We start from the raw sequence: 54749 nt of genomic DNA, 5'->3' as shown, positions 1-54749 counted from the left end.
AAGTTCATTTGCGTGCTCCTGCGCCGTGGCGGCGCGCGTTGTCGTGATTCAGGCTTCGCCCGGCCATGGCTATCCAACCATCGCGGCCGGCGGCGAAAAACGCAAGCCAGTCTACGCAACGGCATGCAACATAAGCTTGCGAAAACGCCTCGGGGTAACCCTCGAAACGCACAGGAAGTTGCGCGACGACTTAGCGCCTGCGTCGCGCCCGCGCCTGTTCCTGTGCTGGCGACGGCGCGGCGCCAGCGGCCTCCTGCGCCGCGGCGTCCTCGAGGAACCGCACCAGCAACTGCGCCGCGGGCGACAGCAGCGAGAAGTCGCGGCAGCAGATCGCAAAGCGCCGCCGCGCCCAGTCGTCGCGCAGCGGGATCACGCGCAGGCCGAAGGCCGTGGCGACGAGCGTGGCGATCTCGGCCGGGATGATGACGATGCCGAGCTGCGCGCGCACGCAGCGCAGCGCGGCGTCGAAGGTCGACACCACGGCGCGATGCGCCATGCGACGGCCCAGGATCGCGGCATAGCGCGTCAGCATGATCTGCACCGCGGTCTGCGCCGGCATGGCGATCTGGTCGTGGTCCAGCGTGTCTTCGAAGCGGCAGCTGTCCGCGCGCGCCAGCGGATGCCCGGGATAGACCACGGCGGCGAGGTGGTCAGCGCGGTAGGGACGGGTCTGGAAGCCCTCCAGGTCCGCGGCGTCCCAGCACACGCCCAGCGGCGCGGTGCCATCGCGCAGCGCGCGCACCACTTCGCTGCTCAGGCTTTCCTCGATGGTCACGCGCACGTCGCGGTGCGCCGGCAACCGCATGAAGCTGGCAATGTCGTCGGGCAGCGATTCGGCCATGGTCGACACCGTGGCCAGCAGCCGCACCTGCCCGCGCACGCCCGAGCCGTAGTCGACCATGTCGCGCGCGACGCGATCGGCCGCGGCCAGCATGGCACGGGCATGCGCCAGCACGATTTCGCCGGCGGGCGTAGGGATGACGCCGCGGCGCCGGCGTTCCAGCAGCGTGGCGCCCACGGTTTGCTCCAGCTGCGCCAGGCGCTTGCTGATGGCGGAAGCGACGATGTGTTCCTGCTCGCCGGCGCGCGCCATGTTGCGGGTTTCGCAGACGGCGACGAACAGGCGCAGCGTGGTGAGGTCGAGGTCGCGCATGGGATCTTGGGGGGGGGCGGCGTTTCCAGATGGGAATGTTATACGCATGGGCGCGGTTCCGACATCGCAACCGGGAAACCCCGCAGGCAACCGGCCGCGTCTGCGTGACTTTCCATTTCGGCATGCCTGGCTGCGCAAATCACCGCTTCAGCTTGCCCGCAGGAACTCATAGAGTTCTTCCATCGCCCGCTGCCGCGGGACGCCAGACTCCCGGAGAACCATGATTTGCCCCTTTCCCAGCCACGCCGTGATCCGCGAAGTCGGTCTGCGCGACGGCCTGCAGAGCATCCGCACCATCCTGCCCACCGCCAGCAAGCTCGCATGGATCCGCGGCGCCCATGCCGCCGGCCTGCGCGAGCTCGAAGTCGGCTCGTTCGTCCCCGCGCGGCTGCTGCCGCAGCTGGCCGATACCGCCGAACTGGTCGCCTTCGCGCGCACGCTGCCGGGCTTGTTCACCTCGGTGCTGGTGCCCAACCTGCGCGGCGCGCACGCCGTGCTCGACAGCGGCGCCGACCTGATGATCGTGCCGCTGTCGGCCAGCCATGCGCACAGCCTGGCCAACCTGCGCAAGACGCCGGATGAAGTCGTTGCGGAAGTGGCGCGCATCCGCGCCGCGCGCGATGCCAGCGGCGCCGGCACGCTGATCGAAGGCGGCGTCGGCACCGCATTCGGCTGCACGCTGCAGGGCCATGTCGATGCCGACGAAGTGCTGCGGCTGATGCAGGCATTGCTCGATGCCGGCGCCGACCGCGTCAGCCTGGCCGATACCGTCGGCTATGCCGATCCGCGCATGGTGCGCGAGCTGTTCGCGCGCGCCGTCGATATCGCCGGCGAGCGCTTCTGGTGCGGCCATTTCCACGACACGCGCGGGCTCGGGCTGGCCAATGTCTGCGCCGCGCTCGACGCCGGCGTAACCCGCTTCGACGCCTGCCTGGCCGGCATCGGCGGCTGTCCGCATGCGCCCGGCGCCAGCGGCAACGTGGCGACCGAAGACCTGGCCTACCTGCTCGGCAGCATGGGCATCGAGACCGGTATCGATATCGGGCGCCTGCTGGCGCTGCGCGAAGACATGGCCGGCTGGCTGCGGGACGAGACCCTGCACGGCACGCTGTGGCGCGCCGGCCTGCCCAGGACCTACGCGGCCCGCCCCGCGGCCATCGCTGCCTGAGACAAGAGATGACCCAAGAGATGACCCAAGACAGCAGCAACTCCCTGCCGCTCGCCGGCGTGCGCGTGGTCGAATTCACGCACATGGTGATGGGCCCCACCTGCGGCATGATCCTGGCCGACCTCGGCGCCGAAGTGGTCAAGGTCGAACCGCCCGGCGGCGACAAGACCCGCAACCTGCCGGGGCTGGGCATCGGCTTTTTCCGCGCCTTCAACCGCAACAAGAAGAGCGTGGTGCTCGACATCACCACCGACGCAGGCCGCGCCGCCGCCGCCGAACTGGCGGGCCAGAGCGACATCCTGCTGGAGAACTTCCGCCCCGGCCTGATGCAGAAGCTGGGACTGGACTACGCCACGCTGTCGCGCGACTACCCGCACCTGATCTACGTCTCGCACAAGGGCTTCCTGCCCGGTCCGTACGAGCACCGGCTGGCCCTGGACGAAGTGGTGCAGATGATGGGTGGCCTGTCTTACATGACCGGCCCGAGCGGCCGGCCGCTGCGCGCCGGCACCTCGGTCAACGACATCATGGGCGGCATGTTCGGCGCCATCGGCGTGCTGGCGGCGCTGCGCGAGCGGGATCGCACCGGCAAGGGGCAGGAGATCCAGAGCGCGCTGTTCGAGAACTGCGTGTTCCTGGCCTCGCAGCACATGCAGCAGTACGCCATGACCGGCGAGCCGCCGCCGCCGATGCCGTCGCGGGTGTCGGCGTGGAGTGTGTACGACGTGTTCACGCTGGCGCAGGACGAGCAGCTCTTTATCGGCGCGGTCAGCGACAAGCAGTTTGTCACGCTGTGCCGCGTGCTGGAGCGTCCGGACCTGATCGACAAGCCAGAGTACGCCAGCAACGCCGCGCGCGTCGGGGTGCGCCCGCAACTGCTGCAGGAACTGGGCGCGATCCTGCGCCACCATCGTTCCGCGGAACTCGCGCCCAAGCTCGAAGCCGCCGGCATTCCGTATGCGCCGATCGTGCGCCCGGACCAGCTGCTCGACGATCCGCACCTGCTGGCCAGCGGCGGGCTGGTGCCGATGCAGGCCGACGACGGCTCGACCACGCCCACGGTGCTGCTGCCGTTGCTGATGGGCGGGCGCCGCCCCGGCGTGCGCGGCCCGCTGCCCCGCGCCGGCGAGCATAACGAAGAGATCCTGGCACGGCTCGGCAAGGACCGGCGCGCAAGCGCCTGAGAACGACCGGCGCGCAAGCGCCTGAGGGCCAGCCGCGCCATCGCGGCACCATCGGCGCCCTACGATAACGATACGGAGACAAAGCATGCAACGTCGCACCCTGCTCAAGTCCGCGCTGGCGATTTCCGCCACGCTCGCGGTCACCCTCGCCGTCCCCGGCCTCGACGCGCTGGCCCAGGGCGGAGCGGGCAAGCCCGTGCGCCTGATCCTGCCGATCAGCGCCGGCTCCGGCGTCGACAACATCGCGCGCGCGGCCGGCCCCGCGCTGGGCAGAGCCTTCGGCCAGCCAGTGGTGATCGAGAACCTGCCTGGCGCCGGGGGCATCACCGGCGCTGCCGCCGTGGTCAAGGCGCAGCCCGACGGCAGCACGCTCGGGCTGGTATCGAACAACCACGTGATCAACCCCAGCGTGTTCCGCGCGATGCCATTCGACGCGATCAAGGACATCACGCCGATCAGCGTGATCGGCACCACGCCGCTGGTGCTGGTGGTCAATCCCAAGGTGCCGGCGAAGAACGTGAAAGAGCTGGTGGCGCTGCTCAAGGCCAGGCCCGATGGCTACAACTACGCCTCGTCCGGCAATGGCACCATCATCCACCTGGCCGGCGAGATGTTCCTGGACGAGGCCGGCGTGACAGCACGCCATGTGCCGTACAAGGGCACCGGCCCGATGGTCAACGACCTGCTGGCCGGACAGGTGGAAATGGGCGTGGTCGCGCTCAACGCGGCAGCGCCGCACCTGAAGGCAGGCACGCTGCGCGCCATCGGCCTGTGCGGCGACAAGCGCAGCGCCGCCGCGCCGGAGCTCGCCACCATCGCCGAACAGGGTCTGCCGCGCTACAACGTGGCCGGCTGGTTCGCCGTCATCGGCCCGGCCGGCATGCCGGCGGCGGAAGTCCAGCGCACGCACGATGCCTTTGCCAAAGCCTTCACGTCGCCCGAAGTGCTGGAAGCGATGAAGAAGCAGGGCACCGTGATCGAGCCCGGCACGCCCGAGGCTGCGGCCGCCTTCTTCCGCAGCGAAGCCGCGCGCTATGCCGCGCTGGTGAAGAAGGCCAACGTCAAGGTCGAGTAAGCCGGGGGCGGCCAAGCCAACGCGGGCGACTACGTCCCGCGCGCCGGCAGGTTGCCCGGCGCGGGCCTAGAATGTTCTGCATCCCGCCATGCAGGAGCACGACGATGCCAGGCAAGCCAGTCAAGATTCCCGGTCCCGACCACCCCATCGCCATCACGCCCACACCGGGCCGCGTGGTGGTCAGGGTGGCGGGGCGCGTTGTGGCCGACAGTGCCGCCGCGCTGACCTTGCAGGAAGCCAGCTACGCGCCGGTGCAGTACCTCCCGCGCGCCGATGTCGACATGGCGCAGCTTGCGCGCAGCGAACACGCCACCTACTGCCCGTACAAGGGCGACTGCAGCTATTTCTCCGTTCCGGCCGGCGGCGAGCGCGGGCGCAATGCGGTCTGGAGCTATGAAGCGCCGTATGCCGCCGTTGCCGCGATCGGCTCGTACCTGGCCTTTTATCCGGACCGCGTCGACAGTATCGAGATCATCGGGCCGTAGCGGCTAGGGATCGAGCGCGGCATCGACCATCGCCGCGGCCAGGCCGATCACCAGCGCGATGGCCGATGCGATAAAGCAGCGCACCGTCTTGCGATATTCAGGCACGGCGTCGTCCTCGACCCGCAGCGCGCGGAACAGCGCGACGATCTGCAGCACCACCGCGGCCAGCAGCGAGACTGCCGCCAGCAGCGAGCGCCAGTCCCACTCGCCGGGGCTTTCGAAGCCCCAGAAGCGCCAGAACCCCAGCGAAAAGCCCAGCAGCACGGTGATGGCGGTGATGATGCCCTGGCGATAGCCGGTGGGCACCACTTGCGGGGCCGGCTTGGCGGATGTGGCTGGCTCGGGCGCGGTCATGGGTCTGAGCCCGGCGGCACCGGCATCTGCACCACCGCCAGCGTGGCGTCGGCGGCGCCGACCACCTTGCTGGCATGGCCCTTGCCGGTGGTGTCTTCGAGCAGCAGACCGCTGCCTGTCGGCAGCGCCCGGCGCTCGCCATCGCTTGCCTCGAATTCCATCGCGCCGCCCAGCACGAAGATCCACATGCGCAGCGGCGACGGGTGCGGTTCGCCGATCCAGCCGGCGGGCACGACCAGGAAGCCCTGCCGCGCGGCTTGCTCCAGTGGCGACACCCAGAACGCGCGCGCGGGCGGCGCGAACAGGCGCTCGGTGACGGCAACGGCAAGCGGCGCGAAGTGCGATTCGCCGGCCGCGTCCGCATACAGTCGCGCGAACGCCAGAGGCGCCCGGCCGGTGGCGCCGGGCGGCTCGATGGTGGCCATGATGGACCTCCCCTGCGGCGCGGGGCGCGCCGCCTGTCATGCAGCCAGTCTAGGCTGCCGCACGCGGAGTGCAATCCCCGGGCCGCAGGCTTGCTGGTTTCAGCCCTTGCTGAAGATGCTGTAGAAGTCCGGCGCGCCGCTGTCCGGCAGGCTCAGGTCGAGCGAGCCTTCGATGTGCTCGAGGTGCTCCGCCATCAGCGCGCTGGCGCGCGCGGCATCGCGCTGCTCGATGGCGTCGATCAATTGCCGGTGCTCGTGCTCGGCGCAGGCGGGAGCGCCGGGGCGGTCGTACAGCGTGATGATCAGGCAGGTCAGCGACACCATCTCGCGGATCAGCTTTTCCAGGATGGCGTTGCCGGCCATCTCGGCCAGCAGGATATGGAACTCGCCCGACAGGCGGATCATTGCCGCGCGGTCGCCGCGGGCGCGCGCGTTGTCTTCTTCCATGGCATGGCGGCGCAGGCTCCGCACCTTGGCGGGCGTGGCGCGTTGTGCCAGTTCGGCGGCCAGCGCGGGCTCGACCACGCGGCGCGCCTGGAACACCTCGCGCGCTTCGTCCACGGTCGGGCTGGAGACAAAGGCGCCGCGGTTGGGCACCAGCGTCACCAGCTTCTCGTGCGCCAGGCGCGCAAACACCTGGCGGATGCGCGCCCGGCTGGCGCCGGTGACTTCGCACAGCCGCTCCTCCACCAGCTTGGTGCCCGCCAGCAGGCGGTGCTCCATGATGGCGTAGAGCAGGCTCAGGTAGATCGCCTCGGTGGCCGACGCCTCGCCGGCGGCGCCTTCCGTGCCGGTCTCGTCGTCCGGGGCGGCATTGGCGGCGGCTTTGGTCGCGGCTTTCGGCGGGGCCTTCGGGGTAGCCTTGGCGGCGGCCCGGCGCGGGGCTTTGGCGGCGGCGCCGGGCGCCGCCTTTTTCGATGTGGTTGCCATATCAGGGTACGGACATTGAGCCTGTCGCCGGAACTGGCGACGAAACACGGCTCTATCGTACACAACTATGGCGACAGCGAAGCTGCAGGGTCAGGCCGGCGCGGTTTCCCTGCAGGCAGGGAGCGCTGCGGCGGCGGTGTCGCGCGCCTGGAACGGATGCACCTGCGCCCAGTGCCGGGCGATGTCGACACGGCGGCAGATCCACACCTTGTCGTGCCCCTGCACATAATCAAGAAAGCGCTGCAGCGCGCGGAAGCGGCCCGGGCGGCCGAGCAGGCGGCAGTGCATGCCGATCGACAGCAGCTTGGGGCTGTCCTGGCCGCTCGGGTCGCCTTCCTCGTACAGCACGTCGAACGCGTCCTTCAGGTACTGGAAGAAGTGCTCGCCGGTGTTGAAGCCCTGCGGCGTGGCGAAGCGCATGTCGTTCGAGTCGAGCGTGTACGGCACCACCAGGTGCGGCTTCTTCTCGCCGCCGGTGACTTCGACCTCGGTCCAGAACGGCAGGTCGTCGCCGTAGTAGTCGGAGTCATAGAGGAAGCCGCCGTGCTCGACCACCAGGCGGCGCGTGTTGGGGCTGTCGCGGCCGGTGTACCAGCCCAGCGGCAACTCGCCGGTCAGGTCCTTGATGATCTGCATGCCGATGCGCATGTGCTCGCGCTCGGTGGCTTCGTCGATGTTCTGGTAGTGGATCCAGCGCCAGCCGTGGCAGGCGATCTCGTGGCCCAGCTCGACGAAGGCGCGGGTCAGCTCCGGATGGCGCTGCAGCGCCATCGACACGCCGAAGATGGTCAGCGGCAGGCCGCGCTTTTCGAATTCGCGCAGGAGGCGCCAGACGCCGGCGCGCGAGCCGTATTCGTAGATGCCCTCCATGCTCATGTGGCGGTCGGGATAGGCCGCGGCGCCGACGATCTCGGACAGGAACTGCTCGGAGGCGGCGTCGCCGTGCAGCACGCAGTTCTCGCCGCCTTCTTCGTAGTTGAGCACGAACTGCAGCGCGACGCGCGCGCCGCCCGGCCAGCGGGCGTGCGGCGGACGGGCGCCGTAACCGATGAGATCGCGGGGATAGCGGGACTGGAGCATGGTGGTGGAAGCGGACAAGGTGCGGGAAGACATGGCGTTCAGTTCAGGGCATAGGGGGCCAGCATGCCGGCATAGGCCTTGGGCAGCGGCCGCGCCCAGTCGCCGCGCTTGCTGGTGCCCAGGCGCACCGAGACCAGCGCCTCGGCCAGCTTGACCGCGCACGACACACCGTCGATCACCGGTGCGCCGATGGCTTCGGCAATCTCGTCGCACAGGTCGGCCATGCCGGCGCAGCCGAGCACGATGCATTCGCTGCGGTCTTCGGCGAGCGCCACCCGGCAGGCCTCGGTGATGATGCGGCGCGCATCGGAGCCGGGGCGCTCCAGCTCCAGCACCGGCAGGTCGCAGGCGCGCACGTTGTTGCAGAAGCGCTTCATGCCGTAGCGCTCGGCCAGGTGCCAGGCGATATTGCAGGTGCGCGCCAGCGTGGTGACCACGCTGAAGCTGCTGCCGACCACGCTGGCCATGTGCATGGCGGCCTCGGCGATGCCGATCACCGGCCCGCGCGCCACTTCGCGCGCGGCGTACAGGCCGGGGTCGCCGAAGCAGGCGATGACGTAGCCATCCACGCCTTCCTGCTCGCCGGCCAGGATCTCGTCGAGGATGCCGGGCACCGACAGCGCCTCGTCATAGTGGCTTTCGATCGAAGCCGGGCCCATGCGCGGGCTGACCGCGCTGATGCGCGTGCCGGGCGCCGCCACGGCCGCTGCGCACTGCCCGATCTTGTCGGTCATGCTCTGGGTGGTATTGGGGTTGATGATCTTCAGCTTCATGGACGCGGCTCTGCCTGGTGCGGTCGAAATCATGCGGTGGAGATAGGGAGTGGGGTCAGGCCTGGCTGGCGGCGCGGCCGCCCTGGTGGCCGGGGATCATGCGCGGTGCCAGCTGCCGGTACAGCACCAGCGCAATGCCCATGCCGATAAACCAGCTGTAGTTGGCCGCCGCCTGCCAGGCTGGCACCACCACGCACAGGATCGGGATGATGGCCGCGGGAATCATGGTGGCCACCGCCGCCGGGTTGAAGCCGTTGCGGTACCAGTAGCGGCCGCGCGGGTTCAGCGTGTACAGGTCGTCGACTTCCACGTGCTGGCGCCGCACCAGGTAGTAGTCGGCGATCAGGATGCCGAACAGCGGGCCGATGAAGGCGCCCAGCACGTCCAGCGTGTAGTGGATCACCGCCGGATTGTTGTACAGGTTCCAGGGGGTGATGAAGATCGAGGCCACCGCGGCGATCATGCCGCCGGTGCGCCAGCTGATGTGCTTGGGCGACACGTTGGAGAAGTCGAACGCCGGCGAGACGAAATTGGCGACGATGTTGATGCCGATGGTCGCGGTCATGAAGGTGAACGCGCCCAGCAGCATGGCGAAGGTGCTGTCGATATGGCTGACGGTCTCCACCGGATCGGTGATCAGCTTGCCGAACACCGGCAGCGTGGCCGAGGTGGTGATCACGGTCAGCAGCGAGAAGCCCAGGAAGTTGACCGGCAGGCCCCAGAAGTTGCCGCGCCTGACCGACTTGAAATCCTTGGCATAGCGCGAGAAGTCACCGAAGTTCAGCATCGGGCCGGAGAAATACGACACCACCAGCGCGATCGCGCTCAGCATCACCGGCACCGCTTCCCAGCCGGTGTACTTGACGAAGCTCAGCGTGAAGTTGACGTTCTCCCAGCCGGCCTTGTTCACCAGCCAGATCGCCAGCGCGATCATCACCACGTACACCGCCGGGCCGGCCCAGTCGATGAACTTGCGGATGGTCTCCATGCCGGTCCAGAACACCAGCGCCTGCAGCACCCACAGCACCATGAACGCGGCCCAGCCCAGCGTCGACAGCCCGGCGAAGCCGTGCAGCTTTACGTCGGCATACGGCGCCAGCGCCGGGAAGAAGTGCAGCGCCAGCACCAGGAACGCGCTCGACGCCAGGTAGGTCTGGATGCCGTACCACGCCACCGCGATCAGTCCGCGGATGATGGCCGGGATATTGGCGCCGAGCACGCCGAACGAGGCGCGGCAGATCACCGGATAAGGCGTGCCGGTCACCTGGCTCGGCTTGGCCACCAGGTTGCAGAAATACTGCACGATCACGATCCCCACCAGCAGCGACACCAGCACCTGCCAGCTGGTCAGCCCCAGCGCGAACAGGCTGCCCGCGGTGATGTAGCCGCCCACGCTGTGCACATCGGACATCCAGAAGGCAAAGATGTTGTAGGTGCCCCAGGTCTGCTTGCGCAGCGGCGCCAGGTCCTCATTGGTCAGGCGTTCGTCATAGCTGGGCTTGATCAGGGCATTGCCGTGTGCGGCATGCCCGCCCTGCACGTGCGCTGCGTCGGCGGGTGTTGCGGTGCTTTGCATCATCTGAGTCTCCTGGCAGATGTGTGTCTTGACGATAGGCGACGCGCGGCCCTTCGGAGCTCTGTGCGGTGCGCCAGGGGCTGTTGTTTATGTGTCTACTAAATTGTCTACAAAATCGATTAAGTGTGTAGACGATGTTGTAGATCACGGATTTGTGATTGTCAACATTCGTTTTCCCTGAAGGGGGGCTTGGCCGGCGTGGCTGTTTCGCCCGCGCAGGCGAGCCCGGCAGCGTTTCGCTTCCCACCTGTTTCCTCCCCTCTCCCGCTTGCGGTGGAGGGGCGGGGGAAAGGGCCGGCGCATCCACGAAGTCAACGGCATCAACCACGCAACCTACGCCATTCCCCGGGGATTCGGCGACGACCAAAAAAAACCCGCTCCGAAGAGCGGGTGTCGGTGCGGGCGGGCGATGGCCTTCAATACGCGATCTTCGCCGTCAGGCTGATGCTGCGCGGGTCCGCCGGCTGGATGTAGTTCTCGTACTGGAAGCCCCAGTAGCGCTTGTTGGTCACGTTGTTCAGCGCGGCGCGCAGCGTAAGGTCCTTGCCGGCGACGCGGGTGCTGTAGCTGGCGCCGAGGTTGAACACCGTGTAGCCGCCGGCGTCGAGTGTATTGGCGGCATTGAGCTTGGTGCTGCCGGTGTATTTGCCATCGACGCCAAGGCGCAGGCCCGGCACGAACGGCACGCGGTAGCTGACGCGGCCGGCCATGATGAAGCCGGGCGCGCCGGCGACGCGGTTGCCGCTGTTGGCCACGCCCTTGTCGTAGTACGAATCGAGATACATCGCGCTGGCGCCGAATTCCCATTGCGAGCCCAGGCGGTACACGCCCGCCAGTTCCAGCCCCTGGTAGATCGAGGTGCCATCCTGCTGGCGCGTCGGCACGCCGCCGCTGATGCTGTCGTACTCGGCGCCGCGCTCGATGCGGAAGGCGGCCGCGGTCGCGCTCCACGCGGCCTGGTCGGCCTTGACGCCGATTTCATACTGCTTGCTGCGGATCGGGCTGAGCAGCTGGCGCGCGTTGGTGTAGCCGTCCGGCACGATCGAGCCCGGCTCCAGCGCCTCGACGTAGCTGGCATAGACCGTGGCCGTGGGCACCGGCTTGAACATCAGCGCCAGCGTCGGCGTGACCACGCCGGACTTGCTGTAGCTGGAGGTGACCGGCACATAGCCGTTCTGCTCGAAGTTGGTCACGCGCAGGCCGGCCAGCACCGACCAGCGCTCGCTCAGCTGCACGGTATCGCTGGCGAACACCGATTTCTGCGTGATGTCGCTGTTGCGCACCTTGTTGAAGGCGGTCGAGCTGTAATACGTGTTGGTGTTGGGCGCGAAGATATTGCCGGTGCCAATGACCGCGCCGAAGCCGTTGTTGTCATAGCGGTCGATCTGCTTCTGCCACGACAGGCCCGCCACCAGCTGGTGGCCGAATGGGCCGGTGCGGAACTTGCCTTCCAGCATCGCCTGCCATTGCCCCACCTGCTGGTTCTGCGCGGTGTCGTAGCGCTGGTCGATGTAATCGCCGGCCTGGTTCAGCAGGTTGTAGGTGCTCTCGTTGCGGCTGCGGTTGACCTTGGTGAAGCTGTAGCTGGTGCTGACCGTCCAGTCCGGATCGATGTGGTAGCGCAGGCCGGTGCTGTACAGCTGCAGGTTGGTGTTCAGGTGCTGGTCGGCGCCGGCGAAGTTGCGGATGCGCCCGGATACCGCGCCCGGCAGCGCCGTATCGCCATAGCTCCACAGGCTGAACGACGGCATCTGGCCGGTGGCGCGGCGGTCCTGGTAGATCGAATCGAAGGTCCAGGTCAGGTCCCGGGTGAGGCGCGCGTCCAGCCCCAGCGACACGCTGTCGCGCCGGATGTTGCGCGCGTTGTAGGGCGTGCCTTCCTCGTGCGTCGCGTTCAGGCGGTAGCCGAACATATTGTCCGGGCCGGCGCGGCCGCCCAGGTCAACGTGCTCGCTCCAGACATTGGCGGCACGGTAGCCCAGCTCGAACGACGCCGTGAAGGTGTCGGTCGGCTTCTTGGTGACGTAGTTGACGATGCCGCCCGGCGTGGCGAAGCCGTACATGAAGCCCGGCAGGCCCTTGAGCAGCTCCACCTGCTCCATGTGCTCGTACGGCAGCGTGATGCCGTAGGCCACGAACGGCAGGCCGTTGATCTTGAAGCCGTTCTGCCAGTCGATCTGCAGGCCGCGCACGCTCAGGTAGCTGGACCAGCTGTTGTAGCCGTTGCCGTTGTCGCTGACCGACGCATCCATGGCGAAGACATCGCCGAGCTTGGCCACCTGGCGCTCGGCCAGGTCTTCGCCGGTGACGATGGTGGTGGAGTAGGGCGTGTCCAGCTGCGTGCGCGAACCCAGCGCGCCGGTGCTGGCCTTTTTCTCAAGCTGCAGGCCGGAATCGTCCACCGCCGCGGCGCTCACGGTCACCGCCGGCAGCGACGCCGCGTCGGCCGGCGCCGCCGCTTGCTGCGCCAGCGCGGCCGTGGCCGGAAAGCCGGCGAGCACGGCAAGTTGCGCCAGCACGGCGAGATGGCGGGGTTGGGGTGCGCGCGCACGCGCGGCGCGAAGGACTTGGCGGCTCATGATGGAACAGCAGGAAGAGAGGCAGGCCTGTATGTAAATGTCAATACAAATGCGAATAATTCGCATTTAGGAAAGACCGAATGATGCCTATCCCATAGCGGCGGCGTCAAGGCGGCAGGTCGGGCTTCGTGGTGAAAGCAACGCGCGGATTGGTGCTGGCTACAGGCGCTCCACCGCCCGGTTGCTGCGCTCGTTTGGCACCCGGATCCTGGTCGGGCACACGCGTTTGCCGGCGCAAAACCCGATAGCGGCTGGTTATCGCGCCCGGCGAAAAATGACGGGGCACAAGGTGCTGCCCACGCAGATCTTCGATGCGCTCGATCCTTATGCCTTCAGCGACGCGGCGTTCGGCGCGGTCGGCTCGCTCCTGCGTGATTTCGAGCCCGACGGCAAGGGCGGCTTCCGCCTTGACGTGGAACTGAAACCGGAACCGGGCGAGACGCGCCTGCCCAAGCCGCCGTTGCCGTGAGGGCGCGGCGCACGTAGCGTGCGACAATGCCGCAGGCGCCCCGCCGCATCGGACCCGATAGCCCGGGCGGCGCGGACCCGCAAGCCCTCCGCGCCCTACACCATGAACCGACCACCCTCCCTCTCATGCTCCGACTGGGTGCGGCACGCCAGGCCGATGGAAGGCGTCGACCGTATCGAAGCGTGGTTTCACGGCAAGGCGTACGCCATGCACCGCCACGACACCTACGCGATCGGCCGCACGCTCGCTGGCGTGCAGCGGTTCAGCTACCGGCGCAGCCAGCGAGACAGCCTGCCTGGCAACACCATCGTGCTGCATCCCGACGAGCCTCACGATGGTCAGGCAGGCACCGATGAAGGCTTCCGCTACCGGATGATCTATGTCGAGCCGGTGCTGTTCCAGAACGTGCTGGGCGGGCGCGCGCTGCCGTTCCTCGAAGGCGGCGTCACGACCGACCCACGCCTTGCGGCGGCCACCGAGGCGCTGCTGCAGCATGTCGGCTGCGCGCTCGAGCCGCTCGAGCAGAGCGATGCACTGGCCGACCTGGCGCATGCGCTGGCCGCCGTCGCCGGCGCACCCGTGCGGCGTTCCTGGGGCGACTATCTGGCCGCGTGCCGTGCACGCGAGTATCTGCATGCCAACTGCACGCGCGTGGTCACGCTCGACGAGCTCGAGATGGCGACGGGGCGCGACCGCTGGAGCCTGTCGCACGACTTCCGCACGTTCTACGGCACCAGCCCGTATCGCTATCTGACCATGCGCCGCCTCGACGCGGTGCGCCACCTGCTGCTCGCAGGCAGGTCGCTGGCTGACGCGGCCGCCGCAGCGGGTTTCGCCGACCAGAGCCACATGACACGGCACTTCGCCAAGACCTTCGGGCTGACGCCGGGGCGCTGGCTGCAAGTGGCGGGAAACATCCGGGGCGGCTGAGAATCTCCCACGATCGTTCAATACGACCGCAAGGCGCATGCGTATCCTCATCCCGTCAACTTGTGAACGGAGAGAACGATGTCCCAATCCGCTAGCCATTCCCGTGCACCGGCCGGCCGCGGCCAGTGCCAGAGCATTGACCTGGTCGGCAAGATCGCGCAGATCGACGGACACTGGCAACCGCGCGTCGTGGCGGAAATGAACGACTACCAGTTCAAGGTGGTGAAGGTGGAAGGCGAGTTCGAGTGGCACCGGCATGCCGACACCGACGAAACCTTCATCGTCCTCGAAGGCGAGTTGCGCATCGATTTCCGGCAGGGGCCTGCGGGCGACGGTTCGATCCTGCTGAGGGCCGGGCAGATGGCGGTGGTGCCGAAGGGTGTCGAGCACAAGCCCTGTGCTGACGCGGAAGTAAAGTTGGTGCTGATCGAGCCGCGCGGCGTGGTGAACACGGGCGACGGTGCGGCGGGCGAACGTACCGTTGAAAACGACCAGTGGATTTGAGTGCGCGCCGAATAAAAAGCCTTACCCGCGGATGCCTCGTTGAACCTTTGTCGGGGGGGCTTGGGGTACTGCGGTTGGATTGTTTGTCGTGCTTGGCGGGCGTGGCTGTTTCGCCGGCGCAGCCGGCGACTTACTCTTTTGTCCGAGCGACAAAAGAGTAAAACGCGTCGCCTGGGCGGCTGGCCAAGGCGGCGTTGGTGGTTCGGGCGGTGGTGACTCGTGGTCTCCCGCTTGCGTGAGAGGGGCGGGGGTGAGGGCCGGCGCTGCGACGAAGTCAATCGCATCAATCCGTGCGCACCTGCATCACCCCGGAACTGTGCCGCACGCTACCGCTTGCTTACCGCTTGCCGTCTCACATACACGCGCTCGCCCGCCACCCACGTTTCCAGCACCTGCGTCTTCCAGATGTCGGTGGGCTTGACCTTGAACAGGTCCTGGTCGACCAGGATAAAGTCCGCCCACTTGCCTCGCTCGAGCGAGCCCAGCGCGGCCGGCATGGTGGCATCGCTCATGAACAGCCGGCCGCCTTCAAAGCGATGCGCCTTGTTGTTGTTGTCTTGCTTTTACTTGTTACTGCGGACTGCCAGGCGCCCGGCAACGGCGCCTATTCACCGGCCACCGGCACGGCGGTGCGCGGCGCGGCAGCAGCGCGGGCCGGCAGAGCGGGGAATTGCATGGCGGCATAGGACACGAAGCGCGTCTTGCGGGCGATGCGATAGCCCAGCCAGATCAGCAGGAAGATCGGAATGCCGATGTAGGTGGCGGCCACGCTGACCCAGTCGATCTTGCCGCTGGTAAAGGCCTGGTAGTTCTGGCCCAGCGTTACGACCAGGCACAGCCCGAAGGCAAAGATCGGCCCGTAGGGAAAGAACGGCGAGCGATACGGCAGGCGGTCCAGGTCGTGCCCCTGGGCGACAAAGCCCTTGCGGAAGCGGTAATGGCTGACGGCGATGCCGAGCCAGGCGATGAAACCCGTCATGCCCGACAGGTTCAGCAGCCACAGGTACACCGACTTGCTTTCGAACAGCGAGGTCAGGAAGCACAGCGCACCTACCGCGGTGGTGGCCAGCAGCGCCACCAGCGGCACGCCGTTGCGCGTCAGCCGGGCAAACACGCGCGGCGCGCGGCCTTCGGTGGCCAGGTTGTACAGCATGCGGGTCGACGCATACATGCCCGAGTTGCCCGCCGACAGCACCGCGGTCAGGATCACCGCGTTCATCACGCCGGCGGCAAAGGCCAGGCCCGCATGGCGGAATACCAGCGTGAACGGGCTCACGCCCACGGTCTGCACGTCGCTCTTGAGCAGGCTGGGGTCGGTGTAGGGGATCAGGATGCCGATGATCAGGATTGCCAGCACATAGAACAACAGGATGCGCCAGAACACCTGGCGCACCGCGCGCGGGATGTTCTTCGCCGGATCGGCCGATTCGCCGGCGGCGATGCCGATCAGCTCGGTGCCCTGGAACGAGAAGCCGGCAATCATGGCCACGCCGATCAGCGCGGGCAGCCCGCCGACGAAGGGCGCATCGCCGGTGGTCAGGTTGGCCAGGCCGTGGCTGGCCGCCATGTCGCCGCGCAGGATGCCGAAGATCATCAGCGTGCCGATGCCGATAAAGGCCACCACCGTCACCACCTTGACCAGCGCGCACCAGTATTCGGCCTCGCCGAAGCCGCGCACCGAGATGGCATTGAGCGCGAACATCAGGCCGAGAAACAGCGCGCTCCACAGCATCCCGGGCGTGTCCGGGAACCAGTACTGCATCACCAGCTGCGCCGCGGCCAGTTCCACCGCGATGGTCACGGCCCAGTTGTACCAGTAGTTCCAGCCGAGCGCGAAGCCGAAGCCCTCGTCGACATAGCGCGCGCCATAGGTGGCGAACGAGCCCGACACCGGCATATAGGCCGCCAGCTCGCCCAGGCTGGTCATCAGGAAATACACCATCGCGCCGATCAGGATATAGGCTGCCAGCGCGCCGCCGGGCCCGGCTTGCGCGATGGTGGCGCCCGAGGCCACGAACAGTCCGGTGCCGATCGAGCCGCCGATGGCGATCATGGTGAGATGGCGGGCGCGCAGGGTGCGGCGCAGCGCGGGGGCGGGTGCGCCGGCGGAGGAAGGCTGGGAGGGTTTTGTCGACATCGGGATCCGGTCTGGGCGCGCGCCGTGCGGTACAAGCCACGCAGGGACGCAAAGGGCGCGAAGGCGCGCAACTATGCCGGCATCGCCGGGCGGCCGCAAGCTGCGCCAGGCCGCCAGCCGCGCGGGCGGCGACACGTGCCGCAGGGCCTCCTCCCGGTGTACCGGCCGGTAATTGGGCGGCATCATAAGAGAAATCGCTGTGCAGGGAAAGCCGCTGCCGCCCGCCCAGGGAGGGTCCCGTGCATCAGATGCGGCACTCGCCGCGGGATGCTGGCCCGCCCGCCGGCCCTGCAGCGGTGTAGGACAAACTCCCGGCGCGGACAGGAATGGCACCGCTGCCGGGGCCGGCGCGCCGGGTATATCTTGCGAGGTAGCAGGCGCTGCACGCCGGCCGGCATGAGGACCCGGCCCATCCCCGTTCCTTCATTCACCGGCGCAGGGAGACTGACTGATGTTCCAGACGCACAGCCATGTTCCGTTCGACGCCCGGCGGCCGGCGACCGCGGCGCATACCGGCGCCGGCCGGTGCCGGCGCGCGCGCCTGCTGGCCGCGATCGCACTGGCCGGCCTGCTCGGCACCGCGGTGCTGGGCGGTTGCGCCAGCCTGCCGGCGCAGGCGGAGCGCACCCCCTCGACCGCGCCGGCCAATACCAGCGACACGCCGCTGGGCAAGGTGCTGGCGCCGCGCCTGGCCAAGCGTCCGGGCGAGTCGCTGTTCTACCCGCTGCAGTCCGGACCCGACGCGCTGGCCGCGCGGCTCGCGATGGCGCGCGCTGCCCAGCGCAGCCTTGACCTGCAGACCTACATCTTCGAGCCCACCGGCACCGGCGCGGCCGTGCTGGGCGACATCCTCGACGCGGCCGACCGCGGCGTGCGCGTGCGCATGCTGCTCGACGACCTGCATACCGGCGGCCTGGACAAGGTCCTGTCGGCAATCGATTCGCATCCCAATGTCGAAGTGCGGCTGTTCAACCCGTTCGCCAACCGCAGCGTGCGCTGGCTGGAAATGCTGGCGGGCTTCAAGCGCCTGGACCGGCGCATGCATAACAAGTCGATGACGGTGGACAACCAGATCACGCTGCTGGGCGGGCGCAATGTCGGCGACGCGTATTTCTCGGCGCGCACCGACATGGACTTCAGCGACCTCGACGTGCTGGTGGCCGGGCCGGCGGTGCCGCAGGTGTCCGCGGTGTTCGACGAATACTGGAACGACGCGTCCTCCTATCCTGTGGTAGCGCTGATCCCGGCAGGCAAGGAAGCGCCGGTGGAAATGCGCAGCCTGCGCAAGCGGCTGGAAGCGCGCGGCGACCAGGCCGTGGCCAGCCCCTACGTGCAGGAGCTGCTCGATTCGGGCCTGGCCAGAGGCATCGAAACCGGCCATATGCCCGGCTACTACGGCAAGGCCGCGGTGGTCTCCGACAAGGCGGCCAAGATCACCCACCAGACCCACGACGACCCGGGCCACGCCACCGCCCGGCTGGAGAAGATGATCAGCGGCGCGCAAAAGGAGGTGCTGCTGATCTCGCCCTACTTCGTGCCCGACGACGACGGCGAAGCCTGGCTGATCGCGCTGGCGCGGCGCGGCATCCGCGTGACCATCCTGACCAACTCGTTCGAAGCCACCGATGTCAGCCCGGTGCACGCCGGCTATGCGCCGCACCGCCGGGCGCTGGTCGCCGCCGGCGTCGAGCTGTACGAGCTCAAGCCCAGCGCCTACGCCGAACTGGCCAACCGCGGCAAGGCCGCGCGCGGCTCGCGCTCGCGCGCCTGGCTGTCGTCCAGCCGCGCCAGCCTGCACGCCAAGAACTACATCGTCGACCGGCGCCTGGTCTTTATCGGCTCGCTCAACATGGACCCGCGCTCGGCGAAACTGAATACCGAGATGGGCGTGGTGCTCGACAGCCCGGCGCTGGCCGAACGCATGACCCGCTCGACCGAGGACGCCCTGCTCGACATGGCTTACCGCGTCGGGCTGCAGAGCGATGGCGACGGCGGCAATCCGCGCCTGACCTGGACCACGCGCGAGAAGGGACAGCTGGTGGTCTACGATCAGGAGCCCGGCATGGGCCCGCTGCAACATCTGGGAGTCGGCGTGCTGCGCGTGCTCCCGATCAAGGAAGAGCTTTAAGGCGGCAGCGGCGGACGGCCAGTGGCTTTCCTGAACCTGGGTTTGGGGGTATTTTTTCCGGCACCGTAGCTCCCCTCCGGAGGAATTCCATGAAAGCTGCAGTGCTGCATCAACCCAGGACGCCGCTGGTGATCGAAGACGTGGCCATCGGCAAGCCCGGACCGCGCGAAGTGCTGGTGCGCACCGCCGCCGTCGGCGTGTGCCACTCCGACCTGCACTTCGTCGACGGTGCCTACCCGCATCCCGTGCCCACCATTCCGGGCCACGAGGCCGCGGGCGTGGTCGAGCAGGTCGGCGCCGAAGTCCGCACGGTCAAGCCCGGCGACCACGTGATCACCTGCCTGTCGGCCTACTGCGGCCATTGCGAGCATTGCCTGACCGGCCACCTGTCGCTGTGCACCGAGCCCGATACCCGCCGCCGCGAGGATGAAGCGCCGCGCTTGCAGGCCGCCCATGGCAACGCCATGCACCAGTTCCTGAACCTGTCGGCCTTCGCCGAGCAGATGCTGATCCATGAGCACGCACTGGTGGCGATCCGGCGCGACATGCCGCTGGACCGCGCCGCGCTGATCGGCTGCGCGGTCACCACCGGCATGGGCGCCGTGATCCATACCGCGCGGGTGCAGCCGGGCGAGACCGTCGCCGTGATCGGCTGCGGCGGCATCGGCCTGGCCACGGTCAACAGCGCCGCCATCGCCGGCGCCGGCCGCATCGTCGCCATCGACCGCGTGCCGGGCAAGCTCGAGCTCGCCCGCAAGTTCGGCGCGACCGACGTGATCGATGCCAGCGAGGGCAACGTGCTGGACGCGGTGCGCACCCTCACCGGCGGCGGCGTGCACCATGCCTTCGAGGCCATCGGCCTGAAGGAGACCACCGAGCAGGCCTTTGCCATGCTGCGCCGCGGCGGCACCGCCACGGTCATCGGCATGATCGCGCCGGGCGTCAAGATCGAGTTGAAGGGCAGCGATTTCCTGGGCGAGAAGCGCATCCAGGGCTCGCTGATGGGCTCCAACCGCTTCCCGGTGGACATGCCGCGCATGGTGGATTTTTATATGGCCGGTCGCCTGCAGCTGGACCAGCTGATCGCGCAGCGGCTGCCGCTGGAGCGCATCAACGAAGCCTTCGACGAACTGCGCCGCGGCGAGCTGGCGCGCTCGGTGATCCTGTTCGACTGAGTTTGCAGCCGGGCCGGCCCCCCGCCGGCCCGTCCCCGCACGCCAGGCAACGCCTCGACGCCAAGTTCAGAAAGGCTGGTCCGCCGGCCGCACCTCGAAGCGCAGGACCTCGGCCAGGTCCAGCATCTCTTCGTCATCCTCGCTGCGCGTGATCCAGCCGGCGTAGGCGTCGCCGCCGGTATCCCAGTTCCATAGCGTATAGCCGGCCACGCGCAGCTGGTTGTGCGCCAGCTCCATCAGTTCCGGCACGCTGGTGCTCTCCAGGAAGGCCTCGTCCTCGGGATCGTCGGTGCCCCAGTCGAGCTCCAGGTCCATGCGCTCGCACAGCTGGTTGAGGCAGCCGATAAAGGATTGCGCATCCTTCCAGTCGACCAAGAACCCGGACTGCCAGTCGATGACCTCGCGGATCACCCACAGCAGTTCCGGCCCGTCGGTGTCGTCGTCCTCGGCATCGAGCAGGGCATCCTCGAATATCGCCAGCTGCGCCGAAGTCTGGGCGCTGTCGCCAAGGTTGATCAGGGCGAAGAAACGCGCGATCGCGTCCTGCGTGTCGTCGTCCAGCGGTGTGGCCATCTTTTTTCTCCGGTTGCCGCGGCGCGCTAGGCCGCGATGCGGATGATCTCGCGTTGGCCCGCCGGTGTCACGCGCAGCGCGCGCGAGGTCCGCGTCGGCTCGACCCAGCCGCGCGCCAGCAGGCTGCCCAGCAGCGCCGCTCCCAGCGCGCCGCCCAGATGCGGCTTGCGCTCGCTCCAGTCCGGGCAGGTGCAGGCAAACTGCCGCCGCTTGCGGCGCGCCGCATCCACATCCACGCCGAGCCGCGCCAGCGCCTGCGCGCCGTCGCCGCCGAGCTCGACGCGTGGCCCGTCCAGCATCAGCCACCGTGACTGCGTCATGCGCTCGAACAGGCCCACGGCCAGCTCGCCCGCCAGATGGTCATAGCAGGTGCGCGCCTGCCGCAGCGCCGGCGGCGCCGTGCGCGAAACCGGCACCGCACGCAGCCGCGGCGGCTGGCTCGCCAGCGAGGCCGACGCCAGCGCCTCGATCGCCACGCCGATCTCCGGCGCCGCCAGCCGGTAATAGCGGTTGCGCCCGCGCGTTTCCGCCACCAGCAGGCCGCCTTCGGACAAGCGCGCCAGATGCCCGCTGGTGGATGACGCCGACAGGCCGGCGATCAACGCCAGCTCGCCGGCGGGGCGGGCGCTGCCGTCCATCAGCGCCCACAGCATGGCGGCGCGGCCGGGATCGGCGAGCAGGCTGGCGAGGTGGCTGATGCCGGGGGTGTAATCCATGGTTTGGGAATGGGTGAAGGGTGTGTGCGCAGTATAGGCGAGCGACCATTGGCTGTGACCGCGGACATTAAAGTCCTTCCTGAACGGGACGACACCCGCATAACGCGTAGTCCATCCGCAAGGAAGCGCTGGAGTGGCTGGCTGGCAGCGCGCGACCGCGTATTGCTTCTGGAAGCGCCGATCCCGTCTTCGAGCGGCCGATTTGGAGGTATGATTGCATTCAATATTGCATATCTCATTCTGACCTAGCCATACCGTGTCCACCGCAGAACTACAAGGCATCGACATTCCCGCCCAGATCGCCCAGGAAATCCGCAAGCTCATCAACCGCGGACAGTTGCCGCCCGGGCTGCAGCTACGGCAATCCGACCTGGCCGACCGCTTCGGCATCAGCCGTGTCCCCGTACGCGAGGCGCTGAAGCTGCTGGCGGCCGAAAGCATCATCGAGCACGATCCGAACCGGGGCTTTTTCGTCGCGCCGTTGTCGACTGACGAGGCACGCCAGCTTTACCTGATGCGCCAACTGCTGGAAGCGGAACTGCTGTCCACCATCGAGTGGCCCACGCCCGCGCAACTCAAGCAGTTCAAGACGATGCTGACCGAACTCGACGAACTGCTGTCGGCCGGTAACCGCTCGGAATGGATCGAGCACCATCGCGCGTTTCACGACGCGGTGTTCGAGTTGTCGCCGAACAAGGTGCTCAAGCGCGAGGCGCTGCGGCTGATGCGGCTGACCGACCGCTACCGCGCGCTGGCCGCCGATATCACGCTGCGCGACCAGCACCTGAACGCCAACATCGAGCAGAAGCTGGTGAAGGCGTTGAGTACCAAGAACCGGGAAATGTTGCTGGATGCCTATGCCGAAGGCCGCAAGATGGTGGCCGAGGGGCTGATGCAGATCCTTGCGGCGCGCGGCGTATGAAGTGGGGCACGCTCCAGCGCCCCGCGTACCGCCGTCAGAAGCGGTGCATCATGCCGACTGCCGCCACGGACTGGATCTTCCCGCTGGCAAGGATGTTGCCGATCTCCGCGGCATAGGCGCCGTTGGTGCGCTGGTAGACCCCCACCAGATAGACCGCGGTCCGCCTGGAAAAGGTGTAGGTCAACTGGAGCGCGCCCTGGTGGATGATCACGTTCTTCAGTTGCGCGTTGCCGTTCTCGTAGGTATAGGCGCCGCCGAGAATCAGGTCCGGCCTCAGTTCATAGCCGATGCCGCCAGCCAGCGCGTAGATCCTTGCTCCGCTGAATGTGTTGCGCGCCTGGCTGTACATGCCCGAGAAATCGAAGCGCGACACCTTGGTGCGGGCGCCGGCGATAAAGTTGGCGATGCCGCTCTGCCCGCCATTGACCGCGCCGTAGTTCTGCTCGGTATAGACCACGGCGGCGCGCGTTTCTCCATGGTGATACCCGATCGCCGCGCTCTTGCCTGACCCGTTCCGGAAGTCTCCCGCGACTTCGCCGAAGCTGTACATCAGCCCGGCCGAAAAGCCACCGATCTCGTCGGTCGTCACTTTGATGGCGTTCGACATCCGCTTGCCGCCCACGCGGTCCCAGTTGATGGCCGACATGCCCACCGGCGCGCCAGTGGCATTGGTGTACGGCGCGTATGGCGCACCGGCGGCAAGGCCGGCGCCGATCTGGGCGGGGCCCTCGAGACCGAGCAGGTCCGCGCCGAAGCTGCCGGTGCGGAAGTTCAGCATGCCGCCCGCGATGCCGGTGGCGGGGTCGATGGCGCCGATCAGGAAGTAGTCGAACGCGAAGTCGTTCTGCTGCCCGAGGCGGAAACCGCCGATCCCGACCTTGCGCATGCCGACCCAGGCCGAGTTCTCGAACAATGCGCCGCGCGACTGCGGATCGAGCGCCCCGGTGCTGAGGGAAATCATCGAGTCCAGGCTGAACGATGCCTGCAGGCCGCCGCCGAGGTCCTCGGTGCCGCGCACGTAGAACTTGGATGGGTAGATGGCGGAATCCTGCATGCGTACGTTCGAATGGCCGCCGTTGTCGCGATAGACGGCGGCACTCTCGTCCAGCAGGCCGCCGATGGTGACGCTGCCCTGCGCGTGCGTCACTGTGGTCGCGGCTGTCATTGCAATGCCAAATGACAGATGGCGAAGTGCCATGGCCGGCCTTTTCTTGCGAAAAGCCATTCCGTGTCTCCGTTGTTGGAATTTATTGTTGTGGTGCCCGCCCTGCAGGGATGCGGGCGGGAATTTTGTCGGCCGGCGGGTTTGCGATGGTCCGCCTCAGCCGGCCGGTTCCGGGTCCCATGTCGGAATCCAGAGCAGTTCCCGCGCCGCGGCAGCGTCGGTCGACGAAAACTCGCCATAGCTGCCGTGCGCATACAGCAGCGGCCGCGCGCGGTCGGCGCGCGGCATTGCGGTGTCGATGGCACCGAAGAGGATGCCGTGCGTGCCGACATCCACGGCACTGGCCACTCGGCAATCGAAGCTGACCAGCGCGTCACGGAGTACCGGCGCGCCGGTGCTGGCGCGTCCCCATACGCCGTCGGCAAACTTCTCCTCCGCCGGCATGGGACTGGCGAAGCGGTCGGCCAGCCGACGGCTTTCCAGCGCCAGCACGTTCACCGCGAAGATGCCCGACGCCTGGATGGCGTGGAACGACGCGCTGTTGCGGTTGACGCAGGCGAGCAGCGTGGGCGGATCGGCCGAGACCGAGCAGACGGCCGTGGCCGTCAGCCCCGCCCGCGACCCGTCCGCCGACAGCGTGGTGATCAGGCAGACGTGTCCGGCGAGGCAGCGCATCGCTGCCTTGAACTGGTTGGCGTCGATGCTCATGGCGAGTTCTCCGTCCCGAGGCTATGCGACCGTGCTAGCGGTAGCGAGATGGCGGGCAAAGTGCAGCACAGTGCGACCATGCGCCTGCATCGCGGCGAGCGGCTGATAGCTGGCACGCTCCCAGCAGTTGAAGCCGTGGCTCGCGCCGGGATAGACGAAGAACTTCGCCGTGTCCCGGTCGGCGAAGGCTGCCCTGACGCGCTCGACCGCGGCGAGCGGGATCATGGGATCTGTCTCGCCGTAGTGGAACAGCATCGGGCAACGCACGGCGGCCGCCTTCTGCAACTGGTCCTGGATCCCGCCGCCGTAGTAGCACGTGGCGGCCTCCACCAGTCCCGCAGCGGCAGCCAGGTAGGCCAGCCTGCCACCGATGCAGAAGCCGAGCGCGCCCACGCCGCCCGTGACCTCGGGACGCTCGCGCAGTGAACGCACGGTGCCTTCCAGGTCGGTCTCGATCTCTGCCATGTCGGCGCGGATGAGCATGTCGCGCGCGCGCGCGGCTTCATCGCCCACATAGCCGAACGATTCGCGCGGCGCCTGCCGCCAGAACACGTCGGGCGCGAGCACGACAAAGCCCAGTTGCGCGTACTGCTCGGCCACGGTCCGGATATGGCGGTTCACGCCGAAGATTTCCTGGAAGAGGACAATGCCGGGGCCCGTTCTCGCCGGCGGCAGGGCGAGATAGCCCTGGTACGCGCGGCCATCGGCAGCCGGGATGTCGATCCAGCTCGTGCAGATGGTCGCTTCTTCGTCGATACGTTGGTTCATGTCGTCCCTCTTTCCGCTCAGTTCCAGCCAAAGATGTCGAGCGTGGTCTCGCCCGCACGGAGCCGGCGGCACTGATCAGCCTCGTTCGCTTCTCGCGCAAGGCCGGCGTCCACCACCTTGCCCGCACTGTCGCGCGGAATGCAGACCACGCCGTCGCCGTCGCCGACGATCAGGTCGCCAGCATGGACGGTCACGTCGCCAAACACGGTCGGCGCATTGATCCAGCCGCGCGCGCCGAAATCCTTGCCGGTGCCGCGGATGCAAAGACCGCGGGCGAACACCGGGAAGCCGATCTCTTCCAGCAGCACGCCGTCGCGCACGCAGCCGTCGATGACCAGGCCGGCGAGGCCGCGCACCTGGCTGGCGGTGGACATGACTTCGCCCCAATAGCCGTGCTCGAAGGCGTCGCTGACCGACACCACCAGCACGTCGCCTGGTTGCGCGGCATAGATGGCGCGGTGCAGCCACAGGTTGTCGCCGCCCGGTGCATGCACTGTGACGGCGGGGCCGCACAGCCTGAATCCCGGTGCGACCGGCTTGATCGCGGACGGAAGGGCGCCGATCTTGCCGCCTGCCTCGTGCAGCGTGGCCGTGGGGATGGCGCGGGCGGCGTCGACGATGTGCGCAGCGGTACGCGCGAAATCCAGTTGCGTGGTGTCGCGCGGATCGATGCGGTCGATGGACAATGTCATGCTTTCGCTCCTTCGGCGCGCGTCTGCAGTTGATGGTAGCGGTACTGGGCGCGGGCCTCGTCCAGACGCATGCCGCCGGCGACTGCCTTGCGAATGGCGTCCTCGGCGGCTTCGATGTCTTCGGCGGCGGCGAGGATGCGCTCCTCGTGATCACGCGGGATCGATACCAGGCCGTCTGCGTCACCACGCAGGATGTCGCCCGGTGCCACGCGCACGTCGCCGATATTCACCGGCACATTGGTGGCTTCCACCTGCACGCGGTCCTTGCCGGTGCGCATCCAGTTGTCGCGCGAGAACACCGGGTAGCCGAGCGACAGGCAGAGATGCACATCGCGGTTGATGCCGTCGATCACGGTGCCGGCGATGCCGCGGCGATGGGCGATCTCCGTCATGATGTCGCCCCAGACCGTGGCATCGGTACGGCCACCGTTGTCCAGCACGATCACGTGACCGGGCGGCACGTCGTCAATGAAGTCGCCCACGGTGCCCGGCGGGCTGGCGGCGGGGCCGTATAGGATGGTGAAGGCGCGGCCGGCCATGCGGAAGCCGGCATCGCGCGGCTTGATGGCGCGGCACTGGCCGACGATGCCAAGGCGGTCCATGGCGTCGCTAAGCGTGGCGGTGTCGAGCCTGCCGGCGCGAGCGACGTTGCGGTCTTCGATCTGTTCTGACATGACTTAATCCTTCAGCATGAATTCGTAGTTGCCGCCCATGACCTGGCTGATCGGTGTGCCGGCCAGAACGGCCTTGGCCATGCGGGCTTCGCGGGCGACGATGCCTTCCGCGGCCTCGAGCACCCGGTCGATGTTCGCCGCGGCGATGAAGATGACAGCGCTGCGGTCAGCGAGAACGTAGTCCCCGGCATCGACGTCCACGTCCCACACGCGGATCGGCACGTTGGTGCCTTTCTCGACGATGCGGCCGCGCGCGGTACGAGCGGTGAGGGAAGAGGCGAAGACGGGAAAGTTCATCGCGCGCGCTTCGTCGATGTCGCGCACGGGACCATCGGCCACCACGCCCGCGATACCCTTCACCTTCGCGCCGAGCGACAGCATGCCTCCCCAGCTTCCCGCCTCGACGCCGGTGCGTTGCTCGACGACGATCACGTCGTCCGCGCCGCCGGCCTCAATGGCGGTGGTGCCGAGGTGACGCGGCTCTCCCGGTGGCGGCGCGCCCGTGCCGAGCTTCACGGTAATCACGCGACCGGCAATGCGGCCGTCACCGGCTTCCTGATGCACGCCGCTCACAACGCCCGGCAGGCCGAGCTTGTCGAGCGTGTCGGACACAGCGCAGCAATCCAGCCGGCGCAGGCGGCGCACGTATTCCTGGGGAGTGCTCATCGGATGGTTTCCTTGTGGTTGTCGGGCCGCCAGCAGGCGAACCCCATGGCATTGCCGGTCCCGGCTTCGCTGCGGTAGCACGGCACGTAGTCGATCACTTCCATGCCGAAGCCAAGTTCGTCCATCGCACCGGCCACGGGAATCCAGTTCTTGACCTCGGAGGTACCGGCCTGGAAGATCGCCTCGCCCAGTCCCTCCACGGGTGCGAAGTCATGCGCGCGCATGCTGTCGAGGATCAACTGGTCGACGTTCTCGTCGATGACGAAGTGGGTCAGGCCGCCCGAGGCGATGATGGCCACGCGCGCATCGCTCTCCCACGACCGGATGGCACGCGCCAGCGAACGTCCGAACGCATGGCAACGGCCGGCGGTCGGCTGGTTGGGCGGATAGAACGTGTTGATCAGCACCGGCACGGTGGGGATCACCTGGTCCTTCATCAATTGCCGGAACACGAAGCCGAAGGCGTGCGGCGTCTCTGTCGCGGCAAGGTGTTTCAGTGCCGTGATGTCGAAGCCGTCGGCCACGGCGCGTTCGATCAGGTGGCGGCCCAGCGCCGGCACGCCGGCATAGGTCGCTTCCGGCGGCATGTAGCCGGGCATGGCGTGGGCCACGCCGGGTGGCAGCCGCGACAGCTTCTCGTCGCTGATCATGTTGTTGACGATGGTCTCGCCCCACATCACGCTGAACGCGGGCACGAGCATGTCGTCGAAGATTTCCATCTGGTCGTTGCCGACGATCACTGCCACATCGGGGCGGGCTTCGGCCAGCACCTGCGACATGCGTTCGATGGCCTGCATGCAGCGGGCGTGCCGGGCCTCCCACACCTCCGGCGTGATCTGCGCGGCCAGGTTTTCCGACGCGCGATGCCGCACCAGCTCGTCGAACGTCCACGTCCGGCCCTGGTAGTGATGCAGGCTGCGGCGGTCGTCGGGCAGGCGCGAGCCCCATGTGTGCGGCGGCGTGACCAGCATGGGACCATGCGAGGTGCCCATGCCGAGTACGATTTCTGCCATGGTCGGTCTCCTCCGGGTCGCGCGCTTAGCGGTACGCCGCCAGGTCGAGATTGAACAGCTTCTGCGCGTTGCCGAAGAAGATCTGGTCCTTCTCTTCCGGCGACAGCCAGTCGAAGCCCTGGATGAACGGCTTGATGTCGTCGAAGGTGCGGCCGGTGGCCGGATTGGTCTGCGAGCCCACGCCCGGGCACTCCGCGCCGAACAGGCAGCGGTCCGCGCCGACGGTCTTGATCAGCAGGCGCAGCGATTCCTCCGAATACAGCACGGTGTCGTAGTAGAGATTGCGCATTCCGGCGAGGAAGTCGCGGCCCGCGCGCGCGGCGCCGGACTGGAAGCGGCCGATCTGGTAGGGGATCGAGCCGCCGCCGTGCGACACCAGGATCTTCAGCGACGGGAAGTCCTTGAACACGTCGGAGTTCACCAGGCCGAACACCGCGATGGTCTCTTCATTGATGAAGTGGACGGTGTACGGCGAGCGTGCGGAGTGCGAGCCGGTGGCGTGGATGTGGGCGGGAATGTCGAGCTCGCACAGCTTCTCGTAGAGCGGATACCAGTAGCGGTCGCCCAGCGGCGGCGCTTCGGAGCCGTTGTTCTCGAATGGGTCCGGATTGAGCAGCACGCCGAGGAAGCCCAGTTCCTTCACGCAGCGTTCCAGTTCCGGCAGCACCACTTCGATGGGATCGCCCGCCACCTGCGGCAGGCCACCCACGCCGATGAAGCGCTTGGGCAGCAGCTTCACCGTGCGGGCGATGATGTTGTTGGTCTCCTCGGTGAACCAGTGCACCAGCTTGCCCGGCTTCGTGCTGTGCATCATCTGGAACGGACGCGGCGACAGCAGCTGGACGGTGGTGCCCGCGCGGTCGAGCAGGTCGATGTGCCCGGCCGGACCCATCTCCTTGCGGTTGGCGTAGTGCAGGATCTCCTCGTCCGTCACCTCGGGCATCCTGCGCCCGTGCTCGCCGCGGTGCGACAGGATGTGAGCCTTGTAGACCCAGAGTTCGGCGGGCGGGCTGACGTGGCCGTGGCAGTCAATGATCATGGGATGTCTCCGGTTGGAATGAAATGACTTACAGATCGAGGACCAGCCGCTCGCCCTTGCAGCCCGAGCAGCAGATCATCATGGTGTTGTTGGCCGCCTTCTCCGGTTCGGAGAGGATGGCGTCGCGGTGGTCGGGAATGCCGGACAGCACGCGCGTCTCGCAGGCGCCGCACACGCCTTCCTCGCAGGAGTGCGCCACTTCCACGCCGGCATCCTTGAGCACCTGCAGGATGGTTTTGCCACCCGGTACCTGCAGCGATTTGCCGCTGCGCTTCAGTTCGACCGTGTAGCCGCCGTCCAGGGCGGCTTCCTGCTTCGCGGTGAAATACTCGACGTGGACCTGCGCCGCAGGCAGGTGGGCCGTGGCTGCCTCGAAGGCCGCCAGCATCGGGCCCGGGCCGCAGCAATAGAAGTGCGTGTTGGCCGGATGCGCCTTCACGACTTCGGCGATGTCGAGCACGCCGCCCGCTTCCGCGTCGATGTGCAGGTGCAGGTTCTCGTAGCTGCGCAGTTCCTCGAGGAAGGCGACGTCGACGCGGTCGCGGCACGAGTACACCAGTGTCATCGACCGGCCCAGCGCCTTCAGGCGCCTTGCCATGCACAGGATCGGCGTGATGCCGATGCCGCCCCCGACCAGCACCGAATGCTCGGCCTCTTCATTCAGCGGGAAATTGTTGCGCGGCGGCTCGACCTGGATCACCGCGCCGGGGCGCAACTGCTCGTGCATGAAGCTGGAACCGCCGCGGCTTTTGGGGTCGCGCTTCACCCCTACCTGGTAGCGCCGCGGCTCGCGGCCGCCTTCGAGCAGCGAGTACTGGCGCACCAGGCCATTGGGCAGGTGCAAGCCGATATGGGAACCCGGTTCGCACGGCGGCAGCGCGGCGCCCACCGGAGACGCGAAGGCATAGAGCAGCGTGTCGCGAGCGAGGAATTGAATCGACTCCAGGCGCAACTCAAGGAGGGCGCCCATGGACTGGGGCAGGTCGTTCATGTGTGTCTCCAGTGACGACGTTCAGTGATGCGGCGAGGCGTATGCCTGCCGGCGCCTGGCGTCCAAAGCGGGCGGGTGGGCTGGGCCGTTGTCGCTCGCTTCGTCGTTGACGCGAAATTCTTTTTTGCATATTATTTCGACTAACAAGAAAAAAGTCAAAGCATGTTGATGCACGGACTTTCCCGGGCATCGGCCCAAAGGCACATCACTGGCGGAAACCTGCGGCGGCATCGTGCAGCGCAGTAGCACCGTCCGCGTCACATGGAAATGGAGAACAAATTGATCGCAGTCCTTTCTTGCAACGGCGGCACGGTCACAAACGGCAGCGGCCCCGCTACCCAACTCTTCGTCGCCACCTTGCGTGGCATGCATGTATTCGAGCGGACAAGGCAGGGCGCGCCCTGGCAGCGGACCCGCTCGGCGCTGGAAGACCGTCACGTGAGCGCGCTGCTGTTTGAGCCGCAATCGGGGCTGATGTTTGCCGGCGCGCACGGCAAGGGCGGCATGTGGGTCAGCCGCGACCTCGGCGTCACCTGGGAGCCGCGCGGCAACGGCCTGAAGAGCGATCACATCTACACGCTCGCGGCCCAGCAGCGCGAGGGCCGCGTGGTGCTCTATCTCGGCACCGAGCCCTCGGCCCTGTATCGCAGCGACGACCTCGGCGAGAACTGGGTGGAAGTCTCGGCCATGCTGTCCGTGCCGGACCAGGACAAGTGGACGTTCCCGCCGCCGCCGCACGTAGCGCATGTCAAGAACGTGGCCTTTCATCCGGCGCAACCGGGCACGCTGTACGTATGCATCGAGCAGGGCGCGTTGCTGAAGACGACGGACGACGGCGCCACCTGGACCGAGCCGCGCAGCTATGAGTCCGCGCAGGACAAGTTCTATCACGACAACCACCGCGTGCTGATCCGTCCGTCGAACCCCGCACAGCTCTTCATGTGTGGCGGCGAAGGCCTGCACTACAGCGCCGACGCCGGCGAGACCTGGACCCACCTGATGACGCGCGCGGACCGTATCGGCTACCCCGATGCCATGTTCATCGACCCGCGCGACGAGAACGTGCTGTACCTTGGCGGCCCCGGCAACGCGCCGCGTGATTGGGGCGCCAAGCGCAGCGCCGATGCCACCGTGCTGCGCAGCCGCGATGGCGGCGCAACGTGGCAGGAAATCCGCAACGGCCTGCCCGCAGAAGTCATCGGCAACATCGAGGGCATGGGCTTGTATCACTGGGACGACCAGCTGATGCTGCTGGCCGGTACCGCGACCGGCGAAACCTACGCCAGCGAAGACGGTGGCGAGAACTGGTACACGGTTGCCGACGACCTGCCCCCGATCTCGAAGGGCGGTCACTACCGCTGGTTCCTGCAGGTCGACGAGCGCGAGAAGGTAGAGGACCGCATGCGCACCGGCACCTGACGGCCGCCCCCGGCCGAACCATTCAGAAACGACGAACCTTGCCTCGCCGCGGCGTCACCGGCGCGCGGCGCGGAGACGTACGTCCTCACACAGGAGACAAGACGTGAGCACATCCCCCCTGGCAACCTCTTCCGGCAGCCTGCCCGTACTGGCCAGCCACGACGCCGCCATGGCCGCGGCGCGTGCGCTGCACGAAAAGATCCGCGCGCGCGCCGATCGCACCGAAAGCGAGCGCATCGTATCCGCGGAGACCATCCGCGACCTGATGGATGCCGGCCTGTTCGGCGTCGTGACGCCGCGCATGTTTGGCGGTTCAGAGCTGGGCTTCGCGACGCTGGTCGACGTGACTGCCGAGATCGCCTCCGCGTGCGGCTCGACCGGCTGGGTCTATGGTGTCCTGGCCGGGCATAGCTGGATGCTGAACCTGTTCCCGCTGCAGGCGCAGCGCGAGGTGATGAGCGCCGACCGCGTGCTGACCGCGACGGTGTTCCGTCTCGGCGGCACTGTCACCGAAGTGGACGGCGGCTATCGGCTGGTCAACGGCGACGGCCGCTTCTGCTCCGGCATCGACCACGTGCAATGGGTCATCGTCGGCAATGCGGTGCAGCGCGAAGGCCAGCCGCCCGAACCGCGTTTCTTCGTGGTGCCGCGCGAAGACATCGAGATTGTCGACGACTGGTTCACTGCCGGCATGCGCGGCACCGGCAGCCGCTCGATCCGCATCGCCGATACGTTCATCCCGGCGCATCGCTCGGTATCGGTGAAGGACATGATGTCGGGCATGGCCGATGAAACCGGATCGGTGCGCGCACCGATCTACCGGATGCCGTTCCAGAACGTCACGCCGTTTTCGCTCGTGGGCGCGCCACTAGGCATGGCGCGTGCGGCGGTGCGGTCGTTCTCGGAAGGGCTGGCGGCGCGCCTGGCCACGTTCAGCAGCGAACAGGCAGCCGAGCAATCGGCCACGTTCGCACGGGTGGCGGAATCGGTGGCCGAGATCGACGCGGCGCTGGCCGTGGTGCGCGAGGATGCGCGCCGCGTGGACAGTGCGGACGATCCGCGCTCGATCAGCGATCTTGACTGGGCACGCATTCCGCGCGACTGGGCCTATGCCGCGCAGAAGGCGCGCTACGCGGTGAACGCACTGTTCGAAGCCGCCGGCGGGTCCGGCATCTACAACAGTTCCGAGCTGCAGCGGATCTGGCGCGACGTAAATTCCGCGGCCCAGCACTTCGCCTTTACATGGGACAGCGCCATGACCGGCTACGGACGTGCGGTCATCGGCCTGCAGCCCTCGAAATTCGGCCCCAAGGGCCGGTAACGGCGCGCAGAGTGGAGAGCCCCATGCATGCCGACGAACTGACTTCCATCGACGACTACTCGGCCGCCACGCTGTCGTCGATCTGCGAGCGGATGGCGGTCTCCCGCGAAGTGGAACACATGATCTACCGGGAATCCGAACTGGACGAGGTCTGGCGCCTGCTCGACGCCGACGTCGCCAACGCTGCGCGCGACGGGCGCAGCCCACAGCAATTGCAGCGCCTGGAGGCGATGCGCTCGCTGGTGATCGAAGCACACGACCTGGTTGGCAACGACGGAGACACCGTTGCCGCCCGTGAACGACTCGGCCGCGCCATCGCGCTTCTGGACTGAAGCCGGCGCACGCCGTTTTTTCCCACAAAGACGATACCCCGTTTCAAGGATAGGAGGACCTATGCTCACTCGCGAAGACAACAATGTGCTGACCCAGGTTGGCCGCGGCACCCCGATGGGCGAACTGATCCGGCGCTTCTGGATTCCGGCGCTGCTGGCAGCCGAGATTGCAGAGCCCGGTGGCAAGCCGGTGCGCGTGCGTTTGCTCGGCGAAGACCTGGTGGCCTTCCGCGATACCGATGGCAAGGTGGGCCTGCTCGACGAGCAATGCCCGCATCGTCGCGCGTCGCTGGCGCTGGGCGACAACTCCGACGGCGGCTTGCGCTGCCTCTACCACGGCTGGAAGTTCGCCACCGACGGCACCTGTCTGGACACGCCCACCGAGCCGTCGGGTTCCGCCTTCTGCTCGCGCATTCGCGCGCAGGCTTATCCGACTCGCGAAGCGGGCGGCGTGATCTGGACCTACATGGGCCCTGCCGCCGAGGAGCCGCAGTTCCCGGAATTCGAGTGGCTGTCGTACCCGGCCGTCAACGCCGTGCCTTTCAAGGTGCTGGAAGACTGCAATTACGCGCAGGCGGTGGAAGGTACCATCGACTCGGCCCATGCCGGTGTGCTGCACCGCGAGCAGCCGTGGAGCGCGCCCGCCAAGTACGACCATGAGCGCGACCTGCAACCGAAGATCGAAGTCGAATACACCAAGTACGGCCTGCGCTACGCGGGCGTGCGCAACTTCCGCGAGGAAGGCAAGCTGCATGCGCGCGTGACCGAAGTGGTGCTGCCGTTCTTTACGCTGATCCCGCCCGACGGCTTCGGCGTGCGCAAGAACCGCCGCATGGCCAACGCCTTCGTGCCGCGCGACGACGAATCCACGTGGCACGTCCAGTGGTTCTTCGACGATACCCAACCGGTGGATGTTGCCTATCGCATCGAGGAGGGCGGCCACTGGGTCGACGAGAACTTCCGCAAGAAGCTCAATATCGACAACTGGTACCAGCAGGACCGCGAGTGGATGAAGACGGGGTCGATGTCGGGCATCAAGGGCATCCTGACGCAGGACCACGCGGTCAGCGAAACACAGGGCCGCATCCTGGACCGTACCAAGGAACACCTCGGCACGTCCGACGTGGCCGTGGTGGCCTGGCGCCGCCAGATGATCCGCACGGCCCGCGCGCTGGCCGAACGCGGCGAGGCGCCCAGCGTGCTGACCGCGCCGATTCCGTTCCCGCAGATTCGCGCGGCAACGGTGATCTTCAGCAACGAGCGCACGTGGAAGCAGGAAGTCCCACTCAATCCGGACGTGGCCCTGACGGCTTGACGGGGCGAGCGGCGATGCTGATCGACAGCCACGCGCATGTCTCGCCGGTCTGGTACGAGCCGGTGGAGACGCTGCTCGGCCAGATGACGCGCCACGGCGTGGCGCGCGCGGTGCTGACGCAGATGATCGGGCAGGCGGACAACCGCTACCAGGCGGATTGCGTCTGCGCGCATCCAGGCCGCTTCGCCAGTGTGGTCTGGATTGACCCGGCCGCGCCGGACGCTCCGCACGCGCTTGCCAGGCTGGCGGATGAAGGTGCCGCCGGCGTGCGCCTGCGCCCGGGAGCCCGCTCCCCCGGCGACGATCCGCTGGCGATCTGGCGGGCCGCAGAAGCTTGCGGCCTGCCGGTCAGTTGCGTCGGCAATGCCGAAGCGTTTACCGCCCCCGCCTTTGCCGACCTGCTGCAGGCGGTGCCGGGCCTGACGGTCGTGCTGGAGCATCTCGGCGACACCAGCAAGCCGATGCAGACCGTGGCCGATGGCGAATTGCGCTACACGGTGCTGCGGCTGGCCCGCTTCAACAATGTGTGCCTCAAGGTTCCCGGCCTCGGGGAACTGGCGCCCCGTGCGCCCGGCGCGCTGCGGGACGGTCCCACGTTCGGCGGTGAGGCGGCGGCGCTGCTGGAGGCCGCCATCGCAGCGTTCGGCGCGCAGCGACTGATGTGGGGTAGTGATTTTCCTGTGGTGAGCAGCCGTGAAGGCTATGGCAATGCCCTGGCGCTAGTGCGCGAATGCCTCCTTGACCATCCGGCAGTGGTTCGCGAGGCCATCCTTGGCGGTACCGCGCGCCGAATATTCTGGAAGGAGAACTGACATGACAAGGAAAGTACTGGCGGCAGTCAAGACTGGAGTCGAGACGACCGAGCTGAGGGAGTTCGACTACCCACTAGTGCAGCCGGACTCAGGCATCCTCAAGGTTGAGGCGAGCGGCGTTGGCGGCAGCGACCCGGAGCTGTATCGCAAGTCGGAGCACGCTCCTGTCATCATGGGGCACGAAAACGTCGGAACCATCGTCGAGCTTGGCCCCGTTGCGCAGCAACGCTGGGGCGTGAAGGCCGGCGACCGCGTGGCACTGCACGAATACCTGCCGTGCTGGCATTGTGAATGGTGCATGAAGGGCGACTTCCGGCTGTGCATGGAGGTGGACTTCTTCAATGTGAAAGACCGGCTCAACACCCTGCGTTTCGGCATGTCGACCTGCACCATTGCCCCGCACCTGTGGGGCGGCTACGCGCAGTACATGCACCTGCCGCTGAACACGGTCATGCACGTGATCCCGCCCGACATGCCCGCCGTCCACGCCACGCTGGCAGTGCCCTTCGGCAACGGCGTGCAGTGGGCCTGCAATGACGGCGGCGCCGGGCCCGGCAAGACTGTGCTCGTATTTGGTCCCGGACAACAGGGATTGGGTTGCGTGCTGGCGGCCAAGGCTGCAGGGTCATTGACGGTGATCCTGGCCGGCATGACACGCGACCGCAGCCGGCTCGACCTGTCGCTGCGCCTCGGTGCGGACCATGCCATCGACGTGCAGAACCAGGATCTCCATGCCGAGGTCATGCGCCTGACGAAGGGGCGCGGCGTCGACGTGGTAGTAGATACCACCGGCGACCCGACTGGCGAGGTGGCCCAGCTTGCCATTGGCCTGGCTGCCAAGGGTGCGTACTTGAGCCTGAACGGCCTGGCGCAGAGCGTACCGATCGGCGAGATCAAGAAGCGCTACCTGACCGTGCGTGCCCCGCGCGGTCGCAGCTACGCGGCGGTGGAACTCGCCCTGCGCTATATCGGTTCCGGCCGCTATCCGCTCGATGAAGTGTGCTCGCATACCTTCGGACTGGCGCAGACGCATGAGGCGATCCTGGCCACGGCCGGTCGCGGCGTGGAGGGCGCCGTCCACGTTACGGTGGACCCGTGGAAGTGAACGGCCAGCTTTTCTCTCCAGCTCGAAGGAGCGGGGCGCAAGAAACCGGACACCACTTCACTTCATTACTCACAGGAGACAACGCCAAATGATCGACAGTCATGCACACCTGATTTCCGCTGATGCGGAACGCTATCCGACTTCGCCACTGAGCGGAGAGCTGGAGCCCGGCGCGCTCGACAATCCCGTGACAGCGGAGCGCCTGCTGGCGCTGATGGACGAGCAAGGCATCGAGCGCGCGCTGGCGGTGCAACGTGCGCACATCTACGGCTTCAACAACGCCTACGTGTGCGATTCGGCCGCGCGCTATCCGGAACGCCTGCGCGCGCTTGGCATGGTCGACGCGCTCGACCCGGACATCCGCCGGCAGGTGCGGCACTGGGTCGGCGAGCGCGGCGCGGTCGGCATCCGCCTGACCGAGCCGTTCAAGGGCGCGGACCCGTCCTGGTTCGCATCGCCCGAAGCCATGGCAGCCTGGGAGACCGTGTCGGAACTGGGCGGATCGGTGCGGCTGCACTTCTATCGCTGGAATCGCGAGGCTGCCCTGAAGGCGCTCAAGCCGGTACTGCTGCGGTTCCCGCAGACCACCGTGGTGCTCGATCACTTCTCCAATATCGCGGGCGAAAGCGGCGCGCCGGACCACGGCGTCGATGCGCCGCTGCTCGAGATGGTGGAGCATCCCAACGTCTGCCTGCTGTACTCGATGATCAACCTCGGCAAACTCGCCGCCGCCCAGATTCCGGCGGCGCCGATGGTCGAGCGTGTGGTGCGCGCGTTCGGCGCGGATCGCGTGATGTGGGGGTCCGACGTCGCGCAGTCCAAGGGCAGCTACGCGCAGATGGTGGCGCTGGCGAAGGAGTCGGTGTCGATGCTGTCTGAAGCCGACCAGCGCAAGGTTCTGCACGACACCGCGCACGCTGTGTACTGGGGAACGCGCTGAGATGGGCCGGCGCGAGGTGTTCGATCCTCCCGCGGGCGTCACGCCTCGCGCCACCGATACCGATATGCCGTCGCGGCTCGCGGCTGATATTCGGGAACTGATCAACGAAGGGAAACTGTCGCCAGGACAGCAGTTGCGGCAGCAGGACCTGGCCCGGCGCTTCGGCATCAGCCGGGTGCCGGTGCGGGAAACGCTGAGCCTGCTGGTGGCCGAGGCCGCGGTCTGCCACGACCCGAATCGCGGCTTCTACGTTGCGCCGCTGTCGGGTAGCGAGGCGCGGCAACTCTATCGCATACGCCATCTGCTCGAGACGCAACTTCTGTCGACGGTGAGATGGCCCGACGCCGGCGAACTGGCGGACCTGCGCGTGCGGCTCGCGCTGCTCGACCACCATCTCACGGAGCGCGCCAGCGCCGCGTGGGTTCGCGCCCACCGGGAGTTCCATGCTGCCATCTTCGCCTTGTCACCCGACGCGGTGCTCAGGCGCGAAGTGATGCGACTGATGCGGCAGACGGATCGCTATCGGGCGATGGCCGCGCCAGATATTGCCGGCTATCGCTTCCCGGCCGATCCGGAACATCATCTCGTCGAAACGCTCGCCGCGCAAGACCGCGCGGCGTTGCTGGAAGCCTACCGCCGCGACCGCAGCGCGGTGGAGGAGCGCCTGCTGGCGTCGCTGAGCGCGCGCGGTCTCTGAAGTCACATCTCGACGCTGGATATCTCCGTGCGCGCCCACACGCGGCCGGTGACGGCGCTCGTCCGCGCGTTTGGTGGGGTGAGGGAGGAGCGGGGTTTACCCCGTAATGCCAAAGAAAAGATTGAAGTACCGCTTGTCGCTGTATAAGATTCGCAATACTAAATTGAATATTATTTTGACTGAAGGGAACGGAGGAATTCCCTTCCAGGTCAAGAGCACCTTCGGACACAGCGGCCAGAGACGCCGTTGGCCAGAGTATGTAGCCCCCAATGCCAGCCCACTGGCAAGAACATAACGACTAGAAGGAGACGACGTGGACAAAAGACTCGCCGGAATCGCGGTTGCCGGCTTTTTCCCCCTGGCCGCATCTGCCACCAGCGTGACTATCTATGGGGTCGCTGACAGCTTTGTCGGCTATTTTCGCAATTCGGAGCAGAGCGTCACGGGCCTGAACAGCGGTGGCCTGGCTGGCTCGCGCTGGGGTATGCGCGGCACCGAAGACCTGTCGGCGGATCTCAAGGCCGTGTTCGTGCTTGAGGGCGGCTACAACATGGATACCGGTACCAACGCGCAGGGCGGCCGCCTGTTCGGCCGTCGCGCAACTGTCGGCATGCGCAGCAATACCTATGGCGAGATCGCGCTGGGCCGGCAGCCCACGCCGGGCTACGACTTCGCCGCGATCTTCGATCCCGTACTGATGGCTCCGGGTTCGGTGGCAGCGTCGCTCACCGGCGAGTCGAGCAATCCGTGGATGTTCAACCCGCTCAATGATCCGGCCCGCTCGGATAACGCGGTCCGCTACAACTCGCCATCCTTCGGCGGCGTAACGGTTTCGGCAGCGCATGTGTTCAGCGAGAATGCGGGCACGCCGGTCAACCGCAACTACGACATCGTCACGTTCCTCTACACGGCCAACAAGCTGAGCGCCGGCTACGGCTTCGCGCGCGCCACGGGAACGACCAACCTGACACCGGACACCAGCCGTCAGCTCGAGCACGCCTTCGCAGCTTCTTACGAAACGCCCTGGGCCACGCTCTACGCCAACTATCAATTGCGCTACCGGCTGGGCGCGGCGCATGACTCGGCGTGGCAAGTCGGCACCACCATTCCGGTTGGCGCGGCGGGCAATCTGAAGCTTGCCTACGGCATGCGCGACACCGGAGTGACGAACGGTCTCCCGGATAACACACCGACGGCGGACGTCGCCGCCTGGGCCATCGGCTACACCTACGAATTATCCAGGCGCACGACGCTCTACGCGTTCTTCAAGCGGCTCGAGAACCGCGGTTCGTCAAGGCAGACGATTTATCCACCCGGCGGGCTCGCTGCACCCACCCAGTTGCACGAGAAAGTGAACGCACTTGGCGCGGGCATCTATCACCGTTTCTGACGCAGCCGGAGTTCCTCGATGAAAACGAATACCGCAATGCATGCGAGCAAGACCCGCGCGCTCTCCATCGGAGTCGGCATCGCGATCGCACTATCGTTCGCTTACAGCCTGCATTTCAATCCGCGATGGTATGGCGACAACGGCCCCGGCGTGGGAAAGCTCCCGCGCACTATCGTGCTGGACTATATGAAGCAGGCATACGACAACGGTCGGGGCGCGCAGGCCGCGCAGGGATATTTCTCGCCAAAGATAGTCGACCACAATCCCGGCTCGATCGAGCTGCGCGATGGCCCACCGATCCGCCACGAGATCCGGCAGGTGATTGCCGAAGGCCTGGTTGTCGCTGTTTACCACCGTGTGGAAGCGGCGCGAGGCGAGCCCGCTGTCGAAGTGATTGACGTGTTCAGGACCGGCGCCTATACGGGCCGGATCGCCGAAAGGCGGCGTTTCGTCCAATTCCCGCCGGCCGGCGAGGCCGCGAAGACTGCCCATTCCGGAGATGCTAAATGAGTACACCGTCCCTTGCGAAAAAGTGGCTGGACGCTGCCATCGCAGGCCGTCTGGTCATCACCCTGATGCGGCTGGTCCTCGGCGCCTGGATGATCAACAGCGGTCTTAGCCATTGGCTGACGAACTTTGGGTTCCTGCCCATCTTCCCTCAGCCACTTGGCACCCTGCCCGCTTCGAACGCGATGCTGGTCACGCTGATCGAGACCGGTGTGTTCGACATCGTCAAGGCGTGCGAACTGATAGCGGGCTTGCTCCTGTTGCTTGACCTGTTCGTCCCCCTCGCGCTGGCGATGACCTTGCCGATCTCGTTCATGGTCTTCTTCAACGCCATTGTCCTTAACCTGCGGTTCGGCATGCTGCTCAGCACCTCCATGAGCGTGTGGTGCCTGTATCTGAACGTCATCCTGATTCTGGCCTACCTGCGCTACTACCTGCCGATGCTGGCGTGCCGGACATCGCCGGGGGGTGTCGAAGACTTCAAGCGCCTGCCGGCTGCGGTCTTCACTTCGTGTTCCGACGAACAACAAAGTACGTGAACCTCGCACATCAAGGTAGCCGATCCTCAAAACACAACCTGGAGTAAAGAAATGTTCCTTCGCAATTGCTGGTACATGGTCGGATGGTCTACTGACTTTGCCGACGACGCCATCGTGCCCTTTACCGTGATGGACGAGCCGCTGGCCATCTATCGCAAGACCGACGGAAGCCTGGCTGCGCTGGAAGATCGCTGCTGCCACCGCCTTGCGCCACTGTCGGTCGGCCGCAAAGAGGGCGACGAACTGCGCTGCATGTACCACGGCCTGAAGTTCGCCGCGGACGGGCGTTGCACGGAAGTGCCGGGCCAGGACCGCATCTCCCCGCGCGTGTGCGTGCGGGCCTACCCGATCGTGGAGAAGCACGGCGCGGCATGGGTGTGGATGGGCGAGGCGGAGAAGGCAGACGAGGCGCTGGTGCCGCCCATCATCGGGCCGGACAACGCCGAGTGGGCGATGCAATGCTCGACCTTCGACATGGACGTGAATGCCGAACTGATCTCCGACAACCTGCTCGACCTCTCGCACGCGCCGTTCGTGCACGAGGCCACCTTCGGTGCCAGCGATCCGGTCGCGCTGAAGATGATGAAGGAAAGTGAGACGAAACGCGGCGTCACGCAACTGGAGCGCGGCGTGCTGGCCGACCGCTGGCAGCTGGGCCGCCAGTCCAATCCGTACTTCGGCGCGCGCCCGTGCGATGACCGCGTCGTCAGCCTGTTCCTGGTGCCGGGCGTGTTTATCCTGACCATCACTTCCTACGAGCCGGGCGTGCTCGAGCGCAGCGAGGGCGGCGACGTAACCGAGATGCCGATCTTCAAGCGCTGCACTTGCCAGATGATCACGCCCATCAGCAAGAACAAGTCGCGCTTCTTCTTCAACTTCGGGCCGTGGGCCGCCGCAGCCGACCTGAAGCAACACTGCTTCGGCATCGCCGACGCCGCTTTCCAGGAAGACAAGCGGATCATCGAGGCGCAGCAGGACATGATCCACCGTTCGCCTGGCCGCAAGTATGTGTTGCTTCCGATGGACCAGCCGATCGTCCGCTACAACGAGATCTATGCCCGCCTGCTGTCCGACGAGCAGCCGGTTGCCGAGCCGGCCTGAACCGATAGGACCCTGAGATAAGAAGATGGTACAGAAGACGCATGCAGTGAACTGGTCGCCGCCGGCGTGGGACGACGAGGCCGACATGGTGGTGGTCGGCTACGGCGGCGCGGGCGCAACGTTCGCCTTCGCAGCAGCCGAGGCCGGTGCCGAGGTGCTGGTGCTGGAAAAGGGCGATCGCGGCGGCGGCAATTCGGTTTGCGTCGCGGGCGGGCTCATCATGACCTCGACCGACGAGGACGCCACGTTCGACTACATGAACTGGCTGTGCGCCGGCCAGACCGACGAGCCGGTTCTGCGCAATTTTGTCACAGGCCTGAAGGACATCCCGGCCTTCCAGCACAAGCTGGAGCTGCCGCTGAAGGACAACCCGCGGCCCTTCAGCGCGCCGGGATTCTTCCCCGAGTTTCCGGGCGCGCCGGGCGCCGCGAGCATCCACGGCATGAGCGTGGTGGCCGCGCCCGGCGGGGCAGGGCTGTACAACGCCATCGCGGCGGTGGCCGAGAAGCACGGCGCGCGCGTTCAGTGCAATACCACGGTGACGCAGCTCGTGCAGGATCCGGTGTCGCGCGCCATCCTCGGCGTGCTTGCCCGCACCGTCGACGGCCGCACCATCGCTGTCAAGGCACGCAAGGCGACCGTGCTTGCCAGTGGCGGCTTCGAGTTCGACGCCGAAATGTGCCGGCAGTATCTGACACCGTGCCCCATCCATTTCCTTGGCAGCCCGAACCTGACCGGCGACGGCATCCGCATGGCGCAGGAAGTCGGCGCGCAGCTCTGGCACATGAATGCCGTGGCCGGGCCGCTGAACTGGGGCATCAAGGTGGATGGTGGTCGCGTGTACGTGACGTACGACCTCAACAAGGTCGCGGGCTTCGGCTACAACTCGGGGGCCTTCAAGGAAGGCGGCAGCCTGATCTGGGTGAACCGCCAGGCAGCCCGGTTCCACAACGAGACCACCGATACGGCCGATGTCCGCCACGGCCTGGGCAATCGCGCCACCTGGCTGGCCACCAACCCCGATGTGCCCGAATTCATCAACGTGCCCGCCTTCCACATCTTCGACGAGAAGGTCCGCGCCGGCGGCGCCGCCATGACGACCCTGAACTCGCGCACTCCTCCCTGGAGCCAGGACAACCTCGCCGAATTGGAGAACGGCTGGATCATCCAGGCCGACACGCTGGAGGAGCTGGCGCTGAAGTGCCGCTGGGACGCCGAGCCCGGCGCCTGGCCCGCCGGCCATCTCGACCCCGATGCGCTGAAGGCCACCGTGGCGCGCTACAACGCGCAATGCGTAGCCGGCGAGGACACCGACTTCGGCCGCAAGAACTTCCTCGTCCCGCTCGATAGGGGACCGTACTACGCCATCGGCCCGATGCTGCCGACCTTCCTGAACACGCATGGCGGCCCTCGTCACGACGCCCGCCAGCGCGTGCTCGACCAACGCGGCGCTCCCATCCCGCGCCTGTATGCCATCGGCGAATGCGGCTCGCTGTGGGGCCCTTACTACAACTCGATGGGCGACATTGCGGAGTTCATCGTGTCGGGCCGCACCGCCGCGCGCGCGGCGGTGGAAGAAGCCGCCTGGGACCGCTGAGGCCCGGGCAACGAGAGTTCGAAGAACCGAAAACCGGAGACAATGATGTTGGAAAGCCCCACCACAATCCAGTCGCCGCCGCGCAGGTCCGCAGCGGTCGCGCCGGCGCCGGCGAAATCGGCGGTGGCGCCAGGCGGCTGGGTCTTGCTGTTCGTGCTCACCCTGGTTTATATCGTGTCGTTCATCGACCGTGGCGCCATCTCGCTGGTGGTCGGCCCCATCAAGCAGGATCTCAACGCCACCGACCTGGAAGTGAGCTGGCTGCTCGGGCTGTCGTTCATGCTGCTGTACAGCGTGCTTGGCATTCCCGCTGGATACCTGGTCGACCTGTACAGGCGAAAGTATCTGCTGAGCGGCGCCATCCTGATGTGGTCCGGCGTGCAGATGGTGTGCGGACTGAGCAATACGTACTGGCAACTGTTCCTCGCGCGTATCGGCCTGGGCGTAGGGGAGGCCATGCTGCCGCCGGCGGCATCGTCGATGATCCGCGACGCCTTTCCGCCGGAGCGGCGCGGGCTGGCGTTCGGCATCTATAACATCGGGCCGCTGCTGGGTAGCGGGCTCGCGCTGGTGCTTGGCAGCTTCCTGCTGACGTTCGCGGCCAGCGGCAAGCTGGCCGGCGTGCCGCTGCTGGGCACGCTGAAGCCCTGGCAATTCGTGCTGATCGTGCCGGGGCTGCTGGGCGTGCCGCTCGCCGCGTTGATGCTGCTGCTGCGCGAGCCACCACGACGCGATGCCGTCGCCCAAGCGGATCGCGTCACCTATCCGGCCGCACTGCGCTTCGCATGGCAGCACCGTGCCGTCTACGGGCCGCTGTGGATCGCCATCTGCCTCTACGGTATCGCCATCGGCAGCCAACTGGCGTGGCTGCCAGAAATCATCAACCGCTCGATGGGCATCGCCCGCCCCGAGATCGGCAAGGCGCTTGGTGCGATCAGCGTAGTGGCTTCACCGCTGGGCCTGCTGTTCTTCGGCAGTGTGGCGGACAAACTGCAGAAGCGGTGGAGCGACGCACCGGTTCGCGTCGCGATCGGTTCGACCGCCGTGGCCGCGCTTATCACCGCCTGTTTCCCGCTGATCCACAGCGCCCAGCTCGGCGCCATCGCCTACGGCGCACAGACCTTCTTCTTCGTGATCTTCGCCGTAGCCGGCGGTGCCACCATGGCCAATTTCACGCCGGGCAACATGATGGGCAAGCTGACGGCCCTCTATTACCTCATCACCAACCTGCTTGGGCTGGCGCTCGGTCCCACCGTCTGTGCGCTGGTGGCGCGGCTGTTCTTCGACGGCCCCAACGCGCTCGGCCATGCCTTTGTGTGGTGTTACGTAGTCTCGGTCGGCATAGCCGTGTGCCTGCTGGTGTGCGTCTCACGAGCGCTCGGGGCAGCAAGTCAGCGTCGCTCCTCCTGATCTACGGCCTCGTGCCGCGCCGCGCCCACCATCCATTTTGTCTGACCGCAAAAAGGAAACTGCAATGCATGCCGCCGAGAAATCGCCATGGAAATATCTTGTCCTTTGGCTCAGGTTGTACTTCGCCATTCACTATCTGGCTTCAGGCTTGAATTACGTCATCTTCAACTTCGTTCCGGACTTCAGTCATGCCGGGCGCGTCGGGCCGTACCTTCATGCCATGGCGGATATCGGCTTTTACCAGGTAATCAAGTACCTCGAGGTCGTGCTGGGGACGATGTTGCTTTTCAATCTGGCAGTGCCGCTCGCGCTGATCGTGATGGCCGGCATCAGCGTCACGATCATCTACTTGAATCTCTTCATTTCTCCCGCGCCGCGGCAGTTGTTCACCGGGCTCCAGGAGTTGCTTCTTAACGGCGCCCTGCTGCTCGCCTACGGGGGGTACTACGCGAATTTCTGTCGGGTCAAGACCAGGCCGTTCTGGCTTTGGGACGGGTTTTCGCACCCGTCACGCGCTGCAGCGAGAGAGTAAAGGCGACTGGCAGGACGGCATGCCGTCAACGCTTCGGTTCAAGCAAGCCGCCCGATTGGCCATGCAGCGCCGGTCTGGCAGGAGGAGATAAACGTGATCAAGGATCTAGTCATTGTTGTGGCAGTGATCGTGGCGACGATACTCATCGTCATGGCTGCCTCTACCAGCTTCGGCGCAAGACCCCTGCGGATCTACGACTACGGCCCGCCGCTGGCCGCGGGCGTGGTTGCCGTGGTTGCACTGCTCCGGGACGCCAGAAGGAAGTGAAGGTCGCCATGAAAATCACCAAAGTCGAATGCATTCCGGTATCGATGCCGCTGAAGAAGCCGCTGCGATTGCCGAATGTCACCATCACCAAACTCGATACGCTGCTGCTGCGACTGCATACCGATTGCGGCCTGGTGGGCGTCGCGGAATCCGGCGATACGTCCTCGTGGTACCGCGGCGAAAGCCAGGCCTCGATGGTCGCCATGATCTGCGACATATTCGCCCCGCGCATTCTGCTCGGCGAAGACCCGCGCAACATCGAGAAGATCGTCGGCGCGATGGACACGCTGGCGCGCGACAACAACCAGGCCAAGGGACTGGTCGACTGCGCGCTGCACGACCTGAAGGGCAAGGCGCTGGGCGTGCCGGTCTACCAGTTGCTCGGCGGACGCACACGCGAAGCGGCGCCGCTCGGCTGGGTGCTGTCGGCCGGCGCGCCGGACAAGGTGGCCGAGGCAGCGCTGGCAGCCCGGGAAGCTGGTTTCGTCGCCTTCAAGCTGAAGGTGGGGCGCGGCACCTTCGACAACGACGTGGCGACCGCCGCAGCCGTGCGCGAGGCGCTGGGCGACAGCGCGCGCATCTGCCTGGATGCCAATGGCTCGTGGAACTACGAGCAGGCCCTGCGCACGATCCGACGGCTCGATGCGTATCGACTCGACTTTGTCGAACAGCCCCTGCCGCATTGGGACATCGAGGGCATGGCGCGCCTGCGACAGCGCATCGAGACGCCCTTGTACGCCGACGAGGCGGCACAGGAGCTGCATCACCTGAAGGAAATTGCCGAGCGGCGCGCCGCCGACGGCGTAATCCTGAAGGTGCAGAAGGTCGGCGGCCTCTTGAAGGCCCAGCGCTTCCTCGCCGTGGCCCAGATGTTCGACCTGCCGGTGATGTGCAGCACGCTGATCGGCTCCGGCGTGGAGGCCTGCCCGACGGCCCACCTGTGGGTGGCGAACCAGTGGGCCTGCCAGTTCATCAGCGAGAGCACCGGGCCGCTGGCCGTGCATGGTGTCTGGAACAGCGAAGACATTGCGCAGGGTGCGGACCTGGCCCTGCAAGGCGCGCGATTCCATCGCGGCCATGTATCCCCCGGCGACGGACCGGGCCTTGGCGTGGAACTGAACGAGACACTGCTCGCGCAGATTCGCACCGAGGGCCGTCCGGCGCGGGTGGTCAACCTGTAGGGCCCCCTGATCCCGCCAGGATTTCAATTCATCTCAAGGAGACAGACATGAGCAGGGCCAATCAATCACCTTGGAAGTACGCGATCCTGTGGTTGCGTATCTATTTTGGCGCGCACCTCTTCTACTCTGGTGCCCGCTTCATCCTGACCTCGTACGTGCCCGAGATACCGGGCATCGGGGGCGCCTATGTAGCCGCGGCCTCGGATATCTACATCTTTCAGATCATCAAGTATATGGAATGCGTGCTGGGCCTGATGCTGCTGACCAATCGCGGCGTGTTGCTTGCGCTGGTGCTCGAGATGCCGGCTACGGTCAACATCTTCTGGCTGAACACCTTCATCGTGGCCACGCCGCGCCAGCTCTTCACGGGCCCACAGGAGTTGTTCATGAATGGCGCCCTGCTGCTTGCCTACGGTGGGTACTACGTGTCGGTCCTGCAGGCGAAAGTCGAGCCGATGTGGCTGTGGGACGGACTGAAGAAGGTGGCAAGCGCGCGCGAACGCGGCGAGCCCGCGCCTGCCTCGGCCCAACAGATTGAAGCCTGACAAAAGCCTGAACCGGAGACTGCAATGAAGAAAGAGATGTGGATTGGCGTGGCCATGTGCGTGTTCTTGTCCGTGGCTGCCTGCATCGGCTCGACAGGGCTGGGCTATGCGGAATATCGCCCGCTGCGCAATTTTGACTATTTCGCGCTTGGGGTGTCATGGACCTTCCTGATCGTGACGCTCATCAAGGATCGCGACAGCAACAAGTCATGAGCGGGGCATCGGCATGACGCCGGTGTGTCGGGGGCGCGCCGGCCGGGGCAGTAGTCGCCGGCGGCGCCCAGGCGGCCGAAGTCGCCGACGGTGAACAATAACTAAACAGAGGAGACATCAAATGAACAGGGATGTGCAATCCCCGTGGAAATACGTGGTCGCCTGGTTGCGGATCTACTTTGGTGCCAACCTGATCTATTCCAGCGTTCGCTACCTCGCCACCGGCTTCATTCCGGAGATACCCGGAGCCGCCGGCGCCTATGTGGATGCGGCGAAGGCTATCTACATTTACCAGGGCATCAAGTTCCTCGAATGCTTCTGCGGGATCTTGCTCGTGACCAACCGGAACGTGCTGCTGGCCCTGCTGCTGGAGATGCCGACCACCTTCAATATCTTCTGGATGAACACGTTTATCGTGGGCACGCCGCGCCAGTTGTTTTCCGGCCCGCAGGAACTGCTGATGAACGTCTCGCTGCTGTTGGCGTATGGCGGGCACTACGCGACCATCCTGCAGGCCCGGGTCGAGCCGGTATGGCTGTGGGACGGATGGAAGGCGCTGATGCGATCGCGCGAAGGCGCCGGTCGGGCGCGCGTGGTTCGGCAGGCCGACGCCTGAACCGGGAGACTGCGATGAAGAAACCAATGTGGATTGCTGTTGGTATCTGTCTGCTCATCACGCTCGCCGCGTGCATCGGCTCGACCGGACTGGGCTATGCGGATTATCGTCCGCTGCGCTATCGCGACTGCTTTGCGCTGGTAGCGGCATGGCTCTACATCTTCGTGATGTTCGTCAAGGATGGCCGGGCCAGCCGTTCCGGCGGGGCGAAGCGTGGCAACGCCGATGGCTGATCATTAATTATTGACTTCTCGTGCTCGAGAGTTGGGCGGCGCCTGGAAACGGCTGTCGCTCTTTTTTCTTATGGTGTCCCTCATGCAGTTACCCCACGGCCTCCGCGCACTCTCCTCCCGCAGCTTCCGCCTGTTCATGGCGGGACAGGGTGCCGCGCAAGTGGGCAACTGGCAGCAGTTGATCGCCACGTCCTGGCTGGCCTATGGGCTCTCCGGTTCGACGCTGGTTCTGGGCCTGGCCGCCTTCGCGCTGCAGATTCCCTTCCTGCTGATGGCGCCGGTGACGGGGCCGCTGCTGGACCGTCTCGATACCCGTCGCGTGCTGATGGTGGCGAATGCCGTCGCGTGCATGCAGTCGGTGGCGATGCTGTCGCTGGTGGCAACTGGCCTGCTGCGGCCCTGGCATATTGTGGTGGCGAATCTGGTGCTCGGCATCGTGAATGCGTTCGATTCGCCGGCGCGGCAATCGCTGTTGACGCAGATGGTCGAGCGCAAGGAGGACCTTCCCAATGCCATCGCGCTCAATTCCAGCATGATGGCGGGCGCCCGTTTCGTCGGCCCGACGATCGCGGGCGCCATCGTTGCCACATTCGGCCAGGTGTGGGCGTTCGCGGCCAACGCTATCCTGCGCTTTGCGATCATCGCGGCGCTGCGCGCCATGCGCCTGGCGCGCGCGCCGCGCACGACGCAGCCGGAGCCTTGGCTCAGGCAGTTCGCGGCTGGGCTGCGCTACGCGAATCGTTTCACGCCGTGCCGCAACAGCCTGTGGCTGCTGGCAACGATGAGCTTCACCATTCAGACCCATGCCGCAATGATGCCGTGGTTCGTGCGGGAGCGCTTCCACGGGGACTCGCGCACGCTCGGCATGCTGCTTGGCGCGGCCGGGCTTGGCGCGCTGGCTGGGATGCTGTATCTGGCGATGCGGCGCGGTGTCGGCTGGCTGTTGGCGACGATCGGCTTCGCCTCCGTCATGGCGGCCTGCGCCACCATCGGGTTCGCCCAGGCGCCGGTGGTCTGGATGGGGTTCGTGATGCTGTTCGTCGTCGGCATGGGCACCATGCTCGCAGCGGCTTCGGTCAATACCCTGATCCAGCTCGCGGCGCCAGATGGCTTTCGCGGCAGGGTTGCGTCGCTGTACGTGGTGGCGTTCCTGGGCATTTCACCCGTGGGCGCCTTGTTCTGGGGCTGGACGGCGGAGTACGTCGGCACGCCGGCCGCGCTGACGACGTGCGGCGTGGTGTTGTTGTTAGCATCGGCGCTGTACATGACGAACGTCGCGGCCATGCGCGCGCAGGTCCAACCGGTGTACAGTCGCATGAACCTGTCATGATTGCAGGCGTCCCCGTCCGTCCTCCGCTGCCGACCATGAACAATGTAGAAGTCAAGGGCGTCGATCTTCCGGCCCAGATCGCCCAGCAGGTCCGCAAGCTGATCAATCGCGGCACCCTTGCCCCGGGACTCCAGTTGCGCCAGTCAGATCTGGCGGATCGCTTCGGCATCAGCCGCGTGCCGGTGCGGGAGGCCCTCAAGCTGCTGGCGGCCGAAGGCATCATCGAACATGATCCGAACCGCGGCTTTTTCGTTGCTCCGCTTTCCGCCGACGAAGCCCGCCAGCTCTACCGCTACCGGTTCCTGCTGGAGCGGGAGCTGCTGAAGACAGTCGATTGGCCGGACAGCACGCAGATGAAGGCACTGAAGGCCATGCTGGAACGGCTCGACAGCTACCTCGACAAGGGTCAGCGCGCCGAGTGGATCGACGAATACCAGGAATTCTATGCACTGCTGTTCGACCTCTCGCCGGCCAAGATCCTGCGGCGCGAGGCGATTCGCCTGATCAGGCTGACCGACCGCTATCGGGCTCTGGCCTCGGAGGTGAGGGTGCCTGGCGAGCAACGGACCGCGCACCTGGAGCACACGCTGCTTGCGGCCATGTCGAAACGAGACCGTGGCCAACTCATCCGCGGGTTCGAACGTGAGCGCGAGAAGATCCTGACGTCGATGCTGGCCAGGATCGATGCGCGCGGGCTGTAGCCTGCTTCAGAACATCGTGGTGATGCCGAGCCGGCGGGCGCGCTGCTGGTTCTCGGGGAAAGGCGTGAGCGTATTGATCGTTGCGCTGGCGCCGGCATTGGAGCGCTGCAGGACCGACATCCCACAGAGGCAGGCGCCTCGACAAATACAACCCTTGGAAAAGACCGCCGCCTTAGCGGCGCACCGTGCCCTCGCGGCCTTGTCGCCATGACGACGTCGAGGGGGATTGAGAGATGTGGGTCGCGCAACAGCGGTTCGGCAGCTTCAGCATCCCGGCCACCAGCGCGTTGTCATCGCGCGATCCTTGAGGCTATCCCGCGCCACTAGCCCGCCGAAGCGGCCGCGGTGCGAGTGCATTTCTCGCGCACGCTGCAACGCCTATCTGACTGGGCACTCCTTGATTAAGTATTCATAATTGAATAATATCTAGCATACAAAGCGGGTTGGACCGCGCTCGTGGATGCCGCGTGCTGCCATATCGGTCTACCTTCGGTGGCCTCAAGGGGGAAGCTGTGGCGGCAGAGTTCGTCAGTGCCAAGTCAGGCATCGGCATCCTCATCTGGAATAGCTGGCAGGTATTCGAGGTCGAGAAGATGCAGGTGGGATTGGCCGCGAGCGCGATGCTGGGCTTCTTGGTGTCACTGGGCTTCGACCTGCTGGAGTGGGTGCTGCTGTCATGGTGCGTGGGCGCTCGTCGGCATGAGCGACGGCGGCCCTGAACGCTGCGCCCCAACGCGGCCGATGCTCGCGGCCAGGTACAAGAAATCACTACGGAGACATTATGGACGCACGCCAGCCCGGCCCCGATCGTGCCGCTTATTACGCCGATATCAGTCGCAGCCACATGAGCGCCCTCTGGGAATCGCTGCACTCGCTGGTACCCCCGCAGCCCCGGCCGCAGGTTCTGCCGGCGATCTGGAAGTACAGGCAGATCCGCCCGCTGGTAATGCAGGCTGGCCACGTCATCAGCGCAGAGGAAGCCGTGCGCCGCGTGCTGGTACTGGAAAACCCGGGCCTGCCTGGCAAGTCGAGCATCACCGGTTCGCTCTACGCCGGGCTGCAACTGATCTTGCCCGGCGAAGTGGCGCCGAGCCATCGCCATACGCAGTCGGCGCTGCGCTTCATCGTGGAGGGGCAGGGTGCCTGGACGGCCGTGAATGGCGAGCGTACGACCATGCACCCGGGCGATTTCATCATCACGCCGTCGTGGACGTGGCATGACCACGGCAACCCGGCCGTTGAGAGCGGCGGCGAGCCGGTGGTCTGGCTCGACGGGCTCGATATCCCGCTGGTGCAGTTCTTCGACGGCGGCTTTGCCGAGAATTACCCCGAGGCGCAGCAGCCGGTCAAGCGGCCAGAGGGCGACAGCTTTGCCCGCTTCGGCCACAACATGGTGCCGGTGCGCCACAAGGTTTCCGACCCGAGCTCGCCGATCTTCAGCTATCCGTACGACCGTTCCCGCGAGGCGCTCGACCAACTCTACCGCAACGGCGAACTCGATGCCTGGGACGGCGTGAAGCTGCGCTACGTCAACCCCGCCACCGGCGGCTGGCCGATGCCGACCATCGCCACCTTCATGCAATACCTGCCTCCCGGCTTCCAGGGCCGCACCTATTGCAGCACGGACGCGACCGTCTACAGCGTGGTCGAGGGGCGCGGCACCGCGCGCATCGGCGACGAACAGTTCCAGTTCGAGCCGCGCGACACCTTCGTGGTGCCCTCGTGGGCTCCTGTGCAACTCGCTGCGCTGGACGACGCCGTGCTGTTCAGCTACTCCGACCGTCCGGTGCTCTCCGCGCTGAACTTGCTGCGCGAATCGCGTACCTGACCCGATTTCCCTTCGACAAGAACCACCGGGTCGCGCCGCCGCAGGCACCGCATCCGGCCCGCTCAACCTGCGTTTGCCCGAACCTTCAACCGAGTCCGACATGTCCTACGTCTTCACTCCGCCCGCTCCCGTCGCCATCGCCGTTGCCGGCAGCGACGACACTTTCCCCGTCCGTCGCGTGTACTGCGTCGGCCGCAACTACGCCGCCCATGCCCGTGAAATGGGGTTCGATCCCGACCGAGAGCCGCCGTTCTTCTTCTGCAAGCCCGCCGACGCCATCGTGCCAGTGCAGGCCGGTCAAGTGCTGGATCTGCCGTATCCCGCGCAGACCACCAACTACCACTATGAAGCTGAACTGGTGGCGGTGATCGGCCAGGCCGGCTCCGACATCCCCGTCGACCGGGCGCTCGAACATGTGTGGGGCTACGCGGTGGGCCTCGACATGACCCGCCGCGACCTGCAGATAAAGATGCGCGAGATGGGCCGTCCATGGGAAATCGGCAAGGCGTTCGACGCTTCCGCTCCGGTCGCACCGATTCACCCGGCCAGCAAGATCGGACACCCCACCGACGCGGCGATCTGGCTGTCAGTCGACGGCGAGACGAAGCAATGCAGCAACGTCACACACCTGATCTGGTCGGTGGCCGAGACGGTGGCGTACCTGTCGCAGTTCTTCCGGCTGGAACCGGGCGACGTGATCTTCACCGGCACGCCGGAAGGCGTGGGCCCGGTGAAGGCCGGCGAGACGATGGTGACGGGCGTGGACGGCCTCGGCGAACTGACCGTGCGCGTGGTCTGACGGAAATTCACGGGAGTCGGCATGCAGCTCTACAGCTTCTTCAATAGTTCCACGTCATACCGCGTGCGCATCGCCCTCGCGCTCAAGGGCCTGTCGTACGAGTACCTGCCGGTGAACATCCGCGTCGGCGAGCATCATGACGGGGCGTACGTGAACGGAATCAATCCCTCGGCGTCGGTACCGGCGCTGATCGATGGGGACTTCGCGCTCGGGCAGTCGCTGGCAATCCTGGACTACCTCGATGCGCGCCATCCTGAGCCGCGCCTGCTGCCGGCGAGCGACGAACTCCGCGCGCGGGTGCTCGAACTGGCGTATCTGGTGAGCTGCGACATGCACCCGGTGAACAACCTGCGCATCCTCAAGTACCTGCAAAGCGAGCTGAAGCTGTCGCCCGAGCAGAAGGACGCGTGGTACCGCCACTGGATCGACCAAGGCATGGCCGGCGTCGAGCGCCTGCTTTCCCGGTATGGGGAAGGGCCGTGGTGCTTCGGCTCGCAGCCCACGCTGGCCGATGTCTGCCTCGTGCCGCAGATCGCCAATGCCCTGCGCATGGGATGCGATCTTTCCGCTTACCCGAAGGCGATGGCCGTCTTTACCCACGCCAGCGCGCACCCCGCTTTCGCCCTGGCCGCCCCGGCGCGGCAGCCGGACTACACCGCCTGAGCGCAAGAACGCCCAGGTCCAGGAGACGACCCATGCAATTGAATCAGTCCGACAGGAAAGTCTTGATCATCGGCGGCGGCATCGGCGGCCTTGCCGCGGCCCTCGCGCTGGCGAAGCAGGGCATCCGCATCGAGTTGCTGGAGCAGGCCGACCAGATCGGCGAGATCGGCGCCGGCATCCAACTCGCCGCCAATGCCTTCGCCGCGCTCGACGCCCTTGGCGTTGGCCAGGCTGCGCGCGACCGGGCCGTGTTCACTGACCAGATGATCTTGAAGGATGCGCTCGACGCCAGCGACGTGGCCGTCGTGAACGTGGGCACATCGTACCGCGAGCGTTTCGGCAATCCGTATGCGGTCATCCATCGCGCCGACATCCACCTGTCAATCCTGGAAGCCGTGCAGGACCATCCGCTAATCACGTTCCGCACCCGTACCCGGGTCGGCAAGCTGGAGCAGGGCGAGCGCGGCGTGACGGTGATCGACCAGCGCGGTGAATGCCACGTCGCCGATGCCGTGGTGGGTTGCGATGGAGTGAAGTCCGCTATCCGCCAGACGCTGATCGGCGACGAGGCGCGCGTCACCGGCCACGTCGTATACCGTGCCGTGGTGGACGTAGAAGACATGCCAAAGGACTTGCAAGTCAACGCGCCCGTGGTATGGGCCGGCCCACATTGCCATCTCGTGCACTACCCGCTGCGCGGCGGTCAGCAGTACAACCTGGTGGTCACGTTCCACAGCCGCGAGAAGGAAGAGTGGGGGGTGAAGGACGGCAGCAAGGACGAGGTGCTGTCATACTTCGAGGCTATCCATCCGCTCCCGCATCAGATGCTCGACCGGCCATCGTCGTGGAAGCGCTGGGCCACGGCCGATCGCGAACCGGTCGAACGCTGGAGCTTTGGCCGCGCTACCGTTCTCGGCGACGCTGCGCATCCGATGACGCAGTACGTCGCGCAAGGCGCATGCCAGGCACTCGAAGACGCCGTCACGCTCGGCGCAGCCGTGCGGGAAGCGAATGGAGACTTCGAGGCCGCGTTCACGTTATACGAGCAGGCCCGCATCCCGCGCACCGCGCGCGTGCTGTACGCAGCCCGCGATATGGGCCGCATCTATCACGCCAAGGGCGTCGACCGCTATGTGCGCAACTCGCTGTGGACCGGCCGCACGCAATCGCAGTTCTACGACTCGCTGCAATGGCTGCATGGCTGGCGGGCTGAGAAATGCCTGAGCCAGACGCCGTGGCTGTGAGAAGCGAGGCAGGGAAAGGAGCGCGAAAGGAGATAGGGATGCTCAGGAATTCAGCCGTAT

Annotated in this window: 61 protein-coding genes and 1 pseudogene (2 of these 62 cut by a window edge); 39 read left to right on the top strand and 23 right to left on the bottom strand. The window is 66.4% G+C overall.

The genetic code is table 11. The annotated features are described in order from the left end of the window. Window positions 1-8: the beginning of an SDR family NAD(P)-dependent oxidoreductase gene (locus CBM2586_RS28755; protein ID WP_115691246.1), read on the bottom strand. It extends 685 nt beyond the left edge of the window; the window shows 8 of its 693 coding nt (coding positions 1-8); it begins with the start codon at window positions 6-8; its stop codon lies beyond the left edge, outside the window. 182 nt (window positions 9-190) lie between these two features. Further along, complete coding sequence (locus CBM2586_RS28750) at window positions 191-1153, bottom strand: LysR family transcriptional regulator (protein ID WP_115665951.1); 963 nt, start codon at window positions 1151-1153, stop codon at window positions 191-193. A gap of 220 nt (window positions 1154-1373) precedes the next feature. Here CBM2586_RS28750 and CBM2586_RS28745 point away from each other — a divergent pair, with 220 nt between their 5' ends. The 4 genes from CBM2586_RS28745 (at window position 1374) to CBM2586_RS28730 (ending at window position 5065) form a co-directional block, all read left to right on the top strand. Then, the gene (locus CBM2586_RS28745; protein WP_115665952.1) at window positions 1374-2321 is read left to right on the top strand and encodes a hydroxymethylglutaryl-CoA lyase; all 948 of its coding nucleotides are present in this window, start codon (window positions 1374-1376) and stop codon (window positions 2319-2321) included. A gap of 20 nt (window positions 2322-2341) precedes the next feature. Then, on the top strand, window positions 2342-3505 hold the full coding sequence (locus CBM2586_RS28740) for a CaiB/BaiF CoA transferase family protein (protein WP_115691542.1): 1164 nt from the start codon (window positions 2342-2344) through the stop codon (window positions 3503-3505). An 85-nt stretch (window positions 3506-3590) separates the two neighbouring features. Next, the gene (locus CBM2586_RS28735; RefSeq protein WP_115691244.1) at window positions 3591-4580 is read left to right on the top strand and encodes a tripartite tricarboxylate transporter substrate binding protein; all 990 of its coding nucleotides are present in this window, start codon (window positions 3591-3593) and stop codon (window positions 4578-4580) included. 104 nt (window positions 4581-4684) lie between these two features. Then, entirely contained in the window at window positions 4685-5065 is a 381-nt protein-coding gene (locus CBM2586_RS28730; RefSeq protein WP_115691242.1) for a DUF427 domain-containing protein, read from the top strand. 3 nt (window positions 5066-5068) lie between these two features. On the opposite strand, the gene CBM2586_RS28725 is transcribed toward CBM2586_RS28730, so the two are convergent. The 7 genes from CBM2586_RS28725 to CBM2586_RS28695 form a co-directional block, all read right to left on the bottom strand. Continuing rightward, window positions 5069-5419 carry a hypothetical protein gene (locus CBM2586_RS28725; protein ID WP_115665955.1) on the bottom strand — a complete coding sequence of 117 codons (351 nt, stop codon included), beginning with the start codon at window positions 5417-5419 and terminating at the stop codon, window positions 5069-5071. Continuing rightward, a complete protein-coding gene (locus CBM2586_RS28720) occupies window positions 5416-5844 on the bottom strand; it encodes a cupin domain-containing protein (protein ID WP_115665956.1) in 429 nt (142 codons plus the stop codon). The genes CBM2586_RS28725 and CBM2586_RS28720 overlap by 4 nt, the downstream gene beginning before the upstream one ends. Window positions 5845-5943: 99 nt before the next feature. After that, the gene (locus CBM2586_RS28715; protein WP_115691240.1) at window positions 5944-6774 is read right to left on the bottom strand and encodes a GntR family transcriptional regulator; all 831 of its coding nucleotides are present in this window, start codon (window positions 6772-6774) and stop codon (window positions 5944-5946) included. Between the two features lie 90 nt (window positions 6775-6864). Continuing rightward, entirely contained in the window at window positions 6865-7854 is a 990-nt protein-coding gene (gene puuE, locus CBM2586_RS28710; RefSeq protein WP_115665958.1) for an allantoinase PuuE, read from the bottom strand. 38 nt (window positions 7855-7892) lie between these two features. Beyond that, the gene (locus CBM2586_RS28705) at window positions 7893-8627 is read right to left on the bottom strand and encodes an aspartate/glutamate racemase family protein (protein WP_115665959.1); all 735 of its coding nucleotides are present in this window, start codon (window positions 8625-8627) and stop codon (window positions 7893-7895) included. A 55-nt stretch (window positions 8628-8682) separates the two neighbouring features. Next, complete coding sequence (locus tag CBM2586_RS28700; protein WP_115665960.1) at window positions 8683-10206, bottom strand: NCS1 family nucleobase:cation symporter-1; 1524 nt, start codon at window positions 10204-10206, stop codon at window positions 8683-8685. A 413-nt stretch (window positions 10207-10619) separates the two neighbouring features. Further along, window positions 10620-12782, bottom strand: coding sequence for a TonB-dependent siderophore receptor (locus CBM2586_RS28695; protein WP_115691238.1), 2163 nt, complete (start codon window positions 12780-12782; stop codon window positions 10620-10622). A gap of 280 nt (window positions 12783-13062) precedes the next feature. Between CBM2586_RS28695 and CBM2586_RS28690 the strand changes: the two are divergent. From CBM2586_RS28690 to CBM2586_RS28680, 3 genes and pseudogenes are all read left to right on the top strand, one after another. Continuing rightward, window positions 13063-13251, top strand: a pseudogene (locus CBM2586_RS28690) (dioxygenase); the annotation flags it as partial. A gap of 102 nt (window positions 13252-13353) precedes the next feature. Continuing rightward, on the top strand, window positions 13354-14181 hold the full coding sequence (locus tag CBM2586_RS28685) for an AraC family transcriptional regulator (RefSeq protein WP_115665962.1): 828 nt from the start codon (window positions 13354-13356) through the stop codon (window positions 14179-14181). A gap of 78 nt (window positions 14182-14259) precedes the next feature. Then, window positions 14260-14685: a cupin domain-containing protein gene (locus tag CBM2586_RS28680; protein ID WP_115665963.1), complete on the top strand. Its 426-nt coding sequence runs from the start codon at window positions 14260-14262 to the stop codon at window positions 14683-14685. A 326-nt stretch (window positions 14686-15011) separates the two neighbouring features. Here CBM2586_RS28680 and CBM2586_RS28675 read toward each other — a convergent pair whose 3' ends face one another. Next, window positions 15012-15197: an amidohydrolase family protein gene (locus CBM2586_RS28675; protein ID WP_373424228.1), complete on the bottom strand. Its 186-nt coding sequence runs from the start codon at window positions 15195-15197 to the stop codon at window positions 15012-15014. Window positions 15198-15289: 92 nt separating this feature from the next. Beyond that, complete coding sequence (locus CBM2586_RS28670) at window positions 15290-16822, bottom strand: amino acid permease (protein ID WP_115665964.1); 1533 nt, start codon at window positions 16820-16822, stop codon at window positions 15290-15292. A gap of 451 nt (window positions 16823-17273) precedes the next feature. Between CBM2586_RS28670 and CBM2586_RS28665 the strand changes: the two genes are divergently transcribed. After that, complete coding sequence (locus CBM2586_RS28665) at window positions 17274-18950, top strand: phospholipase D family protein (protein WP_115665965.1); 1677 nt, start codon at window positions 17274-17276, stop codon at window positions 18948-18950. Window positions 18951-19039: 89 nt separating this feature from the next. Continuing rightward, window positions 19040-20125 carry a Zn-dependent alcohol dehydrogenase gene (locus CBM2586_RS28660; RefSeq protein ID WP_115691236.1) on the top strand — a complete coding sequence of 362 codons (1086 nt, stop codon included), beginning with the start codon at window positions 19040-19042 and terminating at the stop codon, window positions 20123-20125. Window positions 20126-20191: 66 nt separating this feature from the next. Here the strand turns inward: CBM2586_RS28660 and CBM2586_RS28655 are convergent, their stop codons facing one another. Further along, window positions 20192-20698 (bottom strand): DUF6630 family protein, encoded by a 507-nt coding sequence (locus CBM2586_RS28655; protein WP_115665967.1) that lies wholly within the window; start codon window positions 20696-20698, stop codon window positions 20192-20194. A 26-nt stretch (window positions 20699-20724) separates the two neighbouring features. Continuing rightward, entirely contained in the window at window positions 20725-21414 is a 690-nt protein-coding gene (locus CBM2586_RS28650; protein WP_115665968.1) for an ArsR/SmtB family transcription factor, read from the bottom strand. A 256-nt stretch (window positions 21415-21670) separates the two neighbouring features. On the opposite strand from CBM2586_RS28650, the gene CBM2586_RS28645 reads away from it, so the two are divergent. Then, a complete protein-coding gene (locus tag CBM2586_RS28645) occupies window positions 21671-22336 on the top strand; it encodes a GntR family transcriptional regulator (RefSeq protein ID WP_115213418.1) in 666 nt (221 codons plus the stop codon). 34 nt (window positions 22337-22370) lie between these two features. On the opposite strand, the gene CBM2586_RS28640 is transcribed toward CBM2586_RS28645, so the two are convergent. The 10 genes from CBM2586_RS28640 to CBM2586_RS32250 all read right to left on the bottom strand — a co-directional run bounded on the left by CBM2586_RS28640 (window position 22371) and on the right by CBM2586_RS32250 (window position 30490). Then, window positions 22371-23501 carry a porin gene (locus CBM2586_RS28640; RefSeq protein WP_240987945.1) on the bottom strand — a complete coding sequence of 377 codons (1131 nt, stop codon included), beginning with the start codon at window positions 23499-23501 and terminating at the stop codon, window positions 22371-22373. A 156-nt stretch (window positions 23502-23657) separates the two neighbouring features. Further along, window positions 23658-24209 (bottom strand): flavin reductase family protein, encoded by a 552-nt coding sequence (locus CBM2586_RS28635; RefSeq protein WP_115691232.1) that lies wholly within the window; start codon window positions 24207-24209, stop codon window positions 23658-23660. Between the two features lie 21 nt (window positions 24210-24230). Further along, window positions 24231-24977, bottom strand: coding sequence for a dienelactone hydrolase family protein (locus CBM2586_RS28630; protein WP_115691230.1), 747 nt, complete (start codon window positions 24975-24977; stop codon window positions 24231-24233). A 17-nt stretch (window positions 24978-24994) separates the two neighbouring features. Next, the gene (locus CBM2586_RS28625; protein ID WP_115691228.1) at window positions 24995-25669 is read right to left on the bottom strand and encodes a 4-carboxy-4-hydroxy-2-oxoadipate aldolase/oxaloacetate decarboxylase; all 675 of its coding nucleotides are present in this window, start codon (window positions 25667-25669) and stop codon (window positions 24995-24997) included. Then, on the bottom strand, window positions 25666-26343 hold the full coding sequence (locus tag CBM2586_RS28620; protein WP_115691226.1) for an RraA family protein: 678 nt from the start codon (window positions 26341-26343) through the stop codon (window positions 25666-25668). The genes CBM2586_RS28625 and CBM2586_RS28620 overlap by 4 nt, the downstream gene beginning before the upstream one ends. 3 nt (window positions 26344-26346) lie before the next feature. Continuing rightward, entirely contained in the window at window positions 26347-27009 is a 663-nt protein-coding gene (locus tag CBM2586_RS28615) for an RraA family protein (protein ID WP_115691224.1), read from the bottom strand. Next, the gene (locus tag CBM2586_RS28610) at window positions 27006-28022 is read right to left on the bottom strand and encodes a protocatechuate 3,4-dioxygenase (protein ID WP_115665975.1); all 1017 of its coding nucleotides are present in this window, start codon (window positions 28020-28022) and stop codon (window positions 27006-27008) included. Before CBM2586_RS28610 ends, CBM2586_RS28615 begins: the two co-directional genes overlap by 4 nt. A 25-nt stretch (window positions 28023-28047) precedes the next feature. Then, the gene (locus CBM2586_RS28605) at window positions 28048-29061 is read right to left on the bottom strand and encodes an amidohydrolase family protein (protein ID WP_115691222.1); all 1014 of its coding nucleotides are present in this window, start codon (window positions 29059-29061) and stop codon (window positions 28048-28050) included. Window positions 29062-29089: 28 nt separating this feature from the next. Beyond that, window positions 29090-30052, bottom strand: coding sequence for a PDR/VanB family oxidoreductase (locus CBM2586_RS28600; RefSeq protein WP_115665977.1), 963 nt, complete (start codon window positions 30050-30052; stop codon window positions 29090-29092). A 21-nt stretch (window positions 30053-30073) separates the two neighbouring features. After that, on the bottom strand, window positions 30074-30490 hold the full coding sequence (locus tag CBM2586_RS32250) for a hypothetical protein (RefSeq protein WP_240987944.1): 417 nt from the start codon (window positions 30488-30490) through the stop codon (window positions 30074-30076). On the opposite strand from CBM2586_RS32250, the gene CBM2586_RS28595 reads away from it, so the two are divergent. From CBM2586_RS28595 to CBM2586_RS28455, 29 genes are all read left to right on the top strand, one after another. Beyond that, complete coding sequence (locus CBM2586_RS28595) at window positions 30491-31471, top strand: WD40/YVTN/BNR-like repeat-containing protein (RefSeq protein WP_240987943.1); 981 nt, start codon at window positions 30491-30493, stop codon at window positions 31469-31471. Between the two features lie 103 nt (window positions 31472-31574). Then, window positions 31575-32792 (top strand): acyl-CoA dehydrogenase family protein, encoded by a 1218-nt coding sequence (locus CBM2586_RS28590; RefSeq protein WP_115691218.1) that lies wholly within the window; start codon window positions 31575-31577, stop codon window positions 32790-32792. 23 nt (window positions 32793-32815) lie between these two features. After that, window positions 32816-33124, top strand: a complete 309-nt coding sequence (locus tag CBM2586_RS28585) for a hypothetical protein (RefSeq protein WP_115665980.1) — start codon at window positions 32816-32818, stop codon at window positions 33122-33124. A gap of 61 nt (window positions 33125-33185) precedes the next feature. Further along, window positions 33186-34439 (top strand): Rieske 2Fe-2S domain-containing protein, encoded by a 1254-nt coding sequence (locus CBM2586_RS28580; protein WP_115665981.1) that lies wholly within the window; start codon window positions 33186-33188, stop codon window positions 34437-34439. A 62-nt stretch (window positions 34440-34501) separates the two neighbouring features. Beyond that, complete coding sequence (locus CBM2586_RS28575) at window positions 34502-35251, top strand: amidohydrolase family protein (RefSeq protein ID WP_240991484.1); 750 nt, start codon at window positions 34502-34504, stop codon at window positions 35249-35251. Between the two features lies 1 nt (window position 35252). Then, complete coding sequence (locus CBM2586_RS28570) at window positions 35253-36356, top strand: zinc-dependent alcohol dehydrogenase (protein ID WP_115665983.1); 1104 nt, start codon at window positions 35253-35255, stop codon at window positions 36354-36356. An 88-nt stretch (window positions 36357-36444) separates the two neighbouring features. Further along, window positions 36445-37296 (top strand): amidohydrolase family protein, encoded by an 852-nt coding sequence (locus CBM2586_RS28565; protein ID WP_115665984.1) that lies wholly within the window; start codon window positions 36445-36447, stop codon window positions 37294-37296. 1 nt (window position 37297) lies between these two features. After that, complete coding sequence (locus tag CBM2586_RS28560; RefSeq protein WP_115665985.1) at window positions 37298-37993, top strand: GntR family transcriptional regulator; 696 nt, start codon at window positions 37298-37300, stop codon at window positions 37991-37993. A 313-nt stretch (window positions 37994-38306) separates the two neighbouring features. Continuing rightward, complete coding sequence (locus CBM2586_RS28555) at window positions 38307-39383, top strand: porin (protein WP_115691214.1); 1077 nt, start codon at window positions 38307-38309, stop codon at window positions 39381-39383. 18 nt (window positions 39384-39401) lie between these two features. Beyond that, window positions 39402-39893, top strand: coding sequence for a hypothetical protein (locus tag CBM2586_RS28550; RefSeq protein WP_115665987.1), 492 nt, complete (start codon window positions 39402-39404; stop codon window positions 39891-39893). Next, on the top strand, window positions 39890-40429 hold the full coding sequence (locus tag CBM2586_RS28545; RefSeq protein WP_115691212.1) for a DoxX family protein: 540 nt from the start codon (window positions 39890-39892) through the stop codon (window positions 40427-40429). The genes CBM2586_RS28550 and CBM2586_RS28545 overlap by 4 nt, the downstream gene beginning before the upstream one ends. A gap of 51 nt (window positions 40430-40480) precedes the next feature. Continuing rightward, complete coding sequence (locus CBM2586_RS28540) at window positions 40481-41530, top strand: aromatic ring-hydroxylating dioxygenase subunit alpha (protein ID WP_115665989.1); 1050 nt, start codon at window positions 40481-40483, stop codon at window positions 41528-41530. Window positions 41531-41555: 25 nt separating this feature from the next. Then, complete coding sequence (locus CBM2586_RS28535) at window positions 41556-43127, top strand: FAD-dependent oxidoreductase (RefSeq protein ID WP_115691210.1); 1572 nt, start codon at window positions 41556-41558, stop codon at window positions 43125-43127. Between the two features lie 153 nt (window positions 43128-43280). Further along, window positions 43281-44537 (top strand): MFS transporter, encoded by a 1257-nt coding sequence (locus tag CBM2586_RS28530; protein WP_240988045.1) that lies wholly within the window; start codon window positions 43281-43283, stop codon window positions 44535-44537. Window positions 44538-44601: 64 nt separating this feature from the next. Further along, window positions 44602-45069: a hypothetical protein gene (locus CBM2586_RS28525; protein WP_115665992.1), complete on the top strand. Its 468-nt coding sequence runs from the start codon at window positions 44602-44604 to the stop codon at window positions 45067-45069. Window positions 45070-45162: 93 nt separating this feature from the next. Continuing rightward, a complete protein-coding gene (locus CBM2586_RS28520) occupies window positions 45163-45336 on the top strand; it encodes a hypothetical protein (protein WP_172583383.1) in 174 nt (57 codons plus the stop codon). A gap of 8 nt (window positions 45337-45344) precedes the next feature. Beyond that, window positions 45345-46517, top strand: coding sequence for a mandelate racemase/muconate lactonizing enzyme family protein (locus CBM2586_RS28515; protein WP_115691206.1), 1173 nt, complete (start codon window positions 45345-45347; stop codon window positions 46515-46517). A gap of 47 nt (window positions 46518-46564) precedes the next feature. After that, window positions 46565-47062: a hypothetical protein gene (locus CBM2586_RS28510; protein WP_115691204.1), complete on the top strand. Its 498-nt coding sequence runs from the start codon at window positions 46565-46567 to the stop codon at window positions 47060-47062. A gap of 24 nt (window positions 47063-47086) precedes the next feature. After that, entirely contained in the window at window positions 47087-47275 is a 189-nt protein-coding gene (locus tag CBM2586_RS28505) for a hypothetical protein (RefSeq protein WP_115665994.1), read from the top strand. Window positions 47276-47396: 121 nt separating this feature from the next. Next, complete coding sequence (locus CBM2586_RS28500) at window positions 47397-47891, top strand: hypothetical protein (protein ID WP_115691202.1); 495 nt, start codon at window positions 47397-47399, stop codon at window positions 47889-47891. A 14-nt stretch (window positions 47892-47905) separates the two neighbouring features. Continuing rightward, window positions 47906-48124 (top strand): hypothetical protein, encoded by a 219-nt coding sequence (locus CBM2586_RS28495; protein WP_115665996.1) that lies wholly within the window; start codon window positions 47906-47908, stop codon window positions 48122-48124. Window positions 48125-48206: 82 nt separating this feature from the next. Beyond that, window positions 48207-49454, top strand: a complete 1248-nt coding sequence (locus tag CBM2586_RS28490; RefSeq protein WP_231942667.1) for an MFS transporter — start codon at window positions 48207-48209, stop codon at window positions 49452-49454. Beyond that, a complete protein-coding gene (locus CBM2586_RS28485; protein ID WP_115691200.1) occupies window positions 49451-50155 on the top strand; it encodes a GntR family transcriptional regulator in 705 nt (234 codons plus the stop codon). The genes CBM2586_RS28490 and CBM2586_RS28485 overlap by 4 nt, the downstream gene beginning before the upstream one ends. A gap of 512 nt (window positions 50156-50667) precedes the next feature. After that, window positions 50668-50874, top strand: a complete 207-nt coding sequence (locus CBM2586_RS28480) for a hypothetical protein (RefSeq protein WP_181924350.1) — start codon at window positions 50668-50670, stop codon at window positions 50872-50874. 62 nt (window positions 50875-50936) lie between these two features. Continuing rightward, entirely contained in the window at window positions 50937-51983 is a 1047-nt protein-coding gene (gene gtdA, locus CBM2586_RS28475; protein WP_115691198.1) for a gentisate 1,2-dioxygenase, read from the top strand. A gap of 100 nt (window positions 51984-52083) precedes the next feature. Further along, window positions 52084-52782, top strand: coding sequence for a fumarylacetoacetate hydrolase family protein (locus CBM2586_RS28470; protein WP_115691196.1), 699 nt, complete (start codon window positions 52084-52086; stop codon window positions 52780-52782). 21 nt (window positions 52783-52803) lie between these two features. Then, a complete protein-coding gene (maiA, locus tag CBM2586_RS28465; RefSeq protein WP_115691194.1) occupies window positions 52804-53445 on the top strand; it encodes a maleylacetoacetate isomerase in 642 nt (213 codons plus the stop codon). Between the two features lie 32 nt (window positions 53446-53477). Continuing rightward, window positions 53478-54689 carry a 3-hydroxybenzoate 6-monooxygenase gene (locus tag CBM2586_RS28460; protein ID WP_115691192.1) on the top strand — a complete coding sequence of 404 codons (1212 nt, stop codon included), beginning with the start codon at window positions 53478-53480 and terminating at the stop codon, window positions 54687-54689. After that, window positions 54662-54749: the start of a TRAP transporter substrate-binding protein gene (locus CBM2586_RS28455; RefSeq protein WP_115691190.1), read on the top strand. The gene runs 1079 nt beyond the window's last position; 88 of the gene's 1167 nt are visible here — the first part of the coding sequence; the start codon lies at window positions 54662-54664; its stop codon lies off the right edge, out of view. The genes CBM2586_RS28460 and CBM2586_RS28455 overlap by 28 nt, the downstream gene beginning before the upstream one ends.

It is taken from the genome of Cupriavidus taiwanensis (assembly GCF_900250115.1).
Lineage (GTDB): Bacteria > Pseudomonadota > Gammaproteobacteria > Burkholderiales > Burkholderiaceae > Cupriavidus > Cupriavidus taiwanensis_B.
This window is presented reverse-complemented; position numbering and strand designations above follow the sequence as displayed.

What these genes read in the sequence shown, in the direction of transcription:
- CBM2586_RS28750 (WP_115665951.1), bottom strand. Translation starts at nt 1,153, where the DNA reads ATGCGCGACCTCGACCTCACCACGCTGCGCCTGTTCGTCGCCGTCTGC.
- CBM2586_RS28745 (WP_115665952.1), top strand. Translation starts at nt 1,374, where the DNA reads ATGATTTGCCCCTTTCCCAGCCACGCCGTGATCCGCGAAGTCGGTCTG.
- CBM2586_RS28740 (WP_115691542.1), top strand. Translation starts at nt 2,342, where the DNA reads ATGACCCAAGACAGCAGCAACTCCCTGCCGCTCGCCGGCGTGCGCGTG.
- CBM2586_RS28735 (WP_115691244.1), top strand. Translation starts at nt 3,591, where the DNA reads ATGCAACGTCGCACCCTGCTCAAGTCCGCGCTGGCGATTTCCGCCACG.
- CBM2586_RS28730 (WP_115691242.1), top strand. Translation starts at nt 4,685, where the DNA reads ATGCCAGGCAAGCCAGTCAAGATTCCCGGTCCCGACCACCCCATCGCC.
- CBM2586_RS28725 (WP_115665955.1), bottom strand. Translation starts at nt 5,419, where the DNA reads ATGACCGCGCCCGAGCCAGCCACATCCGCCAAGCCGGCCCCGCAAGTG.
- CBM2586_RS28720 (WP_115665956.1), bottom strand. Translation starts at nt 5,844, where the DNA reads ATGGCCACCATCGAGCCGCCCGGCGCCACCGGCCGGGCGCCTCTGGCG.
- CBM2586_RS28715 (WP_115691240.1), bottom strand. Translation starts at nt 6,774, where the DNA reads ATGGCAACCACATCGAAAAAGGCGGCGCCCGGCGCCGCCGCCAAAGCC.
- puuE (WP_115665958.1), bottom strand. Translation starts at nt 7,854, where the DNA reads ATGCTCCAGTCCCGCTATCCCCGCGATCTCATCGGTTACGGCGCCCGT.
- CBM2586_RS28705 (WP_115665959.1), bottom strand. Translation starts at nt 8,627, where the DNA reads ATGAAGCTGAAGATCATCAACCCCAATACCACCCAGAGCATGACCGAC.
- CBM2586_RS28700 (WP_115665960.1), bottom strand. Translation starts at nt 10,206, where the DNA reads ATGATGCAAAGCACCGCAACACCCGCCGACGCAGCGCACGTGCAGGGC.
- CBM2586_RS28695 (WP_115691238.1), bottom strand. Translation starts at nt 12,782, where the DNA reads ATGAGCCGCCAAGTCCTTCGCGCCGCGCGTGCGCGCGCACCCCAACCC.
- CBM2586_RS28685 (WP_115665962.1), top strand. Translation starts at nt 13,354, where the DNA reads ATGAACCGACCACCCTCCCTCTCATGCTCCGACTGGGTGCGGCACGCC.
- CBM2586_RS28680 (WP_115665963.1), top strand. Translation starts at nt 14,260, where the DNA reads ATGTCCCAATCCGCTAGCCATTCCCGTGCACCGGCCGGCCGCGGCCAG.
- CBM2586_RS28675 (WP_373424228.1), bottom strand. Translation starts at nt 15,197, where the DNA reads ATGAGCGATGCCACCATGCCGGCCGCGCTGGGCTCGCTCGAGCGAGGC.
- CBM2586_RS28670 (WP_115665964.1), bottom strand. Translation starts at nt 16,822, where the DNA reads ATGTCGACAAAACCCTCCCAGCCTTCCTCCGCCGGCGCACCCGCCCCC.
- CBM2586_RS28665 (WP_115665965.1), top strand. Translation starts at nt 17,274, where the DNA reads ATGTTCCAGACGCACAGCCATGTTCCGTTCGACGCCCGGCGGCCGGCG.
- CBM2586_RS28660 (WP_115691236.1), top strand. Translation starts at nt 19,040, where the DNA reads ATGAAAGCTGCAGTGCTGCATCAACCCAGGACGCCGCTGGTGATCGAA.
- CBM2586_RS28655 (WP_115665967.1), bottom strand. Translation starts at nt 20,698, where the DNA reads ATGGCCACACCGCTGGACGACGACACGCAGGACGCGATCGCGCGTTTC.
- CBM2586_RS28650 (WP_115665968.1), bottom strand. Translation starts at nt 21,414, where the DNA reads ATGGATTACACCCCCGGCATCAGCCACCTCGCCAGCCTGCTCGCCGAT.
- CBM2586_RS28640 (WP_240987945.1), bottom strand. Translation starts at nt 23,501, where the DNA reads ATGACAGCCGCGACCACAGTGACGCACGCGCAGGGCAGCGTCACCATC.
- CBM2586_RS28635 (WP_115691232.1), bottom strand. Translation starts at nt 24,209, where the DNA reads ATGAGCATCGACGCCAACCAGTTCAAGGCAGCGATGCGCTGCCTCGCC.
- CBM2586_RS28630 (WP_115691230.1), bottom strand. Translation starts at nt 24,977, where the DNA reads ATGAACCAACGTATCGACGAAGAAGCGACCATCTGCACGAGCTGGATC.
- CBM2586_RS28625 (WP_115691228.1), bottom strand. Translation starts at nt 25,669, where the DNA reads ATGACATTGTCCATCGACCGCATCGATCCGCGCGACACCACGCAACTG.
- CBM2586_RS28620 (WP_115691226.1), bottom strand. Translation starts at nt 26,343, where the DNA reads ATGTCAGAACAGATCGAAGACCGCAACGTCGCTCGCGCCGGCAGGCTC.
- CBM2586_RS28615 (WP_115691224.1), bottom strand. Translation starts at nt 27,009, where the DNA reads ATGAGCACTCCCCAGGAATACGTGCGCCGCCTGCGCCGGCTGGATTGC.
- CBM2586_RS28610 (WP_115665975.1), bottom strand. Translation starts at nt 28,022, where the DNA reads ATGGCAGAAATCGTACTCGGCATGGGCACCTCGCATGGTCCCATGCTG.
- CBM2586_RS28605 (WP_115691222.1), bottom strand. Translation starts at nt 29,061, where the DNA reads ATGATCATTGACTGCCACGGCCACGTCAGCCCGCCCGCCGAACTCTGG.
- CBM2586_RS28600 (WP_115665977.1), bottom strand. Translation starts at nt 30,052, where the DNA reads ATGAACGACCTGCCCCAGTCCATGGGCGCCCTCCTTGAGTTGCGCCTG.
- CBM2586_RS28585 (WP_115665980.1), top strand. Translation starts at nt 32,816, where the DNA reads ATGCATGCCGACGAACTGACTTCCATCGACGACTACTCGGCCGCCACG.
- CBM2586_RS28580 (WP_115665981.1), top strand. Translation starts at nt 33,186, where the DNA reads ATGCTCACTCGCGAAGACAACAATGTGCTGACCCAGGTTGGCCGCGGC.
- CBM2586_RS28570 (WP_115665983.1), top strand. Translation starts at nt 35,253, where the DNA reads ATGACAAGGAAAGTACTGGCGGCAGTCAAGACTGGAGTCGAGACGACC.
- CBM2586_RS28565 (WP_115665984.1), top strand. Translation starts at nt 36,445, where the DNA reads ATGATCGACAGTCATGCACACCTGATTTCCGCTGATGCGGAACGCTAT.
- CBM2586_RS28560 (WP_115665985.1), top strand. Translation starts at nt 37,298, where the DNA reads ATGGGCCGGCGCGAGGTGTTCGATCCTCCCGCGGGCGTCACGCCTCGC.
- CBM2586_RS28550 (WP_115665987.1), top strand. Translation starts at nt 39,402, where the DNA reads ATGAAAACGAATACCGCAATGCATGCGAGCAAGACCCGCGCGCTCTCC.
- CBM2586_RS28545 (WP_115691212.1), top strand. Translation starts at nt 39,890, where the DNA reads ATGAGTACACCGTCCCTTGCGAAAAAGTGGCTGGACGCTGCCATCGCA.
- CBM2586_RS28540 (WP_115665989.1), top strand. Translation starts at nt 40,481, where the DNA reads ATGTTCCTTCGCAATTGCTGGTACATGGTCGGATGGTCTACTGACTTT.
- CBM2586_RS28535 (WP_115691210.1), top strand. Translation starts at nt 41,556, where the DNA reads ATGGTACAGAAGACGCATGCAGTGAACTGGTCGCCGCCGGCGTGGGAC.
- CBM2586_RS28525 (WP_115665992.1), top strand. Translation starts at nt 44,602, where the DNA reads ATGCATGCCGCCGAGAAATCGCCATGGAAATATCTTGTCCTTTGGCTC.
- CBM2586_RS28515 (WP_115691206.1), top strand. Translation starts at nt 45,345, where the DNA reads ATGAAAATCACCAAAGTCGAATGCATTCCGGTATCGATGCCGCTGAAG.
- CBM2586_RS28510 (WP_115691204.1), top strand. Translation starts at nt 46,565, where the DNA reads ATGAGCAGGGCCAATCAATCACCTTGGAAGTACGCGATCCTGTGGTTG.
- CBM2586_RS28505 (WP_115665994.1), top strand. Translation starts at nt 47,087, where the DNA reads ATGAAGAAAGAGATGTGGATTGGCGTGGCCATGTGCGTGTTCTTGTCC.
- CBM2586_RS28500 (WP_115691202.1), top strand. Translation starts at nt 47,397, where the DNA reads ATGAACAGGGATGTGCAATCCCCGTGGAAATACGTGGTCGCCTGGTTG.
- CBM2586_RS28495 (WP_115665996.1), top strand. Translation starts at nt 47,906, where the DNA reads ATGAAGAAACCAATGTGGATTGCTGTTGGTATCTGTCTGCTCATCACG.
- CBM2586_RS28490 (WP_231942667.1), top strand. Translation starts at nt 48,207, where the DNA reads ATGCAGTTACCCCACGGCCTCCGCGCACTCTCCTCCCGCAGCTTCCGC.
- CBM2586_RS28485 (WP_115691200.1), top strand. Translation starts at nt 49,451, where the DNA reads ATGATTGCAGGCGTCCCCGTCCGTCCTCCGCTGCCGACCATGAACAAT.
- gtdA (WP_115691198.1), top strand. Translation starts at nt 50,937, where the DNA reads ATGGACGCACGCCAGCCCGGCCCCGATCGTGCCGCTTATTACGCCGAT.
- CBM2586_RS28470 (WP_115691196.1), top strand. Translation starts at nt 52,084, where the DNA reads ATGTCCTACGTCTTCACTCCGCCCGCTCCCGTCGCCATCGCCGTTGCC.
- maiA (WP_115691194.1), top strand. Translation starts at nt 52,804, where the DNA reads ATGCAGCTCTACAGCTTCTTCAATAGTTCCACGTCATACCGCGTGCGC.
- CBM2586_RS28460 (WP_115691192.1), top strand. Translation starts at nt 53,478, where the DNA reads ATGCAATTGAATCAGTCCGACAGGAAAGTCTTGATCATCGGCGGCGGC.